At 72.0% G+C, this 41,518-nt stretch carries 34 protein-coding genes and 1 tRNA gene (1 of these 35 only partly in view); 10 read left to right on the forward strand and 25 right to left on the reverse strand.

The genetic code is table 11. The annotated features are described in order from the left end of the window. The 14 genes from B1H55_RS00495 to fxsT all read right to left on the reverse strand — a co-directional run. On the reverse strand, positions 1-53 hold the start of the coding sequence (locus tag B1H55_RS00495; protein WP_077241141.1) for a hypothetical protein. Its footprint begins 538 nt before the window's first position; 53 of the gene's 591 nt are visible here — the first part of the coding sequence; it begins with the start codon at positions 51-53; its stop codon lies beyond the left edge, outside the window. A gap of 83 nt (positions 54-136) precedes the next feature. Then, the gene (locus tag B1H55_RS00500) at positions 137-619 is read right to left on the reverse strand and encodes a DUF2752 domain-containing protein (RefSeq protein WP_240494171.1); all 483 of its coding nucleotides are present in this window, start codon (positions 617-619) and stop codon (positions 137-139) included. Continuing rightward, positions 594-962: a DUF4190 domain-containing protein gene (locus tag B1H55_RS00505; RefSeq protein WP_096519446.1), complete on the reverse strand. Its 369-nt coding sequence runs from the start codon at positions 960-962 to the stop codon at positions 594-596. Before B1H55_RS00505 ends, B1H55_RS00500 begins: the two co-directional genes overlap by 26 nt. 137 nt (positions 963-1,099) lie before the next feature. Beyond that, positions 1,100-1,870, reverse strand: coding sequence for an imidazole glycerol phosphate synthase subunit HisF (hisF, locus tag B1H55_RS00510; RefSeq protein WP_073451842.1), 771 nt, complete (start codon positions 1,868-1,870; stop codon positions 1,100-1,102). 40 nt (positions 1,871-1,910) lie between these two features. After that, complete coding sequence (locus B1H55_RS12970; RefSeq protein WP_077241164.1) at positions 1,911-3,686, reverse strand: FKBP-type peptidyl-prolyl cis-trans isomerase; 1,776 nt, start codon at positions 3,684-3,686, stop codon at positions 1,911-1,913. After that, positions 3,683-5,167, reverse strand: a complete 1,485-nt coding sequence (gene pafA / locus B1H55_RS00520; RefSeq protein WP_080461503.1) for a Pup--protein ligase — start codon at positions 5,165-5,167, stop codon at positions 3,683-3,685. Before pafA ends, B1H55_RS12970 begins: the two co-directional genes overlap by 4 nt. Next, positions 5,168-5,356: a ubiquitin-like protein Pup gene (locus tag B1H55_RS00525; protein WP_073451838.1), complete on the reverse strand. Its 189-nt coding sequence runs from the start codon at positions 5,354-5,356 to the stop codon at positions 5,168-5,170. A gap of 58 nt (positions 5,357-5,414) precedes the next feature. Beyond that, complete coding sequence (locus tag B1H55_RS00530; protein ID WP_169917267.1) at positions 5,415-7,124, reverse strand: proteasome accessory factor PafA2 family protein; 1,710 nt, start codon at positions 7,122-7,124, stop codon at positions 5,415-5,417. Positions 7,125-7,162: 38 nt separating this feature from the next. Beyond that, complete coding sequence (gene arc, locus B1H55_RS00535) at positions 7,163-8,872, reverse strand: proteasome ATPase (RefSeq protein ID WP_077241165.1); 1,710 nt, start codon at positions 8,870-8,872, stop codon at positions 7,163-7,165. Next, positions 8,865-9,965, reverse strand: coding sequence for a tRNA (adenine-N1)-methyltransferase (locus B1H55_RS00540; protein ID WP_073451834.1), 1,101 nt, complete (start codon positions 9,963-9,965; stop codon positions 8,865-8,867). Before B1H55_RS00540 ends, arc begins: the two co-directional genes overlap by 8 nt. Positions 9,966-10,287: 322 nt before the next feature. After that, positions 10,288-11,253: a restriction endonuclease gene (locus tag B1H55_RS00545; protein ID WP_077241166.1), complete on the reverse strand. Its 966-nt coding sequence runs from the start codon at positions 11,251-11,253 to the stop codon at positions 10,288-10,290. 300 nt (positions 11,254-11,553) lie between these two features. Continuing rightward, entirely contained in the window at positions 11,554-12,777 is a 1,224-nt protein-coding gene (locus B1H55_RS00550) for a multidrug effflux MFS transporter (protein ID WP_077241167.1), read from the reverse strand. A 34-nt stretch (positions 12,778-12,811) separates the two neighbouring features. Continuing rightward, positions 12,812-13,921: a site-2 protease family protein gene (locus tag B1H55_RS00555; protein WP_231952941.1), complete on the reverse strand. Its 1,110-nt coding sequence runs from the start codon at positions 13,919-13,921 to the stop codon at positions 12,812-12,814. 30 nt (positions 13,922-13,951) lie between these two features. Then, positions 13,952-16,891 (reverse strand): FxSxx-COOH system tetratricopeptide repeat protein, encoded by a 2,940-nt coding sequence (gene fxsT / locus B1H55_RS00560; protein WP_158083318.1) that lies wholly within the window; start codon positions 16,889-16,891, stop codon positions 13,952-13,954. A 163-nt stretch (positions 16,892-17,054) separates the two neighbouring features. Here fxsT and B1H55_RS00565 point away from each other — a divergent pair, with 163 nt between their 5' ends. The 4 genes from B1H55_RS00565 (at position 17,055) to B1H55_RS00580 (ending at position 20,986) form a co-directional block, all read left to right on the forward strand. Continuing rightward, positions 17,055-18,011, forward strand: a complete 957-nt coding sequence (locus tag B1H55_RS00565) for a RecB family exonuclease (protein ID WP_077240259.1) — start codon at positions 17,055-17,057, stop codon at positions 18,009-18,011. A 475-nt stretch (positions 18,012-18,486) separates the two neighbouring features. Then, on the forward strand, positions 18,487-19,599 hold the full coding sequence (locus B1H55_RS00570; protein ID WP_077240260.1) for a YeeE/YedE family protein: 1,113 nt from the start codon (positions 18,487-18,489) through the stop codon (positions 19,597-19,599). 66 nt (positions 19,600-19,665) lie between these two features. Beyond that, complete coding sequence (locus tag B1H55_RS00575) at positions 19,666-19,887, forward strand: sulfurtransferase TusA family protein (RefSeq protein ID WP_073451823.1); 222 nt, start codon at positions 19,666-19,668, stop codon at positions 19,885-19,887. Positions 19,888-20,005: 118 nt separating this feature from the next. Further along, positions 20,006-20,986: an aldo/keto reductase gene (locus B1H55_RS00580; protein ID WP_073451821.1), complete on the forward strand. Its 981-nt coding sequence runs from the start codon at positions 20,006-20,008 to the stop codon at positions 20,984-20,986. Positions 20,987-21,018: 32 nt separating this feature from the next. On the opposite strand, the gene B1H55_RS00585 is transcribed toward B1H55_RS00580, so the two are convergent. The 4 genes from B1H55_RS00585 to B1H55_RS00600 form a co-directional block, all read right to left on the reverse strand. Then, positions 21,019-21,327, reverse strand: a complete 309-nt coding sequence (locus tag B1H55_RS00585; RefSeq protein WP_077240261.1) for a DNA primase — start codon at positions 21,325-21,327, stop codon at positions 21,019-21,021. A 111-nt stretch (positions 21,328-21,438) separates the two neighbouring features. Continuing rightward, a complete protein-coding gene (locus tag B1H55_RS00590; RefSeq protein ID WP_073451817.1) occupies positions 21,439-22,533 on the reverse strand; it encodes an NAD(P)/FAD-dependent oxidoreductase in 1,095 nt (364 codons plus the stop codon). A 138-nt stretch (positions 22,534-22,671) separates the two neighbouring features. Then, positions 22,672-23,253 carry a TetR/AcrR family transcriptional regulator gene (locus B1H55_RS00595; protein ID WP_073451815.1) on the reverse strand — a complete coding sequence of 194 codons (582 nt, stop codon included), beginning with the start codon at positions 23,251-23,253 and terminating at the stop codon, positions 22,672-22,674. Beyond that, complete coding sequence (locus B1H55_RS00600) at positions 23,222-24,844, reverse strand: MFS transporter (RefSeq protein ID WP_080461507.1); 1,623 nt, start codon at positions 24,842-24,844, stop codon at positions 23,222-23,224. The genes B1H55_RS00595 and B1H55_RS00600 overlap by 32 nt, the downstream gene beginning before the upstream one ends. 196 nt (positions 24,845-25,040) lie before the next feature. On the opposite strand from B1H55_RS00600, the gene B1H55_RS00605 reads away from it, so the two are divergent. Further along, positions 25,041-26,453 carry a hypothetical protein gene (locus B1H55_RS00605; RefSeq protein ID WP_077240263.1) on the forward strand — a complete coding sequence of 471 codons (1,413 nt, stop codon included), beginning with the start codon at positions 25,041-25,043 and terminating at the stop codon, positions 26,451-26,453. On the opposite strand, the gene B1H55_RS00610 is transcribed toward B1H55_RS00605, so the two are convergent. Further along, entirely contained in the window at positions 26,444-27,595 is a 1,152-nt protein-coding gene (locus B1H55_RS00610) for a GNAT family N-acetyltransferase (protein ID WP_077240264.1), read from the reverse strand. The genes B1H55_RS00605 and B1H55_RS00610 overlap by 10 nt on opposite strands. Before the next feature lie 9 nt (positions 27,596-27,604). Further along, positions 27,605-28,894, reverse strand: coding sequence for an MFS transporter (locus tag B1H55_RS00615; protein ID WP_231952938.1), 1,290 nt, complete (start codon positions 28,892-28,894; stop codon positions 27,605-27,607). A gap of 100 nt (positions 28,895-28,994) precedes the next feature. Between B1H55_RS00615 and B1H55_RS00620 the strand changes: the two genes are divergently transcribed. Then, positions 28,995-29,555 (forward strand): DUF805 domain-containing protein, encoded by a 561-nt coding sequence (locus B1H55_RS00620; protein WP_157750262.1) that lies wholly within the window; start codon positions 28,995-28,997, stop codon positions 29,553-29,555. Positions 29,556-29,771: 216 nt separating this feature from the next. On the opposite strand, the gene B1H55_RS00625 is transcribed toward B1H55_RS00620, so the two are convergent. Together B1H55_RS00625 and B1H55_RS00630 are read right to left on the reverse strand one after the other, a co-directional pair. Further along, a tRNA-Leu gene (locus tag B1H55_RS00625) sits at positions 29,772-29,859 on the reverse strand. 136 nt (positions 29,860-29,995) lie between these two features. After that, positions 29,996-30,877, reverse strand: coding sequence for a D-hexose-6-phosphate mutarotase (locus B1H55_RS00630; RefSeq protein ID WP_077240266.1), 882 nt, complete (start codon positions 30,875-30,877; stop codon positions 29,996-29,998). 56 nt (positions 30,878-30,933) lie between these two features. On the opposite strand from B1H55_RS00630, the gene B1H55_RS00635 reads away from it, so the two are divergent. Further along, the gene (locus B1H55_RS00635; RefSeq protein WP_073451804.1) at positions 30,934-32,277 is read left to right on the forward strand and encodes an AI-2E family transporter; all 1,344 of its coding nucleotides are present in this window, start codon (positions 30,934-30,936) and stop codon (positions 32,275-32,277) included. Positions 32,278-32,329: 52 nt separating this feature from the next. Here the strand turns inward: B1H55_RS00635 and B1H55_RS00640 are convergent, their stop codons facing one another. Further along, on the reverse strand, positions 32,330-35,620 hold the full coding sequence (locus B1H55_RS00640; protein WP_096519444.1) for an error-prone DNA polymerase: 3,291 nt from the start codon (positions 35,618-35,620) through the stop codon (positions 32,330-32,332). Positions 35,621-35,802: 182 nt separating this feature from the next. Here B1H55_RS00640 and B1H55_RS00645 point away from each other — a divergent pair, with 182 nt between their 5' ends. Beyond that, positions 35,803-37,284: an amino acid permease gene (locus tag B1H55_RS00645; RefSeq protein WP_080461509.1), complete on the forward strand. Its 1,482-nt coding sequence runs from the start codon at positions 35,803-35,805 to the stop codon at positions 37,282-37,284. Between the two features lie 62 nt (positions 37,285-37,346). Next, positions 37,347-38,081, forward strand: coding sequence for a phosphatase PAP2 family protein (locus tag B1H55_RS00650; protein WP_231952935.1), 735 nt, complete (start codon positions 37,347-37,349; stop codon positions 38,079-38,081). Between the two features lie 61 nt (positions 38,082-38,142). Here the strand turns inward: B1H55_RS00650 and B1H55_RS00655 are convergent, their stop codons facing one another. Continuing rightward, positions 38,143-39,843 carry a DNA polymerase Y family protein gene (locus B1H55_RS00655; protein WP_073451798.1) on the reverse strand — a complete coding sequence of 567 codons (1,701 nt, stop codon included), beginning with the start codon at positions 39,841-39,843 and terminating at the stop codon, positions 38,143-38,145. Continuing rightward, entirely contained in the window at positions 39,840-40,661 is an 822-nt protein-coding gene (locus tag B1H55_RS00660; protein WP_073451796.1) for a hypothetical protein, read from the reverse strand. Before B1H55_RS00660 ends, B1H55_RS00655 begins: the two co-directional genes overlap by 4 nt. A gap of 161 nt (positions 40,662-40,822) precedes the next feature. Between B1H55_RS00660 and B1H55_RS00665 the strand changes: the two genes are divergently transcribed. Further along, positions 40,823-41,398, forward strand: a complete 576-nt coding sequence (locus B1H55_RS00665; protein ID WP_073451794.1) for a YbhB/YbcL family Raf kinase inhibitor-like protein — start codon at positions 40,823-40,825, stop codon at positions 41,396-41,398. Positions 41,399-41,518 lie beyond the last annotated feature (120 nt).

The raw sequence follows: 41,518 nt of genomic DNA on the forward strand, positions 1-41,518 counted from the left end.
GCCGCGCTCGGATCGAAGCCGTCGGCGGGGCGCGCCGCATTCTCAGTTCCCATGGACCATTCCTTCCATATGCCGATCATCGTTCACCGCGGAGCGATCCCGGACGAGACGGATGCTGGATGATGACTCGTCATTCTCAGCCAGGGGGCCCGAGCAGCGGGCTCAGCTGCTCCCACATTCCTGGGAGGTTGCGCAGGACGAGGAATCCGGCACAGGCGATGCCGTAGCCGATCGCCTCGGCGGAGGTGAGGAACGCCCCGGGGCGCCCGACCAGTCGGCGCACGGCCCAGCGGGCCACGAAGAGGACCGCGACGACCTCAGTGGCCAGGGCGAAGGGGTTGTAGGCCAGCGCGGTGCCCAGATCGCCGCGGAGGAGCGCGGCGGTGGCACGGGTCCCTCCGCACAGCGGGCACCAGAAGCCGGTGATGCGATGCGTGGGGCAGAGGTCGGGCATCCCCGAGAGGTGACTGGGATCGAGGGCGCCGCCGAGGATGACGAGGGCCCCCGGCAATGCCCAGGAGGCGGCTGCCACCGCTGCGGCGATGGTGATTCCCCGACGGGAGGAGGCACGGCCCTCCCAGGACACCAGGGCGTCAGTTCGCGTTGTTGATGGAGTCAATGGCTTCCTGAAGGCTGCCCGTGGCGATCGCATAAATGGTGAGAGCCACTGAGATCACGCCCAGGACCAGACCCGCAATAGCCATTCCCTTGTTCGTGGCCTCGCCCCTGCCGGCAGCGCTCATGCCCAGCGCGCCGAAGATGATCGCCGGGATCCCCGTGAAGAGACCGCACAGGAAGATGAGGCAGCCGCAGACGAGCGCAGTGATGCCCATCCAGTTCTTCCCAGTCGGGTCGGGGCCGAAGCCATTCGGCATCCCATAGGGGTTGACTCCCTGGCCGGGGTACTGGGGCATCCCGTTGCCGGGGATCTGAGGGTCGGAGGGGTCGGGGTAGTTGCTCATCGGGAGCCTCCATGTCAGTCGATGGCAGTGGTCCTGCCGGAGCGAGGAGTATCGCATCATGCGCTGCGGACTTCGGGTCCGCGCTCGACCGTACAGGCCGGGGCGCCGCGGCAACAAGCCGCGTCCGCGCCACGGGCTCAACGAACGGGGTGCCCCGCAGCGCGCAGGGCGTCCTTGGCCTGGCCGATGGTCATCGCGCCGTAGTGGAAGACGCTGGCGGCCAGCACGGCGTCGGCGCCGTGGTCGGCGGCTGCGGCGAAGTCCTCGGGCCTGCCGGCGCCGCCCGAGGCGATGAGGGGGACGCGCACCTCCCGGCGGACGTCGTCGAGCATGGCCAGGTCGAAGCCGCCGGTCACGCCGTCGGCGTCCATGGAGTTGAGCAGGATCTCCCCCGCGCCGAGCTCGGCGGCGCGCACCGCCCACTCGATGGCATCGATGCCGGTTGAGCGGGTGCCGCCGTGGGTGGTGACCTCGTAGCCCGAGGGGGTACTCACGCCGTCGGGGCAGCGGCGGGCGTCCACGGACAGGACGATCACCTGGTTGCCGAACCGCTCGGCGACCTCTGTCAGGAGCTCGGGGCGGGCGATGGCGGCGGTGTTGATCCCGACCTTGTCCGCGCCGGCGCGCAGGAGCCGGGCCACGTCGTCCGCGCTGCGCACTCCCCCGCCGACGGTCAGGGGCACGAAGACCTGCTCGGCGGTGGCTGAGACGACGCCCATCATGGTGGCGCGGCCCTCGGAGGAGGCGGAGACGTCCAGGAAGGTGATCTCGTCGGCGCCCTGGGCGTCATAGCGGCGGGCGAGTTCGACGGGATCCCCGGCATCCCGCAGGCCCTGGAAGTTGACGCCCTTGACGACGCGCCCGTCCTTGACGTCGAGGCAGGGGATGACGCGGACGGCGACGCTCATGGATTCACTGCTCCTGGAATTCGTGTGGTCATGGTCCGGGTCAGTTCCCGGCGGTCGCGGCCGGCGCCGCGGGGGTGGGCGCCGAAGTGGGCGCCGGGCTCGATATCTCCGGATCGGAGCCGACGGTCGGCGTGGCCGCCGGGTCGGTGCCGGGGGCATCCGTCTTGGGATCCTCGATGGCGAGGACATCGACGACGACGGCGACGGGCCTGTCCCCCCGGGCCTGGTCGGCGGGCAGGGCCAGGACCACCCTGCTGCCCACGGGCACGTCCACGAGGTGATTCCTCAGGCCGGCATAGGTCTTGGCGCTGCTCAAGTCGACGGAGACGGGCAGGGCAGTGGCGCCGTAGTCGTTGGTGATGACGCTCCCGTCGGTCCAGGAGACGGCCTGGACACGGGCGATGACACGGCTGTCGGAGTGGACCTGCTCGCCCGTGCCTTGGATGAGTGTGACGGCGGTGGAGCGGGTGGGGGCGGGGAGCCCGGCCAGGGAGAGCGTGACTCCCCCGGCGTCGCCGGGGATGACGGCGGGCATGCCCGCGGGAGGCGCGACAGCCGCGCCCGAGGCGGTGGTCGGCAGGACATCGATGACGGTGATCTCCGTGGAGGGCGTGCCGTCGACGACGACCGGGCCGCGCAGGACGAGCCGGGTGCCCTCGGTGGTTCCGGTGATGATGTCGGTGAGGTCGTTGAGGGAGGCCTGGTCGACGCTCACGCTCACCAGGCGACGGCCGGCGTGCTCGCTGCCCTCCGAGTCCGCGCCGGGGGAGGTCGTGTTCTTCCCGTCCGTGCCGGAGAAGGTCGCGATGGACAGAAGCGCGGCATCCCCTGGCTCGAGAACACGGCCCTCGCCGGTGATGAGGGTGTCCTTGATGAGGGAGGATGGCGCGCTGAGCGGCGCCGTCAGCTTGACCACCGGTCTGGCGCCGACGCGCCCGGAGACGCTCATCGCCTGATCCAACGGGGTGTCCGCCGGGAGCATGGCGGCGGCGCTGGGACTCGTCACCGCCCTGCTGGCCGGCGATTTGCCGTTCACGATGGACAGGGCCAGCGGGAGGATGATGATCGCCGCCACCGCTAGGCAGACGAGGACGAGTGCGGCATGGCCACTGGGACGGGATCGGTTGAGCGCGGCGCCGAGCGCCCGCTGCCCGCCCGTCGTGGAGGGCGGCTCCGCGGCGTCGGACGCGTCCTCCGCCGCCTCGCCGCCAGGGGACCCATCGGGGGCCCCGCGCCGTTGGACGGGCCCGGCCTCGGAGAATCGCGTCTCGGGGAGCCGGGGCGCGGCGGCCGGGAGCTCGGGGAACCGGTCGTCGGCGAGAGGCTCCTGCGCCTGCGCGCGCAGAGCCTCGAGGCGGGCCGCCTCCGCTCGGGCCGCCTCCGCTCGCTCGGCCTCGCGCCGTCGCGCCTCCTGCGCGGCCCGCCGCTGGGCGACGATGCGCTCAGCCGCAAGCCTCTCCGCCTCCGCTCGCTCGGCCTCGGCGCGGGCCGCCTCGATGCGGGCGGCCTCCGCTCGCTGGGCCCTCAGGCGGGCCTCCTCGGCCGCGCGACGCTCCGCGGCCTGCCGCTGCTGCTCAGCGTGCAACTCCGCCGCCCTGCGCTCGGCGGCCCGCTTCTCGGCCGCCCGCCGCCGCGCCTCGGCCCTCTGCTCGGCCGCACGGGCCTCAGCCGCGCGTCTGCGCTCGGCCGCCTGGCGCTCCGCAGCGGCGCGGCGCTCGGCCTGCGCCTCTCCCAGCCGCTCCAGGCCCCTGCGCTCACGACGGGTCAGCGGACGGGTGCTCTCGAGCTCGTCGTCGTTGTCATCGTGGTTCGTCATAGGGGAACCTCTCGAACGGCCACGCGGAGGGCGTCCGCGCTCCGACGCCTCATCGCGTTCAAGGAGGACATGAGCTTAGCGACTCTCTCATCCCGCGTGGCGAAGGGATCGCGGAGGGCGATGGCCGGCACCTCCTGCCCGCCCGAGCTGGCGTCGAGGCGCAGGTTGACCCAGTCAGCGGCCAGATCGGCGCGCAGATCCTGGGCCAGGCCGATCGCCGCGCCCCGCAGCGCCGCCCTCGTCGTTGCCGGCGGGGTGCTCATCGCGGCCCGGCAGACGTCGTCGTCGACGTAGCGGCGCAGCATCCCGGCGGCCTCGAGGCGGGCCCGCAGCCCCTCCTCCGGGGACACGTCGTGGTAGGCCAGCGCGAGGCGGGTGACGCGCGGGTCGTCGAGCCCGGTGCCGGCGCGCTCGGCGTAGCGGCTGAGGAGCTGGTGCTTGGCGGCCCAGTCGAGCTCGGTGGCCACGGCTCCGGGGTCCTGCGCGCGCAGGGCCTCCAGGCCGCGCTCCCACAGGTCGATGACGGCGGTCTGGAGGGGACTGAGGTCGAGCTCGGCGCGGGCGTGGGCTTGCACGCGCGCCAGGTGCTCCCCCTGGAGGTCCAGGGCGGTGATGCTGCGGCCGTCCTTGCGCTCCAGGAGCGCCGTCCCACTGAGGTCGTGGCAGGTGTCCCGAATGGCGCGCATGGGCTCGGCGAGCTCGAGGTCCGCCAGGTCCCCCCCGGACTCGAGGTAGTCCAGGAGGAGGTCCATGGCCCCGGTCTTGAGGAGGGTGGAGCCCTGGGCGATGTTGGAGTCCCCGACGATGACGTGCATGCGCCGGTAGAGCTCGGCGTCGGCGTGGGGCTCGTCGCGGGTGTTGATGAGGGGGCGCGTGCGGGTGGTGGCCGAGGAGACGGCGTCGTGCATCTGGTCGGCCCGCTGGGAGAAGACGTAGCGGGCGGGGGCGCCGGTGGCCGGGTCGGCGGGCAGCACGTGCCCGGCGCCCACGAGGATCTGGCGGGTGACCAGGTGCGGGACAAGGGTACGGGCGTCGTTCCAGAAATCCCCCCGGCGGTGGACGAGGTAGTTCTCGTGACAGCCGAAACCGCTGCCCTCGGCGTCGAGGTTGTTCTTGAGCAGGTGGATGCGCCCGGGCACGCCGGCGGAGGCGAGCCGGGCGTTGGCCCGGGCGGCGAGATCGGCCATGGTGAGCTCGCCGGCGCGGTCCTGGGCGAGGAGGTCGGCAAGACGGTCGCACTCGGCGGTGGCGAACTCGGGGTGGGAGCCGACGTCGAGATAGAGGCGGGCACCGCCCCGGGTGAAGACGTTGGAGGACCGGTGGGCGGCGATGACAGGGGCGAAGAGCTCGCGCGCGGCGTGATCGGCGTCGAGCGGCACCGCGCCGCCGGTGGTGGAGGCGCAGGTGATGCCGTACTCGGTCTCGATGCCGACGATCCGCCGGGAGGACGGGCGGCGCCCGCCGTCAGCCGCGGGACCCACTCACTGACCGCCCTTCTGAACGAATCCCTGGACGAAGGCCGCCGCGTTGGTCTCCAGGACGGAGTCGATCTCGTCGAGAATGGCGTCGACGCCGGTGGTCTGAACCCGGCCGGCCGCGCCGACGGTCTCGGACTCGGTATCGCCCTCGCCGCCGGAGGGCCGGATCTGCTGCGCATCCTGGCTGGTCATGGTCGTTCCTTCGCGTTGGCCCGACGGTTGGGGCGGGTGGGTCGGGAGTGACGGGCGATCACTGGGCCCAGTCTCCCCCACCTTGGGCCGCGCGCCCAATCGCCGTGAGAAGTCCCTCAGTCTCGGCCTCGGTGACGGCGACGGCGCCCGGCAGGGCGACTCGGATGAGCCGGGGGCGCTGGGGAGCATCGATGACGAGACTGGTCCAGGAGGCGGAGACGACCTCGGGGATCGTGGCGATCGCACGGCCCCGCACGGCGGCGCGGGTGCCCGCCGGCGGGGTGTCGGCGGCGGCCTCGATGCGCGAGGGGTCGAGGAGGCGGCGGACGCGGCCGGCGGCGTCGAGGCGGTCGATGATCGAACCCGCGCGCAGGTCGCCCCAGGTGATATCGAGAGCGGCCAGGCGCGGATCATTCCAGTCGGTGCCCGAGCGCGCGCGCAGCCCCTCGCAGAGCTGCATCTTGGCGGCCCACTCGATCATGGGCGCGGCGGCCGCCACTGGCTGGAGGTCGCCCGGCGCGGCGGCGATCGCCTCGAGGAGGCTCAGCACCTCCTCCCACAGGGCCAGGGCGCGGGCGGTCTCCTCACCGAGGCTCTGCGCGCCGATGCCCCCGTAGTCGGCGTCGAGCGCGGCGGAGATGGCCTCCAGGAGCGAGCGCTGGATGGCGACGGCGCTCATGGGCCCGTCCTCGGTGGTGAGCGGATAGGCGAGGGCCGTGTCATGGGAGAGGGCCCACTGCTGCTCGACGGGGTCGCCGAGGATCCGCAGGGGCGCGAGTGCGCCGAGCCCCTCGCCGCGCTCGTGGGAGCGCTCCAGGAACCACAGGAGAAGGTCGGTGGTGGCGATCTTGAGGTAGCCGGGAACGTCGAAGCGGTTGGCGTCGCCATTGATGACGTGGAAGCGGCGCCAGCGGGCCGCGTCGGCGTGGGGCTCGTCGCGGGTGTTGACGATGGGCCGGTTGAAGGTGGTCTGCAGGCCGATGGGGCATCCGATGAAGTCGGCGCGCTGGCTCATCTGGAAGCCGGGGCGCTCGCTGCGCTCCCCCAGCCCCACGCGCCCGGCGCCGACGACGACCGGCCGGGTCATGAGGAAGGGCGTCAGGGCCGCGGTGAGGGCGTCGAGGGGCAGGTCGCGGCGCACGAGGTAGTTCTCATGGCTGCCGTAGGCGGCGCCCTTGCCGTCGGTGTTGTTCTTGTACAGGACGATCTCGGGGCCGCCGGAGCGGGCCCGGGCCTCCATGGCGCGCCGGGCGATGACCTCTCCCGCACGGTCCCAGGCCAGGGCGTCCGTGGGGGTGAGGGCCTCCGGGGCCGAGTACTCGGGGTGGGCGTGGTCCACGTAGAGGCGCGCGCCGTTGGCGAGCACGGCCGTGGTGGCCCGGGGAAGCGCGGCCTCCTCGACACTCAGCCTGGGGCGGGTCCCCCAGTCGGGGCCCGCGGGGCCGCCGTCGGCGGGCGCGTCGCCGGAGGGGGCGGGGGCGGTGGGATCGTCGGTGAGCTGGCTGGGGTGGGCGGCGGCGCGGTCGATGCGCCCGCCGCGCAGGTCCGCCAGAGGGTCCTCCCCCTCGTAGTCCCAGGTCACCGGGGCGGCACCGGGCAGGCCCGGGCGGGAGCGGGCGGCGTAGGCGTCGACGATGAGGCTGGAGAGCACGACGGGGTTGGCGCGGGAGTTGCCGGGCTCGGTGACGCCGAACTCGGTCTCGAGGCCGACCGGTCTCGTCGTGGGGCCGAGCGCGGCGGTGACGGGAGCCCGGGTAGTAGCGGGCATGGAACTGGCAGAGTTAGTAGCGGAGGTGGCTGAGGTGGTCATGCGCCTTCCTGGGTCTCATGGGGCCGCGCGGCGCTGACGGCGGTGCCGGCGGCGCCCAGGCGCCGCGCGCCGCGGATCGGCTCGGAGTGGGCGCCGACGAGCCTGGCCCAGCCTTCGGGGCTGGTGGCGCCGGTGATCTCCTCGTTCTGCCTGGCCTCGGCGTCGACGGCGGCCAGTACGCGGGCGGTGGAGAGCCCGCCGGTTCCGCCGGAGATCTCGTCCTTGATGGCGGCGGTCTTGGCGCGGGCGACGATCTGGGCGAGCATCGCCCCGCTGACGAGGTCGCCGAGATGGAGCGTCTGAGTGGCGCCCGACGCGTAGACGACCTCGAGGACGGCGGTGGCCGGTGTGCGGGCGTAGAGGGCGTCGACGGCGGCGGCGCGCATGGCGGCGGCGGTGGCCTCGCGGTCGCCCTCGTGGGCGGCGAGCTCGGCGGGGTCCAGGGGCAGGTCGGCGTTGAGGTGGCGGGCGAGGATGTCGAGGGCCTGGGCGGCGTCGGGGCGGGAGACGCGGATCTTCACGTCGAGGCGGCCGGGGCGCAGGATCGCGGGGTCGATCATGTCCTCGCGGTTGGAGGCCCCGATGATGACGACGTTGCGCAGGGACTCCACGCCGTCGATCTCGGCCAGGACCTGCGGGACGATCATGGTCTCGACGTCACTGGAGACCCCGGTGCCGCGGGTGCGGAAGAGCGCCTCCATCTCATCGAAGAAGATGACGACGGGCCGGTCCTCGGCGGCGGCTTTGCGCGCCTGCTCGAAGATCGCGCGGATCTGCCTCTCGGTCTCCCCGACGAATTTGCTGAGCAGCTCGGGGCCCTTGATGTTGAGGAAGGCGGCAGTGCGGCCCGTGGCGCGCTCGCCGTCGGCCCCTTCCCCGCCGGCGGCGAGCGAGGTGGCGACGGCCTTGGCGATGAGGGTCTTGCCGCAGCCGGGCGGGCCGTAGAGGAGAAGGCCCTTGGGGGCGCGCAGGCCGTAGGCGCGGTAGAGGCCGGGGTGGGCGAAGGGCAGCTCGAGGGCGTCACGAATCGCCTGGATCTGGGGGCCGAGCCCACCGATGTCCTCCCAGGTGACGTCCGGTGTCTCAGCGACGACGAGCTGCTCGACGCTCGTGCGCTCGATGATCGCGGTGGCCACGTCCGCGCGCAGGTCGGCGGCCAGCGTGGTGCCGGGGGTGAGCGCGCCGGCGTCCAGGGCGCCGCCGAGGCGCAGGACGCGGGTGGCGCCGGAGCCAGTGGTCACGAGGGCGCGGGCGTCATCGAGGACCTCGTCGAGGACGACGGCCTCGCCGGTGTCAGGCTCGGGCAGGGCGTCGACGACGAGCATGGCGTCGTTGACGGCGACGAGCTGACCGATGCGCAGGGCAGCGGGATCGAGGCCCGGGCGCAGGCCGAGGCTCATGGTGCGCCCGCCCAGGAGCACGAGCGCCTCGGGGGCAGGGGCGGTCGGGGTGCCTGCGGGCGAGGCCTCGCCGTCGTCTCGGCCGGAGCGGGTGTGGAGCCCGGTGAGGAGGGCGAGGGTGACGGGCGGGTGGGTGACGGCGTCGAGCTGGGTACCGAGTTCGGCGATCCGCTCGCGGGCAGTGGTGAGGGCCCGGGCGAGGCGCTCGTTCTTCTCCGCCAGGGAGATGGCCTCGGCGCGGGCCTCGCGCAGCTGATGGCTGATGAAGGACGGGGCGGGCATGCCCAGATCGGCGGTGTCAGTCATCGAGGGGCTCCTGGGCGCCGTCGCCCCCGGCGGTGGGGACGCCGGGGAGGACAGGGGTGGCGTCCTCGGGCTGCTTGGCGCGGCAGTCGCGCAGGACGCGGCGGACCTTGCGGTCAGTGCTCGTGCGCTCACGCACGTCCTCGGGGATCCAGTAGCCGGCGTCATCGTAGGCACCGCGGGCGGGTGGGCGCTTGCGCGTCAGCGGCGCGCTTCCGGGGGCCAAGCGGCGGGCGGTGAGGAGGAATCCGGTGTGGGCGACCATGCGGTGGTCGGGGCGCACGGACAGGCCGTCGACGTTCCACGTGCGCACCATGGACTCCCAGGCCTCGGGCTCGGTGAAGAGGAGGGAGTGGCGCAGGGCCTCGACGGTGCGGGACATCTGGGTGGTGGTGGCGACGTAGGCGAGGAAGAGGCCGCCGGGGGCCAGGACGCGGGCGGAGGCCTCGATGTTCTCCCACGGGGCGAGCATGTCCAGGACGACACGGTCGATGGAGGCGTCCGCGACGCGCGCGGCGACGACGTCGTTGAAGTCGCCGGTGCGCAGCTCCCAGGCGGGGTGATGGCCCCCGAACCAGGAGTCGACGTTGGAGGCGGCGATGGCGGCGAAGTCCTCGCGCCGCTCGATGGACATGAGGTGCCCGGTCTCCCCGATGGCGGACAGGAGGTTCATCGTCAGGGCGCCGGAGCCGACCCCGGCCTCGAGGACGCGGGCGCCGGGGAAGATGTCGCCCAGGGCGATGATCTGGCCGGAGTCCTTGGCGTAGACCACTTGGGCACCGCGGGGCATGGACAGGACGTAGTCGGCGAGCAGGGGGCGCAGGAGGAGGAGCTCGTGGCCGGAGTCGGTGGTCAGGACGGTCCCCTCCTGCCTGCCGACGACATCGCGGTGGTGGAAGGATCCGCGCGCGGACTGGAAGTAGCCCTGGGGGTGGAGGTGGAAGGTGTTCTTGGAGCCCTTGACATCGGTGACCTGGATGCGCTCGCCGTAGCGGAAGGGGCCGCGGCGCCCGGCCTGGCCCAGGATCTCCTGGGTGACGTGGCGCGGGGGGAGTTTCGGGGCGGTCTGCGGGTTCTGAGTGTCCTGCTCGCTCATCGGCCCCAGTCTATGCGCCGCCCTCCTGCCCTCCCCCGCCGTGTTCCTCCCGCGAGACCGGGCGAGCCACCTTGCCTCACAGCTCCCATGCGCCACTCCTGTCACAGACCTGAGCGCCTTGCCCTAGCGAAAATGGCGAGGTTTGAGGATTGCTTCTCCCCCAACCCCTCCCAGCGGCCGCCAGATCCGCAGGATCATGCGGTCCTTGAATGATCAATCACCGCGGTTCAGCCGAGCAATCCTCAAACCTCGCCATTTTCGCCCCGCACACCCCCTCACACCCCGGGCAGACGGCGCTGGGAGGGCGCGGCGCATCCCGCCGTCAGTCAACGGCGTCGAAGTAGTCCTCGTCGACACGGTAGATGTTGAGTATGCGCACGGTCTGCACGCCGACGCCGTAGGCCAGCATGAGGCGAGTCAGCTCGATCCCATCGATGAGCACGACTCGGTTGTGCAGAAGATCGGTGGCCATGCGATTCGCATTGGCACTGAAGCGCGAGGTGGTGATGAGCACGCCACGGTCGGCACCGTTGGTGGTCAGCGCCCCGAGGAACTGCTGGAGGATAGGGCTGCCGACCGTTTTGCCATCCGAATATCGCTTGGCTTGGATATAGACCTTCTGCAGGCCGAGCGCATCTTGGCGAATGATCCCGTCAATGCCTCCGTCTCCGGAACGCCCGACATGCTGCTTCTGCCCATGGGCACCTCCGTAACCCATCGCCCACAGGAGATCGACAACGGCTTTCTCGAAGAATTCCGGTGAGGCTTCCTGGAGTCTCCTACGTAGTTCGGTCTCCACCTGAGCGTTGGACTCGACGACGGCGGACTCGATGCGCTCAATCGGACCCCCATCATCTTGCAGACCTGTCTTGACGTGCTGGTTCGGCGCAGCGTCGCCCATGATTTCCTGGTCCGAGGACATGGCATGCCGTTCGGCGATCTCGCGCTGATACTTGGCCCAGGCGGGCCATTCCAGCATATCCTTCTCCGAGTAGGAGATAAGATTGCGGGATGCGACGGCGAGCCCATCAGCAGTGATGACATAGCGGCCTCGACGAGGTTTTGAGACGAGCCCCGCCTGAGCGAAGGAGGACATCGCCCAGCCTGCGCGATTGGCATAGCGCAACTGGCCTGACGGAAGGGTTTCAGCCATCTGCTCCTCGGTGAGGCCCAGAAACTGCGCAGACTCGCACACGATCTCCTGCGAGGAGCGTTCACGGCCGTCCTCAAGCACGGCGAGGACCGCGGGGCGGAAGTGGTCGATCGAGGGGATCTCAGTCTGCAGCATCAGGGCTCCTTCACGCGCCTACGAGGACGCGGTCGTATGGCATCGTATGACAGTGGACGTAGAGCTCGTCTCCGAATTGAGCGCTAGGCCCTTCCTCCAATGCCGAGAGATTTGGAAGATAATTGGGGGTGGGCGCTGCGCAGTCTCGCACGCCTTGGCTGCAAGCATGTCAGCACTTCATCAGCACGCGAAGATAGCAGACGACGCGGTCGTCGTATCGTGCGGGCAGGACGTTCTCGATGTCATCTATGAAGAATGTCATCTTCGCTTACCGCAGGCATCAGGTCTACCTCATCCCCCTCACACCCCGGGCAGACGGCGCTGCGAGGGCGCACGACCCACGAGGAGGTAGGCGGCCCAGGCGCCGATGATGCCGGTGAGCATGACGGCGACCATGGGCGTGGCGCTGGCCCCGCCCCCGGAGCTGGCCAGCGGCGCGGAGATTCCCATGGCGATCGCCTGCACGACGCCCATGAGGGCGCTAGCCGCCCCGGCCACGTGCCGCACCTCGCCGAGGGCGAGCGCGCTGGCGTTGCCGAAGATGAGGCCCTGCGCCGCCATGGTGAGCACGAAGCCCGCGCACAGCGGCACGAGCGCCGCGTTCCAGGCGAGCACGGCCAGGGTCACCAGCACGATCCCGCCCCCGGAGATCCCGAGCCCGACGGCGATGAGCCGCCGGGGCCGGTAGCGCCCCACGAGCCGGGAGTTGGTCAGCGCCATGAGCATGTTGGCCCCGGCGGTGCAGCCGAAGAACACGGAGTACTGCATGGCGGTGAGTCCCTTGATCTCCTGCAGCACGAAGGAGGAGGCGGAGATGTAGGCGAACATGGCGAAGCCGGAGAACGCGGAGGTGAGCATGTAGCCCATGAATCGCTTGTGGCGCACGAGCTCGGCGAATCCGGCGGCGAATCGGCGCAGCCCCCCGCGGCGGCGGTCGGATGCCGGAAGGGTCTCGGGGATGACGATCGCGGCCATGGCCATCATGAGCAGCCCGAATCCGGCCAGGCACCAGAAGATCATCCGCCAAGTCGCAAGGGATAGGACGGCGCTGCCCGTCACCGGCGCGAGCATGGGGGCCAGGCCGCCCACCGCCATGAGGATGGACATGATGCGGGCGAGGCGGTCGCCGTGGGCGACGTCGACGATGACGGCGCGCCCGACGACGGAGGCGATTCCCCCGCCGAAGCCCTGGAGGATCCGCCCGGCCAGGAGGATGCCGATGCCGGGCGCGAGGGCGCAGACGATGCCGCCGAGGGTGCAGATGAGTCCGCCGGTGATGATGGGGTGGCGCCGGCCGTAGCGGTCGGAGGCGGTGCCGCCCGCGAGCTGGCCGGTGCCCATGCCGATGAAGAAGGCGGTCAGGGTCAGCCCGACGGCGGTGGCTGAGGTTCCGAGGTCGGCGGCGACTTGTGGGAAGGCGGGCGAGTACATGTCCGTGGCGAAGGGCGGCACGGCGTTCTGGATGGCGAGGGCGATGATGAGGCCGACGGTGATGGGGGCCTCGGGGTTCCGGGGTGGGTTCATGCATTCCTTCTACTCGGGTGAGTGGTCCTTCGGGTCAGCGGGCGCCGGTGGGGACGGCGCCGATCATGCGTCCGCCGTCGATGACGATGAGCCAGCGGGAGACCGCGCGCGCGGCTTTGAGGGCGTCGGCGGCCTCCTGGCCGGTCAGGTGCGTGGTGATGGCCGCGGCGGGCAGGACAGTGCAGACCTGCTCAGCGGTGGCGCCCTCCCCCATGGCGCCGAGCTCGGCCAGGCCGACGGCGTCGATGGTGCCGAGGATGGTGGGGCCGTCGGTGATGAGGGCGAGGGCGGCACCGTCGTCGAGCGCGGTGCGGACGCGGGCGAGAGGGGTGGCGGCGGGGAGCGTGGCGATGGGACGGGTGAGGGAGCGCAGATCGAGGCGGGCGGCGGCGCGCTGGGCGCCCCCGAGGCCGAGGACGCGCCAGCTGGTGGAGCCGATGGTCCAGCCGACCATGGCGGCAAGGATGAGACTGGTGGAGCTGGGGCGGTGGTGGTCGATGAGGAGGGGCTGGAGGAGGTAGAGCCAGGCGATCCCGGCGACGACGGCGAGCCCTCCCCAGGCGGCCGCCTTGAGGCCGGCGGCGCGGTTGCCGGTGGCCTGGGTGATGAGGGAGGCGAGGGCCTGGCCGCCGTCGAGGGGCAGGCCGGGCAGGGCGTTGAAGATGGCGAGGGCGAGGTTGAGCCAGGTGATGGCCCAGACGGCGACGTAGATGGCGGGGGTGGTGAGGGCGCCGGAGTCGAGGGCGGTGCGGCCGGCGATCCATAGGAGGGCGTTGGTGGCGGGGCCGGCGAGGGAGCAGGTTGCGTCGCGCCAGGGGGACCAGGCGCGCCTAGGCGGGCCGAAGCTGGTGCGTCCGCCCCACAGGAGCAGCTCGTAGCGGATGGGTGGGCGGCCGAGGGCGGCGCCGACCAGGCCGTGGGCGAGCTCGTGGAGGAGGATCGAGATGGCGACGCCGATGACGGTGGCGGCCACGGTTCCCAGGACGACGACGATGCCGAGGTCCCCGAGGGCGTTGGTGACCAGGGGGTGCCAGGAGGCGGCGATGATGAGTCCGAGGAGCAGGGAGGTGGAGGAGACGACGACGGGCGCGCCGCCGACCCGTCCCAGGGTCATCTCCCCGTTGCGCGTGGATGCAGGTGGCATGCGCCCGAGACTACCGGGGCGGGCGGGCGGTCAGTCGGGGGCGTCCGGCGGGGGAGGCTGGTGCCCGTCGCGCAAGCGGCGGGCGGCCTCAAGGTTCGCGGCGACTTGCTTGGTGAGAGGATGCTCAGAGCCCAGAACCCTGAGGCAGTCCTCCAGGGTATGTTCAAATAGCGTGATCGCCTCGTCCATCCGTCCATCAAATTCATAGGCACCTGCGAGATTATTGCGCGAAGCCAAGGTATCCGGATGGTCGACCCCCAAGACCCTGATACGGCCCTCCAGGGTTTGCTCATAAAGACGGATGGCCTCGCCCATCCGTCTAGCAGATCGGTAGGCACCTGCGAGATTGTTGCACAAGGTCAGAGATTTTGGGTTGTCGGTGCCCAGCACCTTGAGGCAGTCCTCCAGAGTCTGCTCGAATAGCGAGATCGCCTCATCCAGCCGCCCAGCAGATCGATAGGCGCCCGCAAGATTATTACGTACAGTCAAAGTATTCGGATGATAAATACCTAGCACCTTGAGATTCCCTGTCAGGGCCTGCTCATAAAGAGGAAGTGCTTCACTCAATCGCCCACCATCCTCATAGGCGCCCGCGAGATCGCTACGCGTGGCGAAAGTATCCGGATGGTCGACCCCCAGCACCCTGAGACGATCCCCCAGGGTCTGCTCATAAAGACGGATGGCCTCCTTCAGCCGCCCAGCAGATCGATAGGCGGACGCAAGGTTGTTGCGTAAAGTCAGACTATTCGAGTGGTCAGCCCCCAACACCTTGAGGCTCTCCTCCAGGGATTGTTCGAACAGCAGGATCGCCTCATCCAAACGCTCAGCAGACTGATAGGCGTAAGCGAGATTATTGCGCATAGTCAGGGTGTGCGGGTGGTCGGGGCCCAGAACCCTGAGGCAGTCCTCCAGAGTCTGTTCATCAAGACGGATGGCCTCATCCAAAGTCCCAGCAGACACATAGGCGCCCGCGAGGTTGTTGTACAAGGATAGAGTGCGCGGATGGTCGGAGCCCAATTTCAATGCGACACGATTAACGATTTCTACTAACGACATGGCAAACGAAGCGAGTCCCGCCTCGTCCGCACGCCGTTGAGCCAAGAGGAGAAGATCAGAGATCTTCTCGACATTGACACTGACGGAATCCAGGTCGAGGCCCCCCAAAAGTGAGAGGCTGTCAATCACTGCGATGATCGAATTGCGCCCCACATCATCAGGATTATCGAGATCGGACTCGTTAAGCACCGATACAAGGGCGGAGATAACGGCATTGGCGATCACCCCTAATTCACCATCACGGCCCACCTCTTCACGAACCACTCTCGACTGGAGACGGTGCAGCGAAACGACGCCCGCGCGGGTGATATTATTCTCCGTCTTCGAGATGATGCCGCGCTCGCAGAGGAACGCCAATGACTTCCTCGCCGCACGAGAATGATCGCCATCAGCATAGTAGAGCCAGTCACGAGGAACACCGCCCTCCGGCATAATCGACAGCATCCCCAACTGAAGATGCGCTGAACGAGCCTGCTCCGCATCCCGCTCACCCAGCGCCTCCAGGGCAGTCCGATGACTGAGGCGCAGGGCCTGCCACACGGCGTGCGGGTAGTCGTCGCCATCCGAGCGATCCATCGCCTCCTCAAGCGGCACCTCTTCAAGAAGCTCCATGTACTCCAACGGAGCGTAGTCCTCCGCCTTCATTGTTGACACCGCTTGAGACAACGCCACCGGAAGATCACCGAGGAGCCCGGCGAGCCTGTCCGCATCGGCATCGGTGATCCCGGGGAGCCGCTCCTGCAGGAAGGCCTTGGACTGCTCCCGGCTGAAGACCTCCACGGGGATCGATTCGCCCAGTACCCCGCCTCGGAGGTTCGTCGTCACGATGACCCGCAAACCGGGACCTATCAGCTGCAACTCCCGAAGATCGTCGGCGCGCTCCAGGTTGTCGAATACGATGAGCCGATCCACCGCCTCACCCGAGTTGAGCCAGTCCACCAGAGTCCGAGCGCTCTTCGCCGGAGGAGCTGACGGATCGACGAGCCCGAGTTGGTTCGCCAGTTCGGCGAGCCCCGTCTCCGCGCCGCTGGGCAGCCCTTCGTCCGGGGCGCCGGCTGGAGCCGCGTTGATCCAGGCCACGAGGTTCCAGCCCGCATCCCGGCAGTCACGCGCGTACTGCGCCGCGATCTGGGATTTGCCGACGCCTTTCATGCCCCGCAACGCCGAGAGAGTCGCCTCGCCGCCGTCGGCGAGTGCATCGCACAGACGCCGATACTCATCGCGTGCGATATATCCCGGAGCTCGGCCAGGAATAGCCCCGAAGCACACGGGTCCATCTCCGAGGGGATGCCTCCGTCCACTCATCCCGCCTCCGAGGCGATCGATCCTTCCGAAGATCTCCTTCTGGCCGGACAACACATCCTCAACCATGCTCTCCGTGCGCGACGTCGTCGCGACGATCGTATCGAGCGCATCCATGACATACCGAGCATGGGCCTCATCGAATGACGGCGATGACGGCACGATCACCGCGAGCTCTCCGGCCACGATCTCGATGAGGGAATCGAAAGCGGACTCAGCAGCGGCATCAAGGTCATCCCTCTGAGCTCGCCCCTGCCTCCTCAGGAGCCCGGCGAGGTCCTCCGGACGCCGCACCACCTCCAGCAGCTCCTCATCCGAGGCGAGCGCGTTCGTGAGAACCGTCTCCACGGCGGCCGCCACGCCATCGAGCGCAGCACGCCTCTCCTGCGGGAGCCGTTCCACCTCATCTGCCAGACGCTTCTCGATCCTCTTGGCGATCCGCGCCTGCGCGTTCGTGTCCTGAGCGAAGGCACGGAGCCGACCGGCGGCCTGCCTGCCATCGTTGCTCAGCGCGGCCGCGCCGGACCACGAGGGGTTGAGGCACAGGTCCGCGGAGCGGAGAAGCACCGAGACAACGCTGGAGGCCACACCACCGAGGGAGAACGGGTCCATGGCCGCAGCGTAGTCCTCCTCGGGGCACGAACTCGTACGAATGAGCAGGCCAGTCGCCATCTCCGCATCGCAGCCCTGCCGCTCTCGCCGCCTTCCCGCGCGGGGCGTCCTCCCCCCTCCCGCCACTCGGATTCATGTCGGAGCCCCGGGGTACGGTGCCACCATGACAGTAGATGGCACGGCGCCCGCAGCGCCCTCATCCCCCGCGCCCGCCGCCCCGGCCACCACCCGCCCCCGGGCCACGGGGCCGGGCTCCAGGCGGCCTGCGCGCAGGGGGCCTCGCCGGACGGCGCTCTCGCCGTCGCGAGCAAAGGACTTCCTCCAGTGCCCCCTGCTGTTCCGCCTGCGCACCGTGGATGGCCTGGCCGAGCCCGGCTCGCTCGCCACCCACAAGGGCACGCTCGTCCACGCGATCCTCGAGCGCCTCTACGACCTGCCCGCGCGCGAGCGCACCCCGGAGGCCGCCCTCGCCATGCTGCCCGAGCAGTGGGAGGCTCACCGCGCCAAGAGCCCGGAGGTCATGGGGCTCTTCGAGGAGCCCGCGCAGATCGAGGCCTGGCTCGGCCAGGCGCGCGACCTCATCGCCTCCTACTTCCGCATGGAGAACCCCCAGCGCCTCGCCCCCGCCGAGCGCGAGCTCTTCGTGGAGACCGAGATCGCCGATGGCCTGCTCATCCGCGGCTTCGTCGACCGCCTCGACATCGCCCCCGACGGAGCCATGCGCGTCGTCGACTACAAGACCGGCAAATCCCCCTCCCCCAGATTCCAGGAGGAGGCGCTGTTCCAGATGCGCTTCTACGGGCTCGTCCTATGGCGCCTGCGCGGGCGTGCCCCCGCCCGCCTCCAGCTCCTCTACCTCAAGGACGGCCGCACCCTCACCCATGACCCGCGCCTGCCCGAGCTCGAGGCCACCGAGACGCGCCTGGCCCGCATCTGGGACGACATCGAGGACTGCGCCCACGCCGGCACCTTCACCCCCAAGCGCGGCCCCCTGTGCGACTGGTGCGCCTTCCAGGCCCACTGCCCCCTCTTCGGCGGCGAGACTCCCCCACTGCCGGACGACGGCCTCGCCCGCCTCCTCACCGCCCGCACCGGCGCCACCTCGGCAGGCGCCCGCTGAGACGCCCGGCCCGCTCGGTGGGCCGCCTCACGTGGACAGCGCTTGCCACAGCGGCGCTCGCCCAGATAACGTCCGGGCACGTCGCCGCACCTCGCGGCGCCACGACTGAACGGACGATCGCATGAGCACGGACCACGCACGCCGCAACCGCACCGCCCTCGGCGGGGTTGCCATGTGTATGCGCTGCCTGGTCCAGGCGATCTGAGGGCAAGCGCTCCGCAACCAGTACCCAACGAGCATCCCCTCACCGGCCACGGCGCGATGACCGCGCCGGCCTCCCCGGACCAGGCGCACCGCTCACCCGACACCCCGGGTGACGGCACCGTGCGCCCCCGCGGCCACTGACCGCGAGACGCGTCGCCGCGGCGCCACCGCCGCTCCCAGTGCTCCCGCGCCATGACGCCGCACGCCCCGTCACCCGGGCCCTCCCAACAACCGGGCGCCGCACCGGCGCCCCGCCCCAGGAAGGACCCCCATGATCATCACCGGACTGATCACCGGAGCCGCCCTCGGCTTCATCCTCCAACGCGGCCGCTTCTGCATCACCGGCGCGTTCCGAGACCTCTGGGTCTCACGATCCTCCTTCTGGCTCACCGCCTTCCTCATCGCCATCGCCGTCCAGGCCATCGGCGTCCTCGCCCTCACCCTCACCGGCAGCATCGCCCCGGAGGCGCCCCAACTCTCCGTGGTCGCCACCGCCGTCGGCTCCCTCCTCTTCGGGATCGGCATCGTGCTGGCCGGAGGCTGCGCCACCGGCACCTACTACCGCGCCGGCGAGGGCCTCGTCGGATCCTGGTTCGCCCTCATCGCCTACGCCCTGGCGGCCGCCGCCGCGAAGACCGGCATCCTCGCCGGCCCCACCCGCTGGGTGAAGGACCTGTGGACCACCGAGCTCACCACCATCCCGGACACCCTCCACCTGCCGCAGTGGGTGGGAGTCGCCGCCCTCGCCGTTGGCGTCGCCCTCCTGGCGCGCAGGCAACTGCGCCTCACCGCAGCGCGCGGCCCCCAGTTCACCCCGCCCGCCCGCCGCACCGGCCTGGCCCACCTGCTCCTCGAGAAGCGCTGGAACCCCCTGGCCACCGGGGCTATCGTCGGGATCGTCGCGGCCGCCGCCTGGCCCCTGTCCTGGGCCACCGGCCGCGAGGACGGCCTGGGCATCACGACGCCGTCCGCCAACCTCATCGGTGTCATCGTCACCGGGGACACCAGCCGCTTCGACTGGGGCGTCCTGCTCGTGCTGGGCATCCTCCTCGGCTCCTACATCGCCGCGAAGGCCTCCGGCGAGTTCCGCGTGCGCGTCCCCGACGCCACCATCATCATCCGCTCCATCCTGGGCGGCCTCCTCATGGGCGTCGGCGCCGCCTGGGCCGGCGGATGCTCCATCGGCAACGCGCTCGTGCAGACCTCCCTGCTGTCCTGGCAGGGCTGGATCGCGCTCGTCTTCCAGATCCTCGGAGTCGGAGCCGCCGCCTGGGTCCTCCTCATCCGCCCCCGCCAGAAGCGCCGCGCCGCCCGAGCCGCCCGCGCAGCCGCCGCCGACGTCGAGCCCTCCCCCGCCCGCGAGGCCGCACCCGCCCCCGCCTGATCCACCCGACGACGGCGCCCATGCCCGCCCCGTCGCACACCCCAACCTCATTGAAAGGACCCCATCATGCGCACCATCCTCGAGACGAACGGCCAGGTCTGCCCCTTCCCCGTCATGGAGGCGGAGGAGGCCATGGAGGACCTCGAGGCCGGCGACGAACTCGTCATCGCCTTCGACTGCACCCAGGGAACAGAGACCCTGCCCGCCTGGGCCGCCAAGAACGGCTACACCGTCACCGAGTTCGAGACCGTCGGCCCCGCCTCCTGGACCATGACCGTGCGCAAGTAGCGAAGACGCTCGACAGACGAGAAGGGGTGGTGGCCCCGGTCCGCAGGGCCGGAGCCACCACCCCGACCCGGTACGCGCGACACGAGAATTCGACGCCGGGGCAGGTACCTTTGGCGCCATGGAGTACAGGAGACTGGGCCGCACCGGCCTGCGCGTGTCCGCCGTCGGCCTCGGCACGATGACCTGGGGCCGGGACACCGACGAGGTCGAGGCCAAGGACCAGCTCGGGATCTTCCTCGACGCCGGCGGCACCCTCCTGGACACCGCAGCCACCTACACCGAGGGCCTGGCCGAGCGCACCATCGGCACACTCCTGCGCGACTACGTCAACCGCCAGGACCTCGTGCTCGTCTCCAAGGCGGGCGTGCGCACCTGGCGCACGGGCGGCGAGCCGGCCAGCGCCGACGCCTCGCGCGGCACGCTCCTGGACAGCCTCGACGCCACTTTGGAGACCCTGGGGACCGACCACCTCGACCTGTGGCTCGTCCAGGTGCCCGACCCCGCCACCCCCCTGGAGGAGACGGCCGACGCCCTGCGCCGCGCGGTCTCCTCCGGGCGGACCCGCTACGTAGGGGTCTCCAACCATCCCGCGTGGGCGAGCGCGCGCGTCGCCAGCCTGCTCGCCGAGGGCCCTGACGCGCCCGGAATGGCCGCCGTCGAGGTCGAGCACTCCCTGCTCAACCGGGGCATCGAGCGGGAGGTCATCCCCGCCGCCGAGGCCATGGGCTTCGGCGTCATCGGCTACGCGCCCCTGGGCCGGGGCGTCCTCAGCGGCAAGTACCGGGCCACGATCCCCGCGGACTCGCGGGCCGCCTCACCGCACCTGCGCTCCTACGCCTCGGCGTACCTGGGCGGCGAGCACCGGGGCATCGTGGAGTCGGTGGCGACGGCCGCCGCGGGCCTGGACCGCAAGCCCGTCGAGGTGGCGCTCGCCTGGGCGCGCGACGCCGAGGGCATCGCCTCGACGATCGTGGGCGCCCGCACCCCGGCGCAGCTCCAGGGGGCGCTCTCGGCACAGGATCTCGATCTGCCCACGCAGATCCGCCACGCCCTCGGCGAGGTCAGCGCCCCGCAGCTCGGCTACCCCGAGAGGTTCTGACCGATCAGGCCGCCCGAAGACGGCCCGGGAGATCAGTCCTCGTCGTCGTAGTCGTCGTCATCGTCCTCATCATCGTCGTCGTAGTCGACGTCGTCATCATCATCGTCGTCGATGTCGATGATGTCGTCGTCATCATCGTCGTCCCCGTCGTAGGTGTCGAAGGGGAGCTCGATGCCGTAAGCGGTGAAGAGGACGTCGTCGTAGGTGAAGAAGGCGTCCTGGAGGGCGTTCTCCGCGGCGACCACTGCCGGCGAGTTCTCGTCACCCGTCGCGGCGGCGTCGAGGTGGGCCTCGAAGGCGGCGATGAGTCGGTTGAGCGCGGACCGCGGGTCGTTCGTCATAGCGCCAGCCTACCGGCATCCCCCGGCGGCGCGCACCACATCGGCGTCCTGGCCCCGCGGGACGGGACCAGGACGCCTGCGACCGTGCCCGGGCCGGCGCGGCGGAGGAGGTCAGTCGACCAGACCGAGCTGCCTGCGGAGGTTCTCCGTGAACAGGTCCTCGCCCTTGATGCGATTGGTGAACTCGGGGCCCTCGACCACCCTCATCCCGTCCTTGAGCACCTGGGAGGCCCCGCCCACGGGACCCAGCGGGAGCACGACGAGGTCGGACTGGGGGGTGTAGGAGGCCGACGGCTCGCGGCCCGCCATGATGTCCTGGATGTTCTGGGCGACGACGGCCGCATGGTCACGGGCGTGCTGGGCGCGGTTGGACTCCCGGACGTCGGTGATGTCGCCGATCGCCCATACGCCCGGATGATCGATGACCCGCAGCTTGTCGTCCACGCGGATCGTGCCGTCGTAGTGGCGGATCTCGTCGTAGTCCTCGCCGAGGAAGCCCGTGGCGGCGGAGGCCCCGTAGGCGCGGAACCAGATGTCGGCCTCGATGGTGCGCCCACCGGTGGTGGTCACGCGGAAGGGGGCGAGCCCGCCGACGTCGATCGGGGGCAGGTAGGCCAGGGTGTCCCCGGTGATGATCTCGACGCCGCGCTCGGCGAGCTGGGCGGCGATCGAGTCGCGCAGCTCGGCCTTGTAATCGCCCTGCGGCAGGATGGTGGGGCCTGCCTCGACGATGGTCACGCGCAGCTCCGGGAAGGCGGAGGTGAGCTCTCCGGCGAACTCCAGGCCGACGGCGCCCGCGCCCAGGATGAGGGCGCGCTTGGCGGACCCCAGGGAGGTGCGCACGCGCTCGATGCGGGCCTTGGCGATCGCCGTCGTGGACTCCAGGTGCTTGGCGGGGAACGGGTAGTTGGTGCCCGTGGCGAGCACGAGGTGGTCGGCCTGGATCTCGCCCTCGCCGGAGACCTGGACGGTGGTGCCCTTGACCGCCATCGCGGTGCCGCGCACCACGCGGCCGTTGGTCAGGAGCCCGTCGTAGGGCAGGAAGATCCTCTCCGACCACTCCTCATCCACCGCCGCGCGCAGGGAGGCGGCGTGGTGGACGAAGGCGTCCTTCTGCTCGACCAGGGTGACCTCGGCGACGCCGTCGAGCGCCTTGGCCAGGGTGATGCCGCCGTAGCCTCCGCCGACGATGGTGACACGTGCCATGGGGGTCCTCTCACGGGGGCCGGGCGCGGATCCGTCCTCGGACCGGGCCGACCGATTCTGCTGTGGGCCGGGCCAGGCTATCCCGATCCCGGCGCGCTTCCCAAGACCGGCCGTCCCCGACCGGCGCGTCCCGGGCCCTCACCGTTGACCGTCGGCCCGGCCGCCCGCATCCCCGCGCCGCACCCCGGGGTGATCGGACCCGCTCGCCATGGCCTGGATGCGCCCGACGAGGTCCTCGTCGTCGGGATAGCCCGCGCCGCCGTTCATGAGCCGACGCAGCCACAGCCCCTCCGCCGCGAGGAGGGCGATGCGCTGCTCGGGGGTGAGAGAGGCCGGGTCTCCCGCCCATCGGCGATCCAGCTCCGCCGAGACGCGCGCCAGTGCCGCCCTCTCGGCGCCCCCCGCGGCGAACAGCCCCATCTCGGCGGGACCCAGCGGGGCTTCGATGACGGAGCGCACCAGGGCGGAGATGCGCTCGCCAGGGGTCGCGTCGTCGAAGACGCCCTCCAGGTACCCCAGCGCCTCCTCGTGCCAGCGACGGCCGATCTCCTGGGCGATGCCCTCGAGAAGATCAGCGCGGTTGCGGAAGTGGTAGATGATCCCACCCCGGGTCAGGCCGGTGCGCGCGGCGACCGCCTCGAAGGTGAGGGCGGGGGCCCCCTCGTCGTGAATGATCGCCAGCGCCGCCTCAATGACCCGCTGCCGTTTGGACTCCCTCATGCGATTCCCCTCTCTCGGAGGGAACATACCGCGCCGCCATGAGGCCGGCGATGACCAGCACCGCGGCCGCGACGACGGCGGTGGTCTGCATCGCGCCGGTGAAGGCGTGACGGGCGGAGTCGAGGAGCTGGGCCTGCGCCGGCGAGGAGGCGTCGGCGATGCTCGTGAGGTTGGCCAGGGACTGCTTGGCCACCGCGGTGATGGCCCCCGGCAGCCCGGTCGCCCCGTCCAGCGCGTCCGTCAGACGCGCGCGGTAGCCGATGTCCTGAAGCGTGCCGAGCACGGCGATGCCGAGCGCCGCCCCGAGCTCGAGGCCGGTCTCGGAGATCGCGGAGGCCGCCCCCGCGCGCTCGGCCGGCACGGCGCCGAGCACAGCCCCGGTGGAGACGGCGGAGGCGACCCCGATCCCGACGCCCACCAGGCCCAGGGCGATCCCCAGCGGGAGGTAGCTGGGAAGGGACTCGGCGACGGCGATCCCGACCATTCCGGCCGCGGAGGCGATGAGGCCCCCGCCGAGCGTCCTCCCCTGGCCGAGGCGGCCCACCAGCCATCCGACGATCGGGACCACCACGATGGCGGCACCGGTGCCCGGCATCTCGGCGATCCCGGCGGTCAGGGTGGAGTACCCGCGCACGAGCTGGAGGTACTGACTGAAGAAGTACATGAGGCCGCTGAGGGAGAAGATCGCCAGGACGGTGGACAGCACGGCCCATGTGAAGGAGGGGCGTTGAAAGAGACGCACGTCGATGAGGGGGATAGCGATGACCATCTGGCGTCGTACGAAGGCCGTTCCCGCGCTCGCGCCGATCACCAGGGCCACCAGGGCGGCGGTGCTCGGCCCATCGTGCGCGAAGGACTTGACGGCGTACACGATCGGCATGATCGCGGCCACCGAGAGCGCAGCGGAGGGCAGGTCGATCGGCCCGCCGCCGGCATGCCGTGACTCGGGGAGCAACCACGCGCCCAGGATGACCACGAGGATCATGATGGGCAGGTTGATGAGGAAGACGCTGCCCCACCAGAAGCGCTCGAGGAGCGCGCCGCCGACGAGGGGCCCCAGTGCCATGCCGCCGGTGGTGCCCGCGGACCAGATGGCGATAGCGGTGGCACGACGGCGCGGGTCCGTGAAGATGTTCCGGATGAGGGACAGGGTGGAGGGCATGATCGTGGCCCCCGTGGCGCCCAGCAGCGCGCGGGCGGCGATGAGGGCACCGGCGCTCGACGCGAACGCGGCCAACGCGCTCGCCGCGCCGAACCCGATGGCTCCGCCCAGGAGCAGCCTGCGCCTGCCGACGCGATCAGCGACATTGCCCATTGTGACGAGCAGTCCGGCGATGACGAAGGAGTATATGTCCCCGATCCAGAGCAGCTCGGTGGCGCTCGGGGCGAGATCCGCGCTGAGCGAGGGGATCGCCAGGGACAGGACGGTGGAGTCGATGGCGAGGAGCGTGACGGCGAGCGTGAGGACGCCCAGCGCCACCCAGTCACGGGCGCCGTTCGACGCGGGCGCCCGCTCGGGGTCCGACGACGGGACCGCCCGGGAATCCGGGTGATGGGTGCTGGGGGGCATGGGGTTCGAAGCGGCGACCATGGCGTAACTGTACTATATGTACAGTATAGTTATCTTGATGGCGCGGCCTCTCAGTGCGCTCGGACCGCGAATCTGTGGGGTCGAGCCCTCTCACTCCACGGGTAGGGCTCACCGCGCCGACTCCCACCGCCCATCGTCACTCCTGCCTATGCTCGGAGCGGTCCTGCCCCCTGCCAGGAGAGACACGAGGCACACGATGAGCGCGCCCGAGTACCCACTGCCCAGCATCACAGGAAAGCCCGTCCCGGCCTGGCGACTGCCCACCGTCACCGTCGAGGACCACACCACGCCCCACGGCGTCATCGTCTCCGTCACCCAACGGGTCCCCGCGCGAGTCGCCGAGGTCCGTGCCCGTACCGACTGGGATGACAACGGTCACCGCTCCACCAGGGTCACCCGGCGCTACGAGTCCGGGCTGGGCAGCCCGGGGGCTCTGCCCCTCGTACCCGAGCGCTTCACCGTGCTCGCTCCCGGCGGCAACGCCCAGGCGATCCACAGCGCCGTCGACCAGGCCCGCTCGGCCTTCCAGCCGCGCGGGTACCGCAGCACACAGGCGATGACGCCCGGGACCGTCAACGCCCTGCTGTCGGCCTGCTTCGCCCTGGTCTTCTGCGGCATGGGCGCAGGGATGCTGGGCGCCCTCATCAAGGTGGCCCATCCGGCACCGGCCACCCCAGGGCCGTTCAAGGCCGTCATCGTGGTCATCGGCGCGGGGTTCCTCCTTTTCCTCCTCGTAGGACTGGGCGTCCTGACCGCCTCGGCGCGGCGCCTCTGGCTCCTGCGGACCCCGCCATGGGTGGCCGAGGACCAGTGGCTCGCCCTGAGACAGGCACTGGCCACCGCCACCGGCTCCGACCCGGCGTCCTCGCGCCCTGTGGATGTCGAGGCCGGCATGACCAGGGATCTCCTCATGTACCCGGCCGGCACCCGCCTCGAGCGCGGCACCACGGCCGACGGCCGCATGGGGCCCGCGTGGCCCGATGCCGGGGACATCACCCGCATGCGCCGCTCCGCCATGGGCCGCGCCATCGGCGGCGGCCTGGCCGTCTGCCTCTTCGGGGCGGTGTTCTCGCTGATGGCCGGCCTGATCCTCGGCGCCATGGGCAACACCGCGCTCCCCCTGCAGATCGCCATCCTCTGCTTCGCCGTCGGCTTCCTGCTCATGCTCGTCAAGGACACGGACCGGGTCATCCTCGCCCACCCGCGCGTCATGCCCACTCAGGGAGACCCGCGTGAGCTGCGGATCGAGGAAGTGGACCTGGAGAGCCTCAGGGGCTGGTGCGAGGCACGGCACCGGGAGGACCTCTGGGGCATTCCCGCCCTGTCCTCCCTCGCGGGCTTCGGCGCGGGCATCCTCTACTCGGTGCTCGGCTCCTTCCTCGGCCTCCCCCTGTTCACCATGCGCGGCTTCCGCGAGGAGCCGACCTCCGCGGAATTGGCGCGGACGAGCCTCATCGGCATCGGCGTCATCGGCGGGACGATCGTTCTCACCACGATCATCGGCGTCATCGTCACGCGCCGCAAGCACGCCTCCCGGCGCGCCCGGGCCGAGGAGCTGATGACCTCATCGCCGGGAGCGCCGGCGCTCGGGCCCGGGGCTCAGGCCTGATCGCCCCGCGCGGCGGTCTCGCGCTGCTCGCGCAGCACGCGGGCCACATCCGGCGGGAAGTAGCCAGGGCCCTTAAGGACCTTGCCGTCCTCACGGTAGATCGGGCGCCCGTCCTCCCCCAGCTTGGACATATTGGAGCGCTGCACCTCGGCCAGCACGGCGGCCAGGTCGATGCCGGTCTCCAGGGCCATCCCGTAGATGACGTAGACGAGGTCCGCCAGCGCGTCCGCCGTCTCGACGACGTCCCGGGAGCCGTCGTCGGCCGCGCGCGCCCGGGCGCAGGCGGCCTCGATCTCCTCCCTGGCGGCGCGGCCGTAGACGGCGCCGGTCAACTCGGCGAACTCCTCGGCGATGAGGCTCATCCTCATGTTCAGGCTCTCGCGATCCAGGCTCGGCCCGTCGGTACGGATCGGGAGGCCGTAGACGTGGTGGAAGCGCCGCACGAGCGCCTCGGGGTCGTCCCCCTCGCGCTCGCCGACGCCGTCGTGCGCGACGAGCGGGGCCTCCGCGGGCACCGCCGGACCGTCCCAGGGGGCCACCGGGCGGCGGGGCTCACCGGCCAGGAGCGTGGCCGTCCATCCGTCGAGGAGCCGGCCCCGGCGCGGGAACGCGGCGCGGCGCAGACCCTCGCGGGTGAAGCCGAGGGACCAGGCGATCCTCCACGACGGCCAGTTGGGCACGCCGTCCTCGATCCAGCAGCCCCAGGACACGGCGGGAAGGGCCAGAGCGCTCTCAGGATCGAGCGCCATGCCGACGACGGCGCGCGCGGCGCGTGTCGCCACGCCCCGGCCGCGAGAGCCCGGCGCCACCCAGAAGCCGAGCTCTCCCCGGCCGGCCGCCGCGACGCGCAGCCCGATCATGCCGATGAGGGTGTCGGCGGGCGCCCCACTGGCGCCGTCGGCGCTCTGCTCGCGGATGGCCCAGGTGAGCTCGTGCCCCGTCTCCCAGCCGCGGATGACGACATCGGTGATGAACCGCCTCGCGTCGTCGAGCGAGTAGGGCGAGGGGACGGGCGTCCAGCGGTGGATCCCGGGGTCCTGGCAGATCTCGCTGACCCGCTCGGCGTCGTCCATCGTAGGCGCGGACAGGAGGAGGCCCGGGCGGCCCGCCTCGGCTGGGACGGTGATCTCGAAGGGCTGCATGGGCCGATCCTAATCAGGCGGCCCTCCGGGCCTGGTCCGGCCGGGGGCGTGGAGCACCGGCCAGGAGGCGATCATGATGAGCCCTCCGAGCAGCCCGTAGCCCAGGGCGACCCGGGTGCCGTGGGAGTCGGCGAGCATCCCGACGATCGGCGGGGCGATCATCATGATGACCCTGGCCAGCCAGCTGACGATCGTCAGGCCCGCTCCGGGCGGCAGGCCCGGGATGTCATCCGCGGCCGCGTATGCGACGGGGACGGCGACGGCGCAGCCCGCCCCGGCCAGGAGCATGCCCGCGAGGATCCCCCAGACGGTGCCCGTGGTGAGCCCCGCTCCCATCCCCAGCGCCACGAGGGCTCCGCCCGTGCCGATGACGCGCCGGGGCCCGAGGCGATCGATGATCCGGTCCCCGATGAGTCGGCCGACGATCATGATGGTCTGCATCGCCACCAGCCCCATCCCGGCCATCCCCGCCGGGGCCCGCAGCTCTGCGAGCAGGAGGGGGGACCAATTCGCGCTCACGTCCTCGGGGAACATGGCGGCCGCGCACATGGCGCCCAGGACCACGATCACGGCGATCACCATCGGCCGGGAGGCGCGCGCGGGTGGCGCGGAGGGCGCCGGGGCGGTGGGCTCCGCCGATACGGGAGCGGTGGGGGGCGCCGTGGGCGAGCCGGAGGGCTCCACCACCGCGCTGCGGCGGTCGTCGGAGTCGGGCCCCGGGATCATCCAGCGCAGAGCCGCCAGTGACAGCGCGGCGAGAATGATGACGACGATGCCCAGGTGCCAGGCGATCGGTGCCCCCGAGGCCGCCATCCACTGGCCCATGAGCGCACCGCAGACGGCGCCCAGCGACCACGCGGCGTGGAAGGAGGTGATGATCGAGGACCCCCAGCGCCTCCCGACCCTCAGCCCATGCGCGTTCTGGGCGACGTCGATGATCGCGTCCAGTCCCCCGCCGAGCGCGAGGCAGGCGGCGAGCATGAGCCAGTTCCCCGCGGTGCCCGCGCCGAGGTAGGCCAGGCCCGCGAGCGCCATGCCGACACTGGCCACGCGCGCCGAGGTCCACCGGGTGATGAGCGCGGAGGCGGCGAGCCCGGCGATGAGCGCGCCGATCGACCCGGCCATGACCGCCTGGCCGAAGGCGGCCTTCGTGATGGCGAGGCGCTCGACGATCTCGGGGTAGCGGGGCACGAGGTTGGAGAATGCCAGCCCGTTGCAGAAGAAGGTGAGGCACACGGCGGCGCGGGCGCGGAGCACGGCGGGAGGATGACCACCCAGCGAGGTGCGGATCGGAGTCACGGAAGGACGATACAAGTCCGTTACGATGAGTTCCGGTACTGACGATGAGCGAACATCATCGCAGGCCGGAAATCTCTGTCGTCCACCCACAGGAGTTACCGTGTCCGTCCCCTATGGGAACAGCCAGCCTCCTCAGGATCCCTCTCCCCAGCCCGGTTACCCCATGGGCGCCCCTGCTTACGGCGTGCCCTACGGAGCGCCCCAGATGGCCATGCTCCCCCCTGAGCTCGCCGCCCTCCCCGGGGCGTCCTTCGGCGAGGCCGTGCGCCGCTTCTTCCACCGCTACGCCCAGTTCCGGGGCGCTGCCTCGGTCTCGGAGGTGCTCTGGCCCTGGCTGCTGCAGATCCTCGTCGTCGGCGGATGCATGGCGGTGGGCCTTACCGCGACGGTCGCCGGTGCGATACCCGCGCGAGACGGAGCGGAAAGCACTGTCGAGCCGTGGGCCATCATCATCATGATGATCTGCGGCGTGGCCGCCATGGCATTCGGACTCGCCATCATCGTCCCGTCCATCTCCGTGGAGGTCCGCCGTCTCCACGACATCGGCAAGTCCGGCGGATGGTGGTTCATCCGCTTTGTTCCTCTCATTGGCTGGATCTGGCTGCTCATCCTGCTGCTCATGCCCTCGAAGCCGGAGTTGTTCCGCCCCGAGTGGGCCTGAGCCCCGACCTGCGTCGCGGGCCGAGCGCCCGCCCGACGTTCCCTGCACTTGCAGGCGCGCTGCGCTTGCCGACGCGCCCCGGGGTTATGAACGCGCCCCGGGGACGCGTCGGCAACCCCCGCGCACGTCCACAACCCCGGGGCGCGTCCACAAGGACCCCGGCCGAGAACAACGAGAAGGGCGGGCCCGGGATCTCTCCCGGGCCCGCCCTGGCCGTGTCCGAGGGGGGACTTGAACCCCCACGCCCGTTTAATAAGGCACTAGCACCTCAAGCTAGCGCGTCTACCAATTCCGCCACTCGGACCTGTTCAGTTGAGCCGCCGGCCCCGGTCTCCCGTGCTGGCAACGCAGAGAAAGTTACCCAGGAGGAGCGCTCGCGCGCAAATCACCCCGCGGTGCTTCATCTCACAGCACACTGATGCCCGGCCCTGCGCTTCTCCTCACAGGGGCTCGACGGCGAGTGCGGTCCCCATGGCCATGGTCTCCCCCGCCCCGAGCAGAGCCGCTGAGCGGCCCAGCCGGGCGGTCTCGACGCACACCATCGTCGGGAACTCCTCCTCGGCCATGTCGGTCAGGGCAGCGGCGCCGCTGCTCCACGGGTTCCAGACGACGGTCTGGGCCGATCCCGCGGGCGAGACCCGCACGCGGCGGCCGAGCGCCGGGTCGAAGACCGTCGTCGGCGCGCCGGACTCGTAGATCCTGTCCACGGGGCCGCGCACTCCCAGCGGGCCGGCCTGCACCGAGGTGGCGCCCCCGGCCGTCTTGTCCGTGTACTCGCACCCCTCCAGTCCGATGATCCGCACGGCGGTCACGTCGCCGACCCTCAGGTAGGTGTGCAGCGCCGCCTCCACGCTCCGGGGCGCCGTCCCCCGGTTGCTGACCGACAGGGACAGCCCCAGCTCCTCCCCCACGCTGATCTCGTAGAGGAGGCTCAGCCCATCGTGCTCGAGGGCCATGAGGACCCTCACGGAGCCGTCGGGCCGGGTCTCGACGCAGCGCAGTTCCCATTCCATGATCCGGGCCCATCCGTGGGAGGGCCGCCGCGCACCGTCGGGCCCGGAGGCGAACCAGGGAAGGCACAGGGGCACGCCGCCCCGGATGGCGGTCTCGCCATCGAAAACGGCCTTGCGGGAGGTGAACAGGGCCTCACCGCCGCCCCGGGGGGCCCATGAGGTCAAGTGCGCGCCGTGGAGGTAGATCTCCGCCGCCCCCGAGGGGGCGTCGACGAGCAGGCGGGGCTGACCGCCCCTGCCCGGTGTCAGGGCCGCGGCTCGCGGCAGGCGGAAGGGCGGGCGGGAACCGGCACGGCGTGAGGGACTCATGGCGCCACGCTAGTAGGCTGACCGGGCCCCGTCAGCGAGAGCGAGACGCAAGGATCATGACGAGTCCCCGAACCCCGGCGCCCCACGGCGCGCCAGACACACCCGACGACGCCCCGGGCGCCCCTGACGCCACGGCGCCGATGACCGGGTCGCCCCGCGATCTCGCGGATCGCGAGTCCGCGCCGGTCGGCGAGGAGACGGGCGGGGCCGAGGCGGCCGAACCGTCCGAGGCGGCCACTGCCGCCGCGGATCCGGCGACCCCGCCCACCGTCGTCGTGGCCTCGAGGCCCACCATCCTGGACGCCCTGCCCCACTGGCTCGTGCGCGGCGGGATCGCGGCCTGGCTGGGGCTGGGGCTCCTCATCATCATCAGCCTCGTCTTCTTCGCGACCTTCAAGCTCGTCCCGGTGGTCGTCGGTCTGTTCATCGCCCTCGTGTTCACCACCCTCCTGCAGCCCCTCGTCTCCTTCTTCGCCCGCGTCATGCCCCGCTACGCGGCGACCTTCCTCGCTCTCGGGGTGGCCGTCGGCGTCGTCGCCGGCCTCATGTTCTACGTCATCACCTCGGTGACGGACCAGTGGAGCACCCTCGCCGACCAGTTCAACACCGGTATCGACACGATCGTCAACTTCCTCGAGCACGGCCCCCTGCCCCTGCACCTGACCGAGGACCAGATCTTCGCCCAGGTGCACAGCCTCGTCGTCAAGGGCCAGGAGTACCTGCGCACCAACGCGCCGACCCTCGTCTCCGAGGCCCTGGCCAACGCGGGCGCCGTCGTCGATGTCTTCGCCGTGCTCGCCCTCGCCCTGTTCTGCACGATCTTCTTCCTGGCCTCCGGGGGCCGCATGTGGCGCTGGTTCCTCAACGAGCTGCCCGCCCGCCTGCGCGAGCCCGTCCACCGTGCGGCGGGCGCGGGCTGGTACACCTTCGCCGGCTACGCCCGGGGCACCGTGCTGGTGGCCGCCACCGACGGCATCATGGCGGGGATCTTCCTGCAGCTCATCGGGATCCCCCTGGCCGCCCCCCTGGGCGTGCTCGTGTTCATCGGCGCCTTCATCCCGCTGCTCGGCGCGCCGGCGGCCATGGCCGTGGCCATGATCGTGGCCCTGGCCTCCAAGGGCTTCCTGACGATGATCATCGTGTGCCTGGGCGTGGCGGGCATCGGCCAGATCGAGGGGCACATCCTCCAGCCCCTCATCATGGGCAAGCAGGTCTCGCTGCACCCGGTGGTCGTCATCATCGGCGTGGCGGTGGGCACCTACTCCGCGGGCCTGCTCGGCGCGGTCATCGCCGTCCCCCTCATCAGCGTCGCCTGGTCGGTCTACTCCGAGCTCCACGTCAAGGACGCGCCGGTCATCGGGGAGCTGCCCGCCTACTCCGAGATCCGCACGAAGCCCTGAGGGCGCCCGGCCGTCGCCCCCGGCCGCCCCGATCGCCCTCGGGCCCTGCGGATCAGGCCCAGTCGCGGCTCGACGGCGCCACGATCCCGCCCAGGGCCTCCAGATGCTCGCCGATGAGGGCCACGACGCCATCGCCGACCTCCACCGTCCCGCGCGCCACGAGGGCGCCGGCCCGCCGGCCAATACTCCGGTAGCGGCGCCACATGCCCGCGGAGCACACGACGTTGAGCAGGCCGGTCTCATCCTCCAGGTTGAGGAAGATCATCCCCGACGCGGTGCGGGGCCTCTGCCGGTGAGTGACGACCCCGGCCACCCGCACCCGCTGGCCCGCCCGGCGCGCCACCTCGGCGATCGTGAGGATGCCGCCCGCCGCCAGTGCCGGGCGGGCGAGGGACATCGGGGAGCGCGATGAGGCCACGCCCGTGAGCCGGATGTCGGCCGCGGCCTCCTCCGCGGGAGTCATCGGGACCAGCTCCGGCGCGCTCGCGCCGACGGCGGTGCCCGGCAGCGGCGGCTGGGACCAGGCCTCGCCCGGGGAGGGGGCGTGCCACTGCCCGTTCTCCCCGGCGATCGCCCCCGCCGCCCAGAGGGCCTCGCGCCGATCCACCCCCAGGGACCGCAGCGCCCCGGAGGCGGCCAGGGACTCCAGCCTCGCCGTCGTCAGCCGCACGCGGCGGGCCAGGTCCGCCAGGTCGGTGAAGGGCCCATGGGACTCCCTCTCTGCCACGATCCGCTCAGCGGCCCCGCCCAGGCCCTTGACGCGCCCCAGGCCGAGGCGCACGGCCAGGCCCGGATGGGCGTCGACGGGGGCCAGGGCGTGCGGGGAGGGCTCGAGGGGCTCCCAGTCGGGGCCGTCCGCGGCGGGTCGGCGCTCGACCCCGGCCTCCACCGCCGAGGCGTTGACGTCGGCGGGCAGGACGCGCACACCGTGGCGGCGCGCGTCGGCCACGAGCGTGGCGGGCGACCAGAAGCCCATGGGCTGGGCGCCCAGGATGCCGGCGTAGAAGTCCTCGGGCCGACGGGCCTTGAGCCAGGCGGAGGCGTAGACGAGGTAGGCGAAGGAGAAGGCGTGGGACTCGGGGAAGCCGAAATCCGCGAAGCCCCTCAGTTGGGCGAAGACGGACTCGGCGTCGGCCCGGCTCACCCCGCGCCGTGTCATGCCGTCCACGAGCCGGGCGTGCAGGGCCTCCATGCGCTCGGCCGAGCGCTTGGCGCCCATCGCCTGGCGCAGGGCATCGGCCTCGGCGGGGGTGAATCCGGCGGCGTCGATGGCGATCTGCATGAGCTGCTCCTGGAACAGGGGCACGCCCAGGGTCTTGGCCAGGGCGGGCTTGAGGGATTCGTGGAGGTAGGTGATGGGCTCACGGCCGAGCTGGCGCCGGATGTAGGGGCTCACGGCATTGCCCTGGATGGGGCCGGGGCGGATGAGGGCGACCTCGACGACGATGTCGTAGAAGGTCTCGGGGCGCAGCCTCGGCAGGGTGGCCATCTGGGCGCGCGACTCGACCTGGAAGACGCCCACGGTGTCCGCTGCCTGAAGGAGCCGGTAGACCGCCGGGTCCTCCTCGGGCAGGGTGTGCAGGTCCCAGGGGCGGCCGACCTTCGCCGCGCGGAGCTCTCCCCCGGGCGCGAGCTCGGGCACGGTCTCCCCACGGGCGGCCAGGCTGGTGAAGGCCAGGCGCAGCGCGGTGAGCATCCCCAGGCCGAGCAGGTCGAACTTGACCAGCCCGGCGTCGGCGCAGTCGTCCTTGTCCCATTGCAGGACGGTGCGCCCCTCCTTGGCGGCCCAGCGCACGGGGCAGACCTCGGTGATGGGGCGGTCGGCCAGGACCATGCCGCCGGAGTGGATGCCCAGGTGGCGGGGCAGGCGCAGGAGGGACTCGGCGACGTCGAGGACCTGGGCGGGGACGCCGTCGTCGCCGCCCGCCGCGCCCTCGGCCAGGTCCGTGCGCACGGTGGACCAGCGGTCCATGAGGCGCGCCCACCGGTCCTGGAGCCCACTGGGGTGACCCAGGGCCCGGGCGGCGTCGCGCACGGCCGAGCGCGGCCGGTAGGAGATGACGTTGGCGACCTGCGCGGCGTACTCGCGCCCGTAGCGGGCGTAGACGTGCTGGATGACCTCCTCGCGGCGGCAGGCCTCGATATCCAGATCGATATCCGGGTAGCCCTTGCGCCCCGGGGACAGGAAGCGCTCGAAGAGCATCTTGTGGCGCACGGCGTCCACCGCCGTGATGCCCAGGGCGTAGCAGACGGCGGAGTTGGCGGCGCTGCCGCGCCCCTGGCACAGGATGCCGGCCTCAGCGCAGAAGTCGACGATGGAGCGCACGATGAGGAAGTATCCGGGGAAGCCGAGGGACTCGATGACGTCGAGCTCGTGCGACAGGGTCCTCCAGGCCTCGGGCTCCTCGCCCGGGGAGCCGTAGCGCTCCAGGGCGCCGCGCCGGGTGAGCTCGCGGAGCCAGGTGGCGGGGGTGTGCCCCTCGGGGACGGGCGGGATGGGCAGGTCGGGGACGACGAGGGCGAGGTCGAAGGCCAGGTCCGCCCCGATATCCGCCGCGGTGTCGACGGCGGCCGGATCACGGCGGTGCAGGCGCGCCATCTGCTCGGGGCCGCGCAGGTGGCGGCCGACAGCGGGCAGGTGTCCGCGCGCGGAGTCCAGGTCGGTGGCCAGTCGTGTGGCGATGAGCACATCGGCCAGGCGGGAATCCGCCGGGCGGGCGCAGCGCACGGCGCCGGTGGCCACGAGCGGCAGGCGGTGGGCGCGGGCCAGGGAGCCCAGGGCCTCGGTCAGCGGCGCGTCGGTGAAGGACCCGTCGAGCGAGAGCTCCACGGCGACGCCGTCGGGCCCGAGGAGGTCGACGAGCCGGCCCAGGGCCGCGTCAGCCGCCACCAGGCTCCACTCGGTGGGGCGGTGCGGGTCCCCCAGGGCCCGGCGCAGAGGGCCGTTGGCGGTGCCGGTCAGAGCCAGGATCCCCCCGCCCTCCAGGGCCGCGGCGAGTTCCGGGAGGCGGTGGGAGGGCTCCTCCCGCCTCCCGGCGGCGAGGTTGTGATGGGAGACAGCGGCGGCGAGGCGCCGGTACCCGCGGGGGTCCCGGGCGAGGATCGGCAGGTGGGAGGCATCATCGAGGGCGAGCTCGGCGCCGTGGATGGTGGGGACGCCGTGGGCGCGCCCGGCCCGCGCGTGCTTGACGATGCCGGGCATGCCGTCATGATCGGTCAGGGCCAGGGCCTCCAGGCCGAGCTCGGCGGCCGCGGCGGCGAGGTCCTCGGGCTCATTGGCGCCGTCGAGGAAGGAGTAGGCCGAATGAGCGTGGAGCTCGGCGTAGCGGTGCGCGGACGGCACGGGCACTCCTCCCGGGCGACGGATTCGAACAGGTGTACAGAATAGCGCGCTCGCCATGACGGCGCCGAGGCGGCCCCGTGAGACAATCCCCGTCGTTCACCCGCGGAGTGGTTACTGTGCCCGCGCCCCCAATGTCGGCGACTCATCCCTGAGCGCCCCACCACCTCGATCCAGGATCCAGCATGACCGATTCCCAGCCCGCGGGCGCCGCAGCCCCCGACGGAGAGCAGGGCGAGCCCCAGGAGCTGCGCCGCAGCCTTCTCAGCCGCCACCTCACCATGATCTCGATCGGCGGTGCGATCGGCACCGGCCTGTTCGTCGCCTCCGGCGCCACCATCTCCCAGGCGGGCCCCGGCGGCGCGCTCGTGGCCTACGCCGCCGTCGGCATCATGGTGTGGCTCATCATGCAGTCCCTGGGCGAGATGGCCGCCTACCTGCCGGTGGCCGGTTCCTTCGGCGAGTACGGGACGCGCTTCGTCTCCCGCTCCTTCGGCTTCGCGATCGGCTGGAACTACTGGTTCAACTGGGCGATCACCGTGGCCGCCGAGCTCGTGGCGGCGGCGCTGGTGATGAAGTACTGGCTGCCGGACGTCCCCTCCCTGGTCTGGTCGGCCCTCTTCCTCGTCATCCTGTTCACCATCAACGCCCTGAGCGCCCGCGCCTACGGGGAGTCCGAGTTCCTCTTCGCCTCGATCAAGGTGGTCGCCGTCATCGTCTTCCTCATCCTCGGCACGGCGATGATCGCCGGGATCCTGGGCGGCCCCAGCCCGGGCACGGCGAACTGGACCACGGGCGAGGCGCCCTTCGTGGGCGGCGGCGAGGGGATCCTCCTCGTCCTCCTCGTGGCCGGCTACTCCTTCCAGGGCACTGAGCTCATCGGGACGGCCGCGGGCGAGGCGGAGAACCCCGAGCGCACCATCCCCCGCGCCATCCGCACGATCTTCTGGCGCATCCTGCTGTTCTACATCGGGGCGATCGCCGTCATCGGCTTCCTCATCCCCTACACCGACCCCAATCTGCTCGACTCCTCGGAGTCCAACATCTCGGTGTCCCCCTTCACGCTCGTCTTCGAACGAGCGGGCATCCTGGGGGCCGCCTCGGTCATCAACGCGATCATCCTCACCTCCGTGCTCTCAGCGGGCACCTCCGGCCTGTACTCCTCCACCCGGATGCTCTTCGCGCTGGCCGAGCGCGGGCACGCCCCGCGCTTCCTCACGCGACTATCCTCCCACCAGGTGCCGATGAACGCGCTCGTGGCCACGTCCCTCGTGGGCCTGGCGGGCTTCATCACCTCCCTCATCGGCGACGGCGCCGCCTACGAGTTCCTGCTCACCCTGTCCGCCCTGGCGGGCTTCATCACCTGGGCGGGCATCTCCTGGTGCCACTGGCGCTTCCGCATGGCCCTCAAGGCGCAGGGGCGGCCGCTGACCGACCTTCCCTACCGGGCCCGGTTCTTCCCCGCAGGCGCCATCGTGGCCCTGCTGGCCTGCATCGCCATCATCGTCGGACAGGCCTACGGGCCGATCACCAGCGGGGACTCCCTGGGAAAGATCCTCATGCCCTACATCGGCGTCCCGGTGTTCCTGGCCCTGTGGTGGGGGCACAAGCTCGTCACCCACGCCCCCACCGTGGACCCCGCGCAGGCGGACCTGGAGCGCAAGTAGGCCGCGAGGCGCGGGCGGCACCCGCACAGCGGGGTCACAGCACGAGCCCCTAGAGTTCTCGGGTGCGACTCCTCCTGCCGACGCTCCCGGAAGCCTCATTGCGGGCCCTGCCATCGAGGCGGGCCATCGCCTGGACGATGGCGGTGGCGCTCGCCGTCTTCACCGCCGCGGCGGTCGCCACGCTCACTGTCGACGGCGGCGGGGGCGCCGGTACGGGCGCCCCCGGCCAGAGCCTGGCCATCGACCTGTGGGCGGCCAGGCGGACGGCCTCGTTGCGCGCCCCCGCGCTCACACCCCTCGCCTGGTCCCTCACCCATGCGGGAGGGACGATCGGCCTGACAGTCCTCACATCGGCGATCGCCCCCGCGCTGATCCTGCGGGGCCGTGGGGCGCAGGCGGTCATCCTGGTGGCCTCCATGAGCGGCGCGTCCATCCTCACCCTCGCGCTCAAGGAAGTCTTCAACCGCCCGCGCCTGGGCGCCGAGTTCCGCCTGGGCCCACCCCCGCGCACTGCGGCCTTCCCCTCGGGGCACTCCCTCAACACCGCGGTTCTCATGGCTCTTCTGGCGGGATTCGTCCTCATCTCAGCGGCTTCGCGGGCAGCCCGGGCCGGCGCCGTGGCGGCGGCCCTGGTGGTCACGGCCGCCGTGGGCGCCTCCCGCGCCTACCTCGGCTACCACCGCCTCACGGAGATCCTGGCGGGCTGGGCCCTGGGACTCGCATGGGCCTGCGCCACAGCGCTCGTGGTCATCGCACTCAGTCGTCAGCGGTCGCGCTGCGCCATCGTCCGCTCGTAGGCCAGTCGCAGCCGGCTCCAGCCGACTGCGGCCGACCGTGGTCGGCCACGGCCCCTCGCGGTCAGTCGTAGACGGCGTCGACCCACCACCTCCCGGAGCGCTCCAGGAGCAGGGGCGGGCCGCAGCGGCGGGTCACCTGCAGGTAGGCGCGCCGGTGGGCGCCGGGCCCCCACCAGCCCTCGTCGATGGCCCAGGGCCCGGCCCAGGCGAGGACCTCATCGCTCCCGTCCCACTCCGAGCGCGGGCCCCCCGGTTCCCCGATGCGGATGGTGGCGGGGGCGCCGTCGAGGGCCCCCTGGGCGTCGACGCCGATCTCCTCCCCCGCGGCATCGGCGAGGAGCGCGGGCACGCGGCGGGCGGGGACGGTGGCGGGGCTCGGCTCCGGGAGCATCCCCGCCCAGGGCGGCGGCCCCCCGCGCGCGGCGCCGCCGGGACGCCCCGCCGAGGAGGGGCCGGGGGGTGGCTCATCCCAGCCGATGAGGCGGACGCGGGAGCGCGGGTCCCGCCCGGGGACGAGGCGGGGGGTCAGCACCCCGCCGGCCCCGAGGAGGGACTCGACGCGCTCGGCGGCCCTGCGGGCGAGGCGCTGCCCCCGCTCGCCCGGGGATCCCCACAGCCCCTCCTGGTAGGCGCCGGCGGTGACGGGATCGAGGGCGGTCAGGCGCAGGAGGGTCAGGGGCGCGGCGGGAGGGCGGCCGGAGCGGCCGGCCAGCCAGCCCTCGATCTGCCAGCGGACGCGGTCCGTGGTCTGGGCGGGGTCCGGGAAGGAGTCGAGCATCCAGGAGCGGGCGAGCTCGGAGCCGTCCTCGCAGGCGGCCTCGATGAGGAGGCGCCCGGCGCCCAGGCCGGCGCCCATCAGACGCGCCGAGAGCCGCTCGGCGAGCCCACGGGCCGCGAAGGCGGCGGCGTCGGCCCGCTCGATGGGCGGGTCGAATCCCTTCTCGACGCTGAGGTCCGCCCGGGGGCGCGCGGCCCGGGGGGCGTCGTGCGCCTCGGCGCCGGCCAGGACGTGGAGGCGCTCCCCGGCGAGCCCGAATCGCGCGGCGATATCCCGGCGCGGGAGGCCGGCCAGCTCTCCCAGGCGGTGGACACCCAGGCGCGAGAGCGTCTCGATGACGGCCCGCGCCTCCTGCCCCACCGCGCGTGAGGTCAGGCAGGTCAGAGCGGATTCCAACGGCCAGGGGGACAGGAAGGCGGCGGTGGCTCCGGGGGAGACGATGATGCCGCGCCGGGCGGCGAGGACGGCCCCGAGGAGGGAGTCGGCGATGCCGACCTGGCACTCGACACCGACCCCCTGGGCGACGGCCTCGACGATGGCCTCGGCGAGGGGCTCCTCTCCCCCGGCCCAGGCGGCGGGGCCGCGAGCACCGGACAGGGCCAGGCCGGGCCGCATGACCGAGGGGTCGGCCAGGACAGTGCCCAGGGCCTCCATGACGCCCTCGAAGGCTCGGGCCTCCCGCTCGGGGCACGGGGGGATGATGGCCAGGCCGGGGCACAGGGACCGGGCCAGGCGCAGGCGCATCCCGACGCCCACGCCGGCGGCCCGCGCCGCTGGGGAGGCGGCGACGACGCCCCGGGCGCCGATGACGGCGACGGGCCCGGTGGCCGGATCGGGCGGGGGCTCTCCGGCTCCCCGGCGGGTCCGGGGCTGATCGCGTCCCTGGAGGGTGAGGGCGACGACGGGCCAGTCGGGGACCCATACGGCGAGGAGTCGCGGGGCGGCGTGAGCCGGGGACGACGAGGGGGCGATGGGCGGGCTCATGCGCTCCCCCTGCGGGCAGTGGGGGCGCCGGGCATGTCGGGGGCGGCGGGGCCCCTGGACACGGCCGCTCCCCTCCCGCCGGCCCCCGCGAGATCCACGAGCTCCATGCCGGCGCCTCCCAGGCGCAGGTCGAGGCGGACGCCGCGGGCGTCGTCGAACAGGCGCCAGGACAAGGCATCGAGGTATCCGGCGGGCATCTCCTGCGCGCCCCGGGCGGTGGCGCGCAGGGGGACGAGGGCACCGCGGGGCTCGGCGCGCAGGACGCGGGCCCCCTCCCAGGGGATGGGGCTGAGGATGAGGGCGCCGCGGTCCCGGGCGCGGGCGGTCAGGGTGGCACGGTCCCGGGAGCGGAGGCGCGAGGCGGGGCGGGCGGTGATGAGGAGGGCGTCGACGCCGTCGAGCAGGGCGGCGGTGACGGCGAGGATGCCGGCGGGGGCGAGCTCCTCCCGCGCCGCACGGGCCTCCCCGCCGTCCCCCGCGCCGATGGGGACGGCGAGCACGCGGTCGAGGGCGAGGCCGAGGTGGGCGGCGGCGCACCAGCCGAGGTCTTCCCCGCCGACCACCGCGCACCACCCCTGGGCACCCTGGCGGTGGGCGAGAAGGGCGAGGAGGGCGCTGGTCGAGCCGGCGAGGACCACGGCCCCGCCGGTGGCGGCCCCCACGCCGAGCCAGGGGCCGGGAGGGGGATCACCGATGAGGCCCTCCCGGGCCCGGGCTGCGAGAGGCCCGCCCGCCGAGCGCAGGCCGGTGCGCTCCTCGGCACTGGCCAGGGCGCTCCTGGCGGCCCGGAGGCGCGAGAGTCTCCCATCCCCACCCATGGCGCCTCCTCCCTGTCACGCATTCGAACGCGTGTTCGAGTTCGGCATGAGCGTAGCGCGCGGGGGCGACAGGAATGAAGCCCGCTCGTCAGGCGCCTTCAGGAGAGGGAGACCGACGTCTAGAGTGGCCCCCATAGGCCCGACCGAGAACGGAGGCATCCATGACCGATCTGCGACGCCCGCGCCCCCCTTTCCCCTATGACCTTCTCCCCGCCGCCCCCGCGTTCTCCCTGACGTCGACGGACATCGCCGCTGGCGCGCGCATCGCGGACCGTTTCACCGCCGCTGCGGGCGAGAGCATCTCGCCCGCCCTGTCGTGGTCGGGCTTCCCGGAGGGCACCGCCTCCTTCGCGGTGTCCTGCTTCGATCCCGATGCGCCGACGCCATCGGGCTGGTGGCACTGGACCATCGTGGACCTCGACGCCTCCACGACCTCCTTGCCGCAGGGGGCGGGAGCCTCGGACCTGACCCTCGACGGCGCCGCCTTCCACCTGCCGGGCGACTCCGGCGATCACGCCTACTTCGGCCCCTATCCCCCGGCGGGCGACGGCGACCACCGCTACGTCTTCGCCGTGCACGCCCTGGACGTGGAGACACTGGGCCTCGACGATGAGACGACCCCGACCATGGCGGCCTTCCAGATGGCGCAGCACACCCTGGCGCGAGCGACCCTGACCGCCGTCTACTCGATCCCCGGCGAGGCCGGCACCGAGCCCTTCCTCCAGGAGCCGGCGTGAGCCGGCGGGCGGCAGGGCCTCCCGTCGCCGCGCCGCCGACCGCCCCCTCCTCCCCCGCGGGCGCGGCGAGCCCCTCGCAGGGGGCGGGCACGCGCCGCGGCCGCCGGGACGCGGCGCGCG

Source organism: Actinomyces denticolens, from assembly GCF_002072185.1.
Classification (GTDB): domain Bacteria; phylum Actinomycetota; class Actinomycetes; order Actinomycetales; family Actinomycetaceae; genus Actinomyces; species Actinomyces denticolens.

Bases quoted from the DNA above. Each gene is read 5' to 3' on its own strand.
- B1H55_RS00610 (WP_077240264.1), bottom strand. From the start codon at position 27,595: ATGCAGCCCTTCGAGATCACCGTCCCAGCCGAGGCGGGCCGCCCGGGC.
- B1H55_RS00530 (WP_169917267.1), bottom strand. From the start codon at position 7,124: ATGCCCGCTACTACCCGGGCTCCCGTCACCGCCGCGCTCGGCCCCACG.
- B1H55_RS00600 (WP_080461507.1), bottom strand. From the start codon at position 24,844: ATGGTCGCCGCTTCGAACCCCATGCCCCCCAGCACCCATCACCCGGAT.
- B1H55_RS00590 (WP_073451817.1), bottom strand. From the start codon at position 22,533: ATGGCACGTGTCACCATCGTCGGCGGAGGCTACGGCGGCATCACCCTG.
- B1H55_RS00580 (WP_073451821.1), top strand. From the start codon at position 20,006: ATGGAGTACAGGAGACTGGGCCGCACCGGCCTGCGCGTGTCCGCCGTC.
- B1H55_RS00575 (WP_073451823.1), top strand. From the start codon at position 19,666: ATGCGCACCATCCTCGAGACGAACGGCCAGGTCTGCCCCTTCCCCGTC.
- B1H55_RS00665 (WP_073451794.1), top strand. From the start codon at position 40,823: ATGACCGATCTGCGACGCCCGCGCCCCCCTTTCCCCTATGACCTTCTC.
- arc (WP_077241165.1), bottom strand. From the start codon at position 8,872: ATGACTGACACCGCCGATCTGGGCATGCCCGCCCCGTCCTTCATCAGC.
- B1H55_RS00655 (WP_073451798.1), bottom strand. From the start codon at position 39,843: ATGAGCCCGCCCATCGCCCCCTCGTCGTCCCCGGCTCACGCCGCCCCG.
- B1H55_RS00595 (WP_073451815.1), bottom strand. From the start codon at position 23,253: ATGAGGGAGTCCAAACGGCAGCGGGTCATTGAGGCGGCGCTGGCGATC.
- fxsT (WP_158083318.1), bottom strand. From the start codon at position 16,891: ATGGACCCGTTCTCCCTCGGTGGTGTGGCCTCCAGCGTTGTCTCGGTG.
- B1H55_RS00570 (WP_077240260.1), top strand. From the start codon at position 18,487: ATGATCATCACCGGACTGATCACCGGAGCCGCCCTCGGCTTCATCCTC.
- B1H55_RS00605 (WP_077240263.1), top strand. From the start codon at position 25,041: ATGAGCGCGCCCGAGTACCCACTGCCCAGCATCACAGGAAAGCCCGTC.
- B1H55_RS00635 (WP_073451804.1), top strand. From the start codon at position 30,934: ATGACGAGTCCCCGAACCCCGGCGCCCCACGGCGCGCCAGACACACCC.
- B1H55_RS00585 (WP_077240261.1), bottom strand. From the start codon at position 21,327: ATGACGAACGACCCGCGGTCCGCGCTCAACCGACTCATCGCCGCCTTC.
- B1H55_RS00525 (WP_073451838.1), bottom strand. From the start codon at position 5,356: ATGACCAGCCAGGATGCGCAGCAGATCCGGCCCTCCGGCGGCGAGGGC.
- B1H55_RS00660 (WP_073451796.1), bottom strand. From the start codon at position 40,661: ATGGGTGGGGATGGGAGACTCTCGCGCCTCCGGGCCGCCAGGAGCGCC.
- B1H55_RS00550 (WP_077241167.1), bottom strand. From the start codon at position 12,777: ATGAACCCACCCCGGAACCCCGAGGCCCCCATCACCGTCGGCCTCATC.
- B1H55_RS00505 (WP_096519446.1), bottom strand. From the start codon at position 962: ATGAGCAACTACCCCGACCCCTCCGACCCTCAGATCCCCGGCAACGGG.
- B1H55_RS12970 (WP_077241164.1), bottom strand. From the start codon at position 3,686: ATGACGAACCACGATGACAACGACGACGAGCTCGAGAGCACCCGTCCG.
- hisF (WP_073451842.1), bottom strand. From the start codon at position 1,870: ATGAGCGTCGCCGTCCGCGTCATCCCCTGCCTCGACGTCAAGGACGGG.
- B1H55_RS00540 (WP_073451834.1), bottom strand. From the start codon at position 9,965: ATGAGCGAGCAGGACACTCAGAACCCGCAGACCGCCCCGAAACTCCCC.
- B1H55_RS00645 (WP_080461509.1), top strand. From the start codon at position 35,803: ATGACCGATTCCCAGCCCGCGGGCGCCGCAGCCCCCGACGGAGAGCAG.
- B1H55_RS00545 (WP_077241166.1), bottom strand. From the start codon at position 11,253: ATGCTGCAGACTGAGATCCCCTCGATCGACCACTTCCGCCCCGCGGTC.
- B1H55_RS00565 (WP_077240259.1), top strand. From the start codon at position 17,055: ATGACAGTAGATGGCACGGCGCCCGCAGCGCCCTCATCCCCCGCGCCC.
- B1H55_RS00555 (WP_231952941.1), bottom strand. From the start codon at position 13,921: ATGCCACCTGCATCCACGCGCAACGGGGAGATGACCCTGGGACGGGTC.
- B1H55_RS00630 (WP_077240266.1), bottom strand. From the start codon at position 30,877: ATGAGTCCCTCACGCCGTGCCGGTTCCCGCCCGCCCTTCCGCCTGCCG.